The following is a 57,671-nucleotide window of genomic DNA, read 5'->3' as shown; positions in this document are numbered from 1 at the left end:
TGGCAATGAGCCGGTGCGCGAAGCCATGCATGCGGTGTTCCTGTATCACGCCATTCAGGTTGGCATGGACATGGGTATCGTCAATGCCGGCCAGTTGGCTGTCTACGACAATATCGATGCTGAGCTGCGTGACGCCTGTGAAGACGTGGTGCTGAACCGTCGTGACGATGCCACTGAGCGACTGCTGGAAATTGCAGAACGTTTCCGTGGCTCTGGTGCCAAGGAAGCCAAGGTGCAGGACTTGTCCTGGCGTGAGCTGCCGGTTGAAAAGCGTCTGTCGCATGCGCTGGTCAATGGCATTACCGACTATATTGACGCCGATACTGAAGAAGCACGCCAGAACGCTGAACGTCCGCTGCACGTTATCGAAGGCCCGCTGATGGCGGGCATGAATGTGGTGGGTGACCTGTTTGGTGCCGGCAAGATGTTCCTGCCGCAGGTGGTGAAATCCGCCCGCGTCATGAAACAGGCCGTGGCCGTGTTGCTGCCTTACATGGAAGAAGAGAAGCGTCTGAATGGCGGTTCTGAACGCAGTGCTGCCGGCAAGGTGCTGATGGCGACCGTGAAAGGCGACGTACACGATATCGGCAAGAACATTGTCGGCGTCGTGCTGGCCTGTAACAACTACGAGATCATCGATCTTGGCGTGATGGTGCCGACCTCGAAAATTCTGGAAACGGCGATTGCCGAGAAGGTTGATGTCATCGGCCTTTCCGGTCTGATCACGCCGTCACTGGACGAGATGGTGCATGTCGCTGCCGAAATGGAGCGGCAGGGTTTTGACATCCCACTGCTGATCGGTGGCGCAACCACCAGCCGTGTGCACACGGCCGTGAAGATCCACCCGCGTTATGAGAAGGGGCAGGCGATTTACGTCACCGATGCTTCGCGTGCCGTTGGTGTGGTGTCGGCGCTGCTGTCCAACGAGCAGAAGCCTGCCTATATCGATGGTATTCGCGGTGAATACGCCAAAGTTGCCGAAGCCCATGCCCGTAACGAGCGTGAGAAGCTGCGTCTACCGTTGCAGCGTGCCCGTGATAATGCCCACAAGGTTGACTGGAGCGATTACAAGCCGGTCAAACCGCAGTTCTATGGCACCAAGGTGTTCGAGAGCTACGACCTTGAGGAATTGTCGCGTTACATCGACTGGACTCCATTCTTCCAGACGTGGGAACTGAAAGGCCGCTACCCGGCGATCCTCAACGATGAAAAGCAGGGTGAAGCCGCACGCCAGCTTTATGCTGACGCACAAGCTATGCTCAAGAAGATCATTGATGAGAAGTGGTTCCGTCCGCGGGCTGTTATCGGTTTCTGGCCTGCCAATACTGTTGGTGACGATATCCGCTTGTTTACCGATGAAAGCCGCGCGGAGGAATTGGCGACGTTCTTCACTCTGCGTCAGCAGTTGTCCAAGCGCGACGGTCGTCCGAATGTGGCGCTATCTGACTTCGTGGCACCAAAGGACAGCGGCGTTGAGGACTATGTCGGCGGTTTCGTTGTCACGGCTGGTATCGAGGAAGTGGCGATTGCCGAACGGTTTGAGCGCGCCAATGACGACTATTCGTCCATTCTCGTAAAGGCGCTGGCGGACCGTTTTGCCGAAGCCTTTGCCGAGTGCATGCATGAACGTGTGCGCAAGGAGTTCTGGGGATATGCCAAGGACGAGAGCCTCAGCAATGAAGATCTGGTCGGTGAAGCTTATGCCGGTATTCGCCCGGCACCCGGTTATCCTGCCCAGCCTGATCACACCGAAAAGAAGACGCTGTTCGAACTTTTGGACGCGACAAATGCCGCCGGTGTCGAGTTGACCGAGAGCTACGCCATGTGGCCGGGTTCTTCCGTGTCTGGCATTTATATCGGCCATCCTGAAAGCTACTATTTCGGCGTTGCCAAGGTAGAGCGCGATCAGGTTCACGACTATGCGGCGCGCAAGGGCATGCCGGTTGTCGAGGTTGAGCGTTGGCTTGGACCGGTGCTGAACTATGTGCCGACCAATGGCGACGACGACGTGGAAAATGCGGCCTGAGAGTTTGCGTCAGGCCGTTGATGATCTGAGTCCGGTTTTATCGACAAGGCATTGAACCAAAAGAAAAAGGCGCGAAAAACTTCGCGCCTTTTTTGTTGTCTAAAAGACTGTGTTCGCCCGCCCTTTGGGACGGCGAGGCGGCGGCCTTGTCAGGCGCGCAATGTTTCCAGTTCCTCGATGCCGACATGGCTTTCCACTTCGTCACCACGCAGATGCAGGTAGACACCAATGGCAAAGGCCAGAACGGCGATGAACACCAGATACCAGGCGTGAGCCATCGGGGTGTAAGCCAGCGCGGTCGTGACGGCGACTGGTGTCAGGCCGCCAAAGATCGCGTAGGAGACATTGTAGGCGAAGGACATGCCGGAGAAACGCACCGATGCCGGGAAGGCACGGACCATCACGTATGGCACTGCGCCGACGATACCGACCGAGAAACCCATAACCGCGTAAAGGCCGAAAAGGGCGGTGAGCGAGGTACCGGCAAAGCTGTAGAACGTGAAAGTGGCAATACCGAAAAACACGCTGGCGCCCATGAAGAAACGGCCACTGCCGATCTTGTCGACCAGTGCTCCGGCCAGAATGACGCCGATGATCAGGAACAGCGTTCCAAAGCTGGTGGCAGCCAGTGATTCAAGCGCCGAGTAGCCATAAAGCTTCTGCAGGAAGGTAGCGGTCATCAGTGTCGTGACGACGATTGCTGCAGACAGAACCCAGGTCAGCAGGGCAGAAATGATGACGCCGCGTCTGTGGTTCTTCAAAACGGTGCCGAGTGGCAGGTCACGCGACAGCGACTTCGACTTCTTCATCTCGTTGAAGATCGGGGTCTCCTCGAGCCAACGGCGCAGGTAAACCGCAACGAGACCGAAGATGCCACCGATGAAGAACGGAATGCGCCAGGCGTAAGCGGCAACTTCCTCAGGCGTGAAAATGCTGTTGATGGCGGTCGCGATGAGCGAGCCGAGCATGATGCCGAGCGACAGGCCGGAGGTCAGGAAACCGCAGGCGAGGCCAACACGGCGGAATGGCACGTGTTCAGACACGAATGTCCAGGCGCCCGGCACTTCGCCACCAATGGCAGCGCCCTGCAACATGCGCAGGATAACCAGCATGATCGGGGCAGCAATGCCAATTGATGCATAGGTTGGCATCAGCGCCATGCCGAGCGTCGAAAGCGCCATCAGCAGAATGGAGAAAGCAAACACACGCTTGCGGCCATAACGGTCACCGAAATGGGCAAGTACGATGCCACCGATCGGGCGGATCAGATAACCGGCAGCAAAAATGCCGAAGGTCTGGATCATGATCACCGAGTCCGACATGTCGGCCGGGAAAAACAGGTGGCCGATGACGGTGGCGAAAAAGACGAAAATGATGAAGTCGTAAAACTCAAGCGCGCCGCCAAGTGCGGACAGGCCGAGTGTACGGTAATCCTGTGAATTCAGGGGGCGGGCAGCCGCCGGTGTCGTGGTGGGAGACATGATGATGCCGTTCTCTTCGTAGGTGACCCCACGCAACCCGCCGCTCGTTTGAATTATGTCATGGCAATGGATTGCGCATACAACATTGAGGAGACTGTCCGGCGCATGGTGGCATGTTCGGAATGTCTGAAACTCACTGTCCGGGCGGTTGAATGCGGTATCGTCAGGGGGATTACAAGCGGTTTCTGGCCGCTTTTGCCCGATGGTGAACAAAAGCGGCGCAAAGCCTGTTTAAATCGATTGTATTTCCTACTCGCGGATAACGAGAAGGTCGCGCGCGTCGAAATACAGGGTCACGACAGAATCATGTTCTGGTGGCTGCATGCCGGGATTATTGAACATGTCGAACGAGATCTTGTGACCGGCGACATCCAGACGCGTACGGATGACCGAGCCGAGGAAGTTGCTGCTTAGCACCTTTCCGGAAATCGACGAGTCCTTGTTTTCCGATGCAGACAGCGTTCCGGCTTCCGGGCGAAGCGCCAGCGAAAACTTGTCGCCCTGTTTGTGAGTGGCAATCGGTTCTGCCAACTTCAGTGTCGTTTCGCCGATCTTGACCGTGGCGCTAGCCGGATCAACCACCGTTGCCTCAAGAATGTTGAGCGTGCCAACGAAGGATGCCACGAAGCGGGTTTCTGGCTTGTTGTAAACCTCAAACGGCGTGCCGATCTGGTCTGCACGGCCGGCATTCATCACCACGATGCGGTCGGAAATGGACAAGGCCTCTTCCTGATCGTGGGTCACGAAAATGGTGGTGATGCCTAGCTGACGCTGGATCTGGCGAATTTCTTCACGTAGCGACACGCGGATCTTGGCGTCGAGAGCCGAGAGCGGCTCGTCGAGCAGCAGCACTTCCGGCTTTGGCGCAAGAGCACGGGCCAAGGCAACACGCTGCTGCTGACCACCGGACATCTGATAGGGGTAACGGTCTGCCAGATGTTCGAGGTGAATGAGCGCCAGCATTTCCTTGACGCGTGCGTCGATCTCACTCTTTGGCTTGCCAGCGACCTTGAGGCCGAATGCGACGTTTTCAAACACGTTCATGTTTGGAAACAGGGCGTAGGCCTGAAACACCATGCCAATGTTGCGCTGGTTTGGCCGCAATGTCGTCTGGTTGCGACCGTTGATAACAATGTCGCCGTCGCTCGGTGTCTCGAAACCGGCGATCATGCGCAGGATAGTGGTCTTGCCGCATCCCGATGGGCCGAGGAACGAGATGAACTCACCTTTTTCAATCGCCATGTTAAAGTCATGGACGACCTGCACCGGGCCAAAAGATTTTTTAATGTTCTGAAGTGTCAAAAAGCTCATAAAATCTTCCTCAGGCCTTTGGAGGCGCGCCCTTCTGGTAGCGTGAGACGAGTTGGATCAGACCAAGGCAACCCCATGTAATGCCGAAGGAAATCACGGCAAGGGCGGCAGGCTCATAAGCGCGGTTGGCGCCGAGCAACTGCATGTAAGGTCCGAAGGCGGGGCGGTTCAAAAGCGCTGCCATGGTGAATTCACCAATGACGATGGCGAATGTCAGGAATGCGCCTGACAGTACGGCAACCAGCACATTTGGCAGGATGATGCGCGACAGGATGGTAAACCATCCAGCGCCCAGGCTCTGGGCGGCTTCAGTCAGTGTACCGATGTCGATGGTACGCAGACCCGTATCGACGGCGCGATACATGTAGGGCAAAGCAAGTATTGCATATCCGAACATCAACAACAGGTCGGTGCCGAAGGCTGAGCCGGTCAGCGGTAGCCAGCTCGAGGTGTTGTAAAGGCGGATGTAACCGAACACGATAACGATGGCTGGAATAACCAGTGGCAGCAGCGTGACGAATTCGACGTAAGGGCGAAGCGCTGGCAGTTTAAGACGCACCCAATAGGCAGTCGGAACCACGAGCAACACGCCGAACACGATCGTGAAAAGCGCCATCATGACAGAATAGCTGAAGGTTTCCTGAAAACGCGGATCGCCAAGCACCTTGGCGTAAGCGTCGAAGGAATATTCGCCGCGTCGCATTTTCATGGAGAAGTTTGTCATGCCGATCAACGGCAGGGCAAAATATAGAATGCCGAAAACCAGTGCACCCCAGGCAAAAATACGCTTCATTTCAGCCACCTTTCGCTGCGGGCGCGCAGCCAGATATAAAGCGCGTTGGCAATGCCGGTCAGTACGATCATGCCGAATGCAAGTGCGTAACCCAGATGCGGGTTGCCGAGAACGTCGCCACGGATCTGAGCAAACAGCAGAATAGGTACGATGCTCAGCGATGAGCCGGTCAATGCGATCGCCGTTGCAACGGCGCCAAAGGCGTTGGCAAACAGCAGCGACATGGTGCCGAGAATGGACGGAAGCAGGATGGGGAATGCCACCATGCGCCAGTATTGGAAACCGCTGGCGCCAAGGATTTCGGCGGCTTCGCGCCATTCGCGCTTCAAACCATCCAGGGCAGGGGTGATTATGAGGATCATCAGCGGGATCTGGAAGAACAGATAGGTGATGGTCAGGCCCCAGAACGACAGCAGGTTGAAGCCCATCAGGCGTAGGTCAAGACCGAGCTGTGTTTTCAGGAAAACCGTGACGAGACCAACAGGGCCGAGTGTGGCGATGAAGGCGAAGGCCAGTGGCACACCGGCGAACTGCGAAGCAACACCGGAAAATGTCAGCAGCGGGCTACGGATCCAGTTGGGCAGGCCACCCAGCACAACGGCTGCGGCCACACCAAAACCGATCAGGCAGCCGAGAAGGGCCGAGGCGATGCTGATTTTGATGGAAATCCAGTAAGCGGCGATAATCGAGGGCGTGTAGAGCCCCTTGATATTATCCAGCGTAAAACTGCCATCAGGATTTTGAAAAGCGCCAATGACGATTTTCATCGTCGGCAAAAACAGGAAAAGAAGAACGAATATAAGAAAAGGTACAACGCCCAGCCAATCAAGCGGAAGACGAGGTCGCTTGCTTGTCTGCCGGGTCGCGCCAGTGTTGGCTGATGACATGCCGTGTGCCCCAAACGCCGCAGTTGATGCGGTCTCTTGCTTCAATTTTATAAAAACCGCCCCAGCACGCAATGGCCGGGGCGGCTTGTATCAATGCTTACTGAACGTTCGCGCCGACAACGCTGTCCCAGCCAGCTGTTACAGCGGCCTTGTTGTCGTCAACTTCCTGAAGGGTCGGGAAGTATGCCTTTTCGTAAGCAGCTGCTGGTGGCAGGGCATCAAGCAGATCCTGAGGGATCTTGTTGGCCTTTGCCATCGCGTTGAAGCGGATCGGGTGGCAGAAGCCCTTCAACCAGCCAAGCTGACCTTCGTCAGAATACAGGTGTTCCATCCAAAGCTTGGCAGCGTTCGGGTGTGGCGCGTAAGCCGAGATACCCTGTACGTAAACGCCAGCCAGAACGCCCTTGGCAGGAACGACAACTTCTGTCGGAGGGTTGCCATTCAGTGTCTTTGCCCAGGACAGAGCATTGTAGTCCCACGCGATGACGATCGGAGTTGCGCCCTGTGCCAGCGTACCGGCCTTGCCGATAACTGGTACGAAGTTGCCAGCCTTGTTCAGTTCAGCAAAGTACTTCAGGCCAGCTTCGCCGGCGTCCTTGCCAGACTTGGCATCGGAAGCAAGACCAGCAGCCAGAACGCTGAGGATAGCCTGGTTGGAAGCACGTGGGTCACCAGCAAGAGCAACCTGGCCAGCATATTCCGGCTTCAGCAGATCAGCCCAGTCGGTTGGAACGTTGGATACGAGATCCTTGTTCACCATGATGGACATAACGCCGTAGTAGTCGCCGTACCAGTAACCTTCGGCATCCTTAACTTCGTTTGGAATTTCGTCCCAGGTGGAAACCTTGTAAGGCTGCAACAGCCCTTCAGCCTTTGCCTGAGGACCGAAAGCCAGACCGACGTCGATAACGTCAGGAGCCTGCGGACCCTTGTTGTCCTTGTTTGCCTTGATGGCTTCGATTTCGTCAGCGGAACCGGCGTCTGGGTTCAGTTCGTTGACGGTGATCTCTGGATACTTGGCTTTGAAGGCTGCGATGACATCGCCATAACCACACCAGTCGTGTGGCAGGGCGACAGTAGTAAGCATGCCTTCCTTCTTGGCTGCTTCGATGAGTTCTGCACTTGGCTGAGCAGATGCGACGGCCGTGGAGGCGATCACAATGGCTGTAGACAGTGCTAGCAGGCGGCGGCTGTTAGAGATCACTTTTTTCTCCTCTTCGTGTTTCTCAGGCGTCGGCGGACGCTGATACTTCCGTTACGTGAACTTAATGTGACGATCAGATTGCGTTGCCCTTATCCGGATTCCGCCGCTTTTCGCCTTTTTTCCGCCATCTTTGCGTTTTGTTGCAACCCATGGAGCGGAAAAATATTTTTTTGTTCAGTGAAAAATTTCAAGGCGTCTATTCCGGCTTATGTTCTCCCCATCACGCGCCGGAAGCGTTGTAAGGTTATCCAAGCAGCAGATGCAATTTTCGTCAAGGAATATGCATTCTGACTGATGTTCATGTTCTGTCGGGTCTGCGGAACAGACGTGTCTGCTCGAAAAGTCCTTCCAGCGCGTTCATGCGTTCCTTTGTTTCGTCCCATGAACGGCTCTGAACGGCTTCGATCAGGGCTTCAACAACGAACAGGGTAACAACGGACGAATCCCACGCGGACGGCGCTTCGATCCGCACCCTAAACGTATGCAGTGCATGTTTTGCGACAGGGGAGGTCCATTGGTCGGTAAACAGCAGAATGCTGACGCCATTGGCATGGGCAACCTCTGCAAGGGTCGCCATGTCATGTTCGTAACGCCTGATGTCGAAGATCACCAGCACGTCACCGGCGCTCATGTTCAGCATATATTGCGGCCATGAGCTGGAGTTGGACGACATCAGCGTCGTTTTCGGGCGGATGACCTGCATATGGGTGAAGAAATATTCCGCGATCGATCCTGTGATACGGCCACCCACGAAATAGAGGCTGCGCTTGCGGTCTGCCAGCAGCGCAGCGGCATTGTCGAAAGAGGCGGTGTCGAGATCGCTCAACGTGTCGCGCAGGTTGCTGGTAATGGCATCAGCGAAGCGGTTGAGAATGTGCAGGCCGGGAGCATTGGATGCCCAACGGTCATGTTTGGCGATCGGCCCGGAAATCGTCGCTTCCAGCTCCTGATGCAACCTTGCCTGAAATTCCGGATATCCCTTGAAGCCAAGCTTCTGCACCATACGCACAACGGTCGGCGTCGAGACGCCAGCGTTTTCCGCGACCGTGGTTATGCTGCCCAGTCCTGAGACGGGGTAGTTGGCAAGCAGGCTTTCCGCGAGCTGTTTTTCAGCTCTCGTCAGGTTTTCATAATGGCTATGGATGACATCCGATACGGTTGCCGCTGCACTTTGCAAATTGTTCCCCCTCCGGTCTTTTTGCCGGTCTGGATTTGCAGATTAACAATGGGGATGTTGGGGGAGTCAATCGAAAACTTGAAAAGATTTTTTCAGAATTTCATTGACAGAATGTGAATGGTGAAGAATTCTTTTCTTGCTGCGTGGGGACGTGGCATGATCTGGCGGGGTTCTTTGCATGACTTTGCGTTCACGGTTTTTCACTGATGCTGAGGGTGACACTGTCGCCGTGGAAAACGCGGATGCTGTCGGTGATGTGCTATTGATCTGCGAACATGCGTCACGGGAAATTCCGGAGTATTTTGGCACGCTAGGCTTGGATGCCAATGTGCTGTCCAGCCACATTGCCTGGGACCCAGGCGCACTGGCGGTCTCCAGACTGCTGGTGGGCAAGCTTGATGCAACCCTTGTTTATCAACGATATTCCCGGCTGATTTACGACTGCAACCGCCCGCCGGAATCCGTGGCAGCAATGCCGTCTTCCAGCGAGATTTATGAAATACCGGGTAATCGGCAGATTTCCGATGCCGAGCGTTTTGCCCGCACATCGGCGGTTTACATGCCGTTCCACGAGCAGGTGGATGACATTATTGCCGCCCGCCTGTCGCAGGGGCGTCAGCCTGTCATCGTGACCATTCACAGCTTCACGCCTGTTTATTACGGCCAGCTCCGTGAGGTTCAGGTCGGCATTCTTCATGACGTCGACAGCCGTCTGGCCGATGGAATGCTGGCGGCGGCAAAGAGTGATTCTCCTGAAGGGGGTAAATCCTATCAGGTGGAAAGAAACCAGCCTTACGGACCGGAAGATGGCGTGACGCACACATTGCGCCTGCACGCACTGCCGGAAGGTTTGCTCAACGTGATGATCGAAATTCGCAACGATCTCATCAGGGATGAAAAGGAGCAGGAAGCTGCCGCGGATTTTGTGGCGAGACTTGTGAAACAGGCACTGTCATCGTTGGCACGGTGAAACAATCTGGGGAGATGGCGGGCAAAGATCCGCACTCGCAATAAGAACACTGGAAATACTGCCGCACGTTCAGACAGCCGAAAAGGCGCGAAGTGCTGCAGGGGAACAGTAAATGCGCATGGGCGCTAGCGGATCAATCGTTCCGAACGCACCCGATCAACTGGGGCAAAATCGGCCATTCCGGCTGACTGCCTGTTTTTTCTTTTTCAGGAGAGAAGAGCATGGACAGTTCATCAGCAGGCGTCAGCTATAAAAAAGCAGACGCTTCCTATTTCGAAAAACGAGGACTTTCACGCTACGCCGGTGTGTGGTCACTTTGGTCACTTGGGGTTGGCGCGGTTATTTCAGGTCATTTTTCCGGCTGGAACTTCGGGTTCTCCACCGGCGGATGGGGTGGCATGCTCGTCGCGGGCATAATTATCGCCGTCATGTATCTCGGCCTTACTCTTTCCATTGCTGAAATGAGCCCAGCATTGCCGCATACCGGTGCGGCCTATTCCTTTGCCCGCACGGCCATGGGTCCGTGGGGCGGTTTTATCACCGGCCTTTGCGAGAACGTCGAATATGTTCTCACCCCCGCCGTTATCGTGACTTTCATCACGGCCTATGTGAACTCAATCCTTGGGCTCGATCCCGTCTATTCACCCTTCTTATGGGTGTTGTTCTACGTCATCTTCCTTGCTCTCAACATTTTCGGGCTTGAGCTTTCCTTCAAGGTAACGCTGGTCATCACGCTGATTTCGCTCGGTGTTCTGGTGTTCTTCTGGATTAGCGCCATTCCGAACATGGACTTTTCGCGTTGGGCATTGAACATCGGCGTCGGGCCCGATGGCGCTGCGGTTGAACTGCCAGAGGGCAATGGATCATTCTTCCCATTCGGTTTTTCCGGTGTTCTGGCCACGCTGCCGTTTGCCGTTTGGTTGTTCCTTGCCATCGAACAGTTGCCGCTGGCGGCCGAGGAATCTGTCGATCCGAAGCGTGATATGCCGAAGGGCATCATTCTCGGCATTATCACTCTGATGATTTCGGCATTCATGATCGTGCTGCTCAACCCATCGCTGCCAGGCGTGGGTGCCTTCCATCTCGGTTCGTCGCTTGAGCCGCTGCTAGATGGTTTCAAGGCCGTCTATGGTGACGGTGGCGTGGTTCTGCTCGGTCTCGTTGCCTTGACCGGTCTGATCGCCAGCTTCCACACGATCCTTTATGCGCAGGGACGCCAGATCTATTCGCTGTCGCGTGCCGGATACTTCCCGACAGCACTTTCTGTCACTCATCCAAAGTTCAAGACACCGCATGTTGCAATGCTGACCGGTGCTCTCGTCGGTCTCAGCGTAATGCTGGTAATCTGGTTCTCGCTGGGCGCAGACCAGGGTGGCAGCATCATCGGCAGTGTGCTGCTGAACATGGCGGTGTTTGGTGCGATGTTCTCCTACATCATGCAGGCGATCTCGTTCATCATGCTTCGCCGCAATCTGCCGCACATTGAACGGCCATTCCGTTCTCCCGTCGGTATTCCAGGAGCCGTGCTGACCATCATCATTGCTGTCGTAACCCTGCTGTATCAGGTTCAGGACCCTAACTTTTCAAAGGGTGTTGTCTGGGTGGCCGTATGGTTTGCCATTGCCATTGCGTATTTCGCACTGGTTGGCCGGCATCGCCTGATCCTGTCTCCGGAAGAAGAGTTTGCTCTGGAGCACAAGCAGGCCGCTACGCGTGCTTGACGCACGCCAATAAAAAGAAACGGACGGCCCATAATTCGGGCCGTCTCCTTTCGATTGAGGGATCAGATAAAAAATGACCGCCACCTATACATTCGATGAACTGAAAAAAGACGTGACCGAAGGGCGTATCGATACTGTGCTGGCATGTCTGGTTGATATGCAGGGTCGCCTGATGGGCAAGCGTTTTCAGGCGGAATTTTTCGTGGAAAGTGCCCATGAAGAAACGCACAGCTGCAACTACCTGTTGGCGACCGACATGGAGATGGAGACTGTTGCCGGCTACAAGGCGACAAGCTGGGAAAAGGGTTATGGCGATTATACCATGAAGCCTGACCTCTCGACGCTGCGGCGCGTGCCATGGCTGGAAGGCACGGCTCTGGTGCTGTGCGACGTACTGGATCATCACACTCATGCAGAGGTGCCGCATTCACCGCGTGCCATCCTCAAAAAGCAGGTGGCGCGACTGGCCGAGATGGGGTTGAAGCCCTTCATGGCAACGGAGCTTGAGTTTTTCCTGTTCGACCAGACCTATGATGCGGCCCGTGAAAGTGGATATCGCAATCTGCACCTCGCCAGCGGTTACAACGAGGATTACCACATCTTCCAGACCACCAAGGAGGAGGATGTGATGCGGGCCCTGCGCAAGGGGCTGCAGGGAGCAGGCATTCCGGTGGAAAATTCCAAGGGTGAGGCATCGCCCGGTCAGGAAGAAATCAACGTGCGGTATGCCGATGCGCTGACCATGGCCGACCGCCATTCGATCATCAAAAATGCTGCCAAGGAAATTGCCTGGTCCAAGGGCAAGGCCATCACCTTCCTTGCCAAGTGGAATTATAATTCCGCCGGCAGTTCGTCACATATTCATCAGTCACTGTGGAGCCTTGATGGCAAGACGCCAGCCTTCTTCGACAAGGGGGCAGAGCATGGCATGTCTGACACAATGAAGCATTACATGGCGGGTCTGTTGGCGCATGCCAGCGAGATTACCTATTTCCTTGCGCCCTATATCAACTCCTACAAGCGGTTCATGGCTGGTACGTTTGCACCAACCAAGGCTATCTGGAGCAAGGACAACCGCACGGCAGGGTATCGCCTGTGCGGTGAAGGCAGCAAGGCGATCCGTGTCGAGTGCCGGGTGGGTGGTTCCGATCTCAATCCGTATCTTGCCATGGCGGCGCTGATTGCAGCAGGCATTGATGGCATTGAGAAGAAACTTGAATTGGAGCCTGCTTTCGTAGGAGATGCTTACGGTGCGAAAGAGGTGCGGGAAATTCCACACACCCTTCGCGCAGCAACTGCGGAATTGAAATCATCTGCCATGTTGCGGTCTGCTTTTGGCGATGAAGTGATTGACCACTATGTGCGCGCTGCCGAGTGGGAACAGGAAGAATACGACCGTCGCGTGACTGACTGGGAGGTCGCACGCGGTTTCGAGCGAGCATAAGCAACACTGGGTCGAGCCGTCAGATGCGGTTTCGGTCCAGTGTTAAAAGACAAGAATATGGAGCGACGAAAACAGCGGTTTGCGTCATTCCGTTAACACAGGAAAACGATCATGGTTATGATCCAGAATATCTCACCCATTGATGGTTCGGTGTATGCCGAACGCGAGGCGCTGTCGTTGGACGCGGCACGGGCTGCTGTTGCCAAAGCACGCAAGGCACAGAAGGATTGGGCGCGGCGTCCCCTTGAGGACCGTGTGCAACTGGTGCTGAAGGGCGTGGCACGCCTCAATGAAATGGTCGGTGAGGTGGTGCCGGAACTGGCGCATATGATGGGCCGCCCCGTGCGTTATGGTGGTGAGTTCAAGGGTTTCAACGAGCGCTCCAATTACGTCGCCTCGATTGCGGCTGATGCTTTGGCACCGCTGGTGATCGAAGAAAGTGGCAATTTCGAACGCCGTATCGAACGCGAACCACATGGTGTCGTGTTTGTCATCGCACCATGGAACTACCCTTACATGACTGCGATCAACACGGTTGCGCCGGCTCTGATGGCAGGCAATACAATCGTTATCAAACATGCCGCCCAGACCCTTCTGGTGGGTGAGCGCATGGTACGTGCCTTTGTCGAGGCGGGCGTACCCGAAGACGTGTTTATCAATGTGTTTCTGGACCATGGCACCACGTCTGCCCTGATCTCCGAAGGCCTGTTCAACTTCGTCAACTTTACCGGTTCGGTTGAAGGCGGTCGTTCCATCGAGCGGGCTGCAGCTGGTACCTTTACCGGCCTTGGTCTGGAGCTTGGCGGCAAGGACCCCGGTTATGTCATGGAAGATGCCGATCTTGATGCAGCGGTCGATACGCTGATGGATGGCGCGACCTATAATTCCGGCCAATGCTGCTGCGGCATCGAACGTATCTATGTCAATGAAGCGCTTTACGATGCGTTTGTCGAAAAGTCGGTTGCCTGGGTTTCCAATTACAAACTCGGCAATCCGCTGGAGCAGGAAACGACACTGGGCCCGATGGCCAACAAGCGTTTTGCCAAGGTAGTGCGTCAGCAGATTGCCGATGCGGTTGCCAAGGGTGCAAAGCCGCTGGTCGATGCAAAGCTGTTTGCTGCCGATGATGGTGAAAGCGCCTATGTCGCGCCGCAGATCCTGGTCAATGTCGATCACTCCATGGAGTTCATGACTGAGGAGACCTTTGGTCCTGCCGTCGGCATCATGAAGGTCAAGAATGACGACGAAGCCATCGCACTGATGAATGACAGCAAATACGGACTGACCGCATCCCTGTGGACGCAAGACCCGGCACGGGCAGGGCGGATTGGTCGCGAGATTGAAACCGGCACCGTGTTCATGAACCGGGCCGACTACCTCGATCCTGCTCTGTGCTGGACCGGCGTGAAGGAAACCGGCCGTGGCGGTTCACTGTCGGTCATCGGTTTCCAGAACCTGACCCGTCCGAAATCCTACCATCTGAAGAAAGTCACGAAATGAATATTGTCGCGAACTGGAGCTATCCGACCGCTGTCAAGCTGGGCCGCGGACGGATCAAGGAACTTGCGGATGCCTGCAAGACACTTGGCATCAAGAAGCCACTGCTGGTAACCGACCGTGGTCTGGCAAGCATGGCAATTACCGGCCATGCACTGGATATTCTGGAGCAGGCAGGTCTTGGTCGTGCGATCTTTGCCGAAGTTGACCCGAACCCGAATGAAATCAACCTTGAAGCCGGTGTAAAGGCGTTTAAGGACGGTGGTCATGACGGCGTTGTTGCCTTTGGTGGCGGCTCCGGCCTTGATCTTGGCAAGGCGGTCGCCTTCATGGCTGGCCAGACCCGGCCGGTATGGGACTTCGAAGATGTTGACGACTGGTGGACACGTGCCAATGTAGACGGCATCGCCCCGATCGTTGCCGTGCCGACCACCGCAGGTACCGGTTCAGAAGTCGGGCGCGCCAGCGTTATCACCAACTCCAAGACCCATGTGAAGAAGATCATCTTCCATCCCAAGTTCTTGCCCGGCGTTGTTATCTGCGATCCGGAACTGACGGTTGGTATGCCGAAGATGATTACCGCCGGTACCGGCATGGATGCCTTTGCCCATTGCCTTGAGGCCTATTCGTCACCGTTCTTCCATCCAATGAGCCAGGGCATTGCGCTGGAAGGTCTGCGTCTGGTGAAGGAATATCTGCCACGCGCTTACAGGGATGGCAGCGATATCGAAGCCCGCACCAATATGATGGCTGCTGCTGCCATGGGCGCTGTTGCCTTCCAGAAGGGTCTCGGTGCCATCCATTCGCTTTCGCACCCGATCGGCGCTGTCTACAACACCCACCACGGCATGACCAATGCGGTGGTGATGCCGGCGGTTCTGCGCTTCAATCGCTCCGCCATTGAAGACAAGATTGCTCGCGCGGCAGCCTATCTCGGCATTGAGGGTGGCTTTGACGGTTTCTACAATTACGTTCTTGAGCTTCGCAAAGAGCTGGGTGTGCCAGAAAATCTGACGGCAATGGGCATCAAGCCAGACCGGATTGATGAGCTGACAGCCGAAGCCATCAAGGACCCAAGCTGCGGCGGTAATCCGGTGCCGATGACACTGGAAAACACCAAAAAACTGTTCGAAGACTGCTTCTGAAAGCCAGATCGATAATGTTCAAACACTCTACTTTTGCGCCACTCTTTGCAGTGGCGCTTTTTTGTCTGCCAGTCGGTGCGCAAGCAGAGAGCTTCAAAAGCCTGACAGGGCAGGGTTACGCGGTCGGACCACTTGCCAAAAACAAGGCAGGTATCTGGGGCTGGACCTTGATGAAAAGCGGGACACGCTACTTTTGCGAAATGAAGGTTGGCGTGGCCTATTCAGGCAAAAAGGGCATGATCGGCTTTACCAGCAGCGGCCGCACAATCAGCATTGACCGTGCGACCTATGAGGCCAGTATCGGAGGTCCGGATGCCAGCCTGCCGCAATATGAAGACCTGAAAGCCGGACGTTTACGCGCCTCAGATGTCGGGTCTTGCCGCAAGCAGGCATAAAACAGGCGAGCGCATTCTGAACCTTTAAGGAATCGATACTGCATTTCGCGGTTGGAATATGAGGGCCGTATGGGGAAGCACCTATACGGCCCTTTGTCGTTTTTGTGTCAAAAAGCCTTTATGCAACAATGCCTTGTGCGTGAATGCCCCAGCAGTTTTTTCGCGGTGGTTTTGCGTTTTGGCAAATTTACAATCTTTCCAAAATTTCCGGTTCATTAACCATAATCGTTAAGAATATGGGCTGGCACCATGAGCGTGAGGTGCCTTCAGGAGCGATGAAATTAGGCTCTGCATCACTTCGAGGGCTCCATGCCAGTCATTACATTCGCAAATACCAAAGGTGGCGCCGGTAAAACCACCGCCGTGCTCCTGCTCTCAACCGAACTTGCCCGTATGGGCCATCGCGTCACCATCCTTGATGCCGATCCGCAGCACTGGATCTCTCGCTGGCACGAACTTTCCGGGCATATTCCGAACCTCTCGGTTATCTCGCACGTCACGAGTTCGTCGCTTGAGGCCCATATCCGAGAAAACAAAGCCAATACGGACTGTTTTATCATTGATATGCCTGGCACCCGCAGCCCGTTGCTGACGATGGCGCTTGGCATATCCGACCATGTCGTCATTCCCATTCAGGGCTGTGCGATGGATGCGCGCGGTGGCGCGCAGGTTCTGGAACTGATTGAATTCCTCACCGAAAAGACCGGCAGAAAGATTGATCATTCGGTTGTGCTGACGCGCGTCAATGCGATGATCACCACCCGTTCGTTGCTACTGGTCAAAGGCCTTCTGGCGACCAAAAACGTGCGCGTGCTCGACACAGCGATTGCCGAGCGTGCGGCGTATCGAGACATTTTTGACTATGGCGGTACGCTCTCGGGTCTCGATCCACTCAAGGTCAGCAATCTCGACAAGGCAAAAGAAAACGCCCAGTCGCTTGCCAAGGAAATTCTGCGGCTTTTGCCGGTCAGGGTTGTGCGTAGCGTACCTCACGTTCCCAGCATTCTGAGACGCAAGGTTGCCTGATACGGCTCCCTGTTCAGGCACAGATATTCGCCCGCTGCATCACCAGCGGGCGTTTTTGTTTTCAGTGATTGCTGTGCGAGGTGAGGTAGGAGCGGGGAGAGGTACCGAGCATACGTTTGAACATGGTGGTGAAGGCTGGAATGCTGCCATAACCGAGATCGAGCGCCACAGTGGTTACGGCTTCACCGGCCGCAAGGCGCGGTAATGCTGCAAACAGACAGGCCTGCTGGCGCCACACGGACAGTGACAGGCCGGTTTGCCGGCGAAAAGCGCGGGTAAAGGCGCGCCTGCTCATCGACAGTTCTCTCGCCCAGACATCGATTATGAGATCCGGCGTCGGGTTGACTATGAACCGACGGCACAAGGCAGCAAGGCGGGGATCCTCTGGGAATGGCAGGCCGAGCGAAATGTCCGGCAGTTTGGCCACGACATTCAACAGCAGCGGCAGGATCAGCTCGGCGCGTTCGCGGCTGTTGTCGTCCGATGGCGGTTGCACGGCTTCGATGATCAGCTCTCGTGCTAGACCGGTTATGCTAACCACGCGCACGAAGGCGGGGAGGTCAGGCACGGCACTGGCATCAAGATAAAGCGACAGCATGGTTACGGCACCTAACATCTCCACGGAATGTTCGACACCCGGCGGTATCCACAAGGCGTGTTCAGGTGGCACCATCCAGCGACCCTGATCGGTGGTGACAAGCACCACGCCGGAGCGCGCATAAAGCAATTGTGTTCTCTTGTGGCTGTGGCGTTCAACCAGATCACCAGCACTGTAATGGTTGGGTGAGGTGTGAACCGGACCCGCCGCAGTCTCTATCGCCCACAGCCTGTCATAGTGCTTGCTGCGGGGTCCCATTATTTCTTGTGGCTTCTTTTGCTGCATTTGGCCCACTCGCGTAATAAATGGACCAAAACACGAAAGCGGGGGTGCCACAATCCTCTTATTGGATTATGTCAAATAATGGAGACGAAAGTGGCCAATAACTCAGTAGGTCTGGAAACACACAAAGCGGAAGAAACGGTCTTCGGCATCATCATGGCTGTCAGCTTCTGTCATTTGCTGAATGACACGATGCAGTCGCTTATCCCGGCGCTTTATCCCATGCTCAAGGACGGATATGCGCTCGACTTCACGCAGATCGGTCTACTTGGACTGGTGTTTCAGGTCACTGCGTCGCTGCTTCAGCCGTTGATCGGTATTTACACCGATAAACGTCCGCTGCCGTATTCACTGTCGGTCGGCATGGGCTTTTCGCTCATCGGCCTGTTGTTGATGGCCTATGCGCATTCCTATGCGGTCCTGCTGCTGGGAGCCGGTGTGTTGGGTCTGGGATCTGCGGTATTCCATCCGGAATCCTCGCGTGTTGCACGTCTTGCCTCAGGTGGCCGCCATGGTTTGGCGCAGTCACTGTTTCAGGTGGGCGGCAATTTTGGCTCGGCACTTGGACCGTTGCTTGCTGCATTCATCGTGCTGCCGCGTGGACAGGAAAGCGTTGCGTGGTTCTCTGCTGCGGCATTGGCTGGCATGATCATTCTGTTCCAGGTGGGCAGATGGTATTCGCAGCACCGTGTTGCCACCGCAAAGCGTATGGCTGCTGCACCAGCTATCGTGTTGCCCCGCGCAAAGGTCATGAAGGCCATTGCCGTTCTGGCACTGCTGGTATTGTCGAAGTACCTCTACATGACCAGCCTTTCGAGCTATTACACCTTCTACATGATCGAGCGTTTCGATGTGTCGGTGCAATATGCACAGATCCTGCTCTTCGTGTTCCTCGGCGCCGTCGCCATCGGTACGGTTGCTGGTGGACCAGTTGTTGACTGGTTCGGCACGAAGTTCGTGATCTGGTTCTCGATCCTTGGTGCGCTGCCGTTTACGCTGGTGCTCCCTTACGTCGGCTACAACACTACGATTGTCCTGACATTCATCATCGGTGTGATCATGGCATCGGCCTTCTCGGCAATCGTGGTGTTTGCACAGGAATTGGTGCCGGGCCGGGTTGGCATGATTGCCGGACTGTTCTTCGGTTTCGCTTTCGGTATTGGCGGTATCGGTGCCGCGGCACTTGGCGTGGTGGCTGACCACAAGGGCATCGTCTACGTCTACCAGGTGTGCTCGTTCCTGCCTCTGCTTGGATTGCTGACAGTGCTGCTGCCGGATATCGGCAAGGGTCGCAGACACAAGATCAAGGTCTGACGGCCTCCACGAAGACAAACGAAAAGGCGCGACACCTAATAAGTGTCGCGCCTTTTTTATGTCGTGAGAATGGTTGGAGGCCTTATTCGGCAAACTCCACAACCACGCCGGGCTTGACCATCTTGGCCAATTCGGTGGCATCCCAGTTGGTCAGGCGAATACAGCCGTGGCTGTTGGTCTTGCCGATCTTGGATGGCTCCGGTGTGCCATGAATGCCGTAGGTCGGTTTCGACAGGGCAATCCAGACGGTGCCAACCGGACCGTTCGGGCCTGGCGGGATCTGCAGGATCTGAGTGTTCTGACCCTGCTGGAAGTTGATTTTCGGGTTGTAGGTATAACCGGGGTTCAGCGCGATACGTTCAACGGTGTGAATGCCGCTTGGCGACGGTGTGTCAGAAGAACCGATGGTGGCCGGATAGGCAGCGACCAGCGTGCCGGTTTCGTCATAGGCGAATACCTGTTTGATGCCCTTGTGGGCGACGATGCGCGCAACCGAGCCGGCCTTCGGTTTGCCGGGATCGATGACCTTGATGATCGAGCCGGGCACCGTGAAGTCAATGCCGGGGTTCAGCTCTTTCAGATAGGTTTCATCCATGTGGAAACGTTCGGCCAGCGATTCCGTGACCGAGGTAAACGACATGGCAGGAAGCTGCGCCTTCTGGCTGTAGTCGTCAGGAATGGCTGCAACATATGGACCGGCAGCGTCGGCTGCGGTGATCGTGTAGTTGACAATGGCCATGCCACCGGACATGCGCAGGCGCTCCAGAATATCTTCCGAGTTGTTCGGGTCCAGTGTTTCTCCAGTCATGTCCTGCCAGGCCGAAATGGCCTTGGTGACGTTGGAACCCATCTTGCCGTCGATGACGCCGGGCGAGATGCCTTCACGGTCGAGGAATGTCTGAAGTGCGACAATTTCCTGGCGCGAACGATTGGTCGGTGCGGTAACCGGGGCGTGGCGCTCGATCAGGCGATCCGGCTGCGGAACGGCGGCTGTCGTGCTTTCGCCGGGCATTGGCTGCTCCAGCGGTGCGCTTTCAATGGCGCCAGGTGCGGGCACAGAACCAGTGTAGACGTCACGGTCTGTCCCATCATTACGATATTCGCGGTAATCACGAACGCTACCATTGTCGTAATAGCCGATATCGCGCTGTGAGTGGCCAGGTGCTGGCGGATAATATGTTTCGCGGGAAGGCTGCTGCCCGCGCAGAGCCTCCGGCGGCATTTCCGTGGCCAGCAGGTTGCCATAGCTATCATAGAAAACGGTGCGGCCCATTCGGTCGCGGCTGATGACGATGTCACTGCGTTGCGGAATGAAATCAAGCACGCGTCCATCCGGAGTCACCAGCAGTGGCTGTTCCTGAGTGGCATAGCGATAGCGGTCCTGCGCGTCAGCAAAACTGAACGGCAAGACGGACAAAGTGGTAACAGCCACGAAAAAAGTTGTTTTAAGAAACTGTTTCACGATTCCGCTTTTCCTCACTCTTTTCATCCACCTACACATCACAATATTGACCCTATTGTGAAAAAGATGAATTCGAAGTGAACGTTACGTTAATTTCATCATGTCTCAGTGCACGTTCACGGTAAAATATAGTTCAACTGCCAGTGAGAGGCCGCATGCGAGACATTCAACTAGGTAAATCGCCAGTTATTCATCTGGATGAAACGTCGGTTTTGGACATCGGTTCCTGCATTGTCGAGGGAATCAATATCGCACCGGGCAGGGCTATTCCTGATGATGGCGACCCGCGCATCGATCACTCTCTGGAAGGTTTCCTGTTCACCTGTGGCCCTGACCACATTCGCCATCCGCAGCCGATTGAAGGGGATGCCACAGGGCGCAAATATCCGCTGCATGGCTCGTTCTCGTCCCACCCGGCTGAGATAACCGCCTGGGACGTCGGCGAGAAAAGGGCAAGGATCGCAGCGGATATTCCGGTGCGGCTTGCCACTGGTGGCACGGCCTTGTTGCAGCGTGTCTGGACGATTGACGGGACAACCGGTGAAGTGGCGCTGGACGACACGATCACCAACACCAGTGATACTGTGCAACCGGTATTTCTGATGTACCACATGAATGTCGGGGCACGGCTGTTCGATGACAATGTGCGGCTCGAAGGCGACATGCTGGAGGATGGTGGCTTCAACTGGCGGTTTGGCGAGGAGCCGGGCAGCGTATTCTGTGTGCCAGCTACCGGCAATGCGGCATGGGCAACGCTTCGTCTGGGGCCGATTGCCTCGCTTGGCGGCAAGAGCCTGACAGTGCAGTTCCGCACCGATACTCTGCCTTATCTACAAATGTGGCGTAACCAGAAGGCGCCTGCCCATGTCCTTGGCATCGAGCCGGTTTCGCACCGCTGGGTCAGCCGTGAGGAGCTTGCCGCCAGTTGTGAGTTTAACATGTTGCAGCCGGGCGAAACGCGGTCATACGGTTTGCGTTTCCACATTGCCTGATGCGGTTTTAAACCCGGTGCTGGCATTTGCTTGTCGATTGACGCACCGGCCAATTCGCCTTACACCCTTGGCACTTCAATTTTAGAGGCGAAGGGCCGAAAGGCTTGCCGAGCCAAGGCATTTCAGGAGGATTTGAAGATGGATATCCGACGTATTGACGATGAATATTCAGTGACCGGGCAGATCAGCGTTGCCGATCTGGATCAGATCAAGGCGCTCGGCTTTAAATCCATCGTTTGCCACCGCCCAGACGGTGAAGAAGAGGGCCAGCCTCTGTTTGCCGATATTGCCGAGCGGGCGGAAGAACTGGGTCTGACCATTGCACATGTGCCGGTTGGTCGTAACGGTGTCGATGGTGAAGCTGTTGCCGGAATGGTGGATGCGCTTGACGAGTTGCAGCGTCCGATGCTGGGCTACTGCCGCTCTGGCGCGCGCTCGACTGCCATCTACGACAAGACCCACCATCTGCGCGGCTAAGTCGTTTTTGCACGTTGCCCGAAATGGGGCAGGAAATTTCATAAGCTTATAACAGGAGCATTTTCATGAGCATCAAGCGTATCGAACCCGGCAAGCGTATGAGCGGTGCAGTCGTTCACGGCAACACTGTTTATCTGGCTGGTCAGGTTGGTGAAGGTTCGTCGGTTGCCGAGCAGAGCAAGTCTGCACTGGCTGAAGTTGATCGTCTGCTGGCTGCTGCCGGTTCTGACAAATCCAAGATCCTTCAGACCATCATCTACCTCTCCGACATGTCGACCTTCGGTGAAATGAATGCTGTCTGGGAAGGCTGGATTGACCCGGCAAACCCGCCAGCACGCGCCACCAGCGAAGCTGCTCTGGCAACGCCTGACTACAAGGTTGAGTTCATCGTGACGGCAGCGCTCTAAGTCGCTGATCGCAACGAACAAACAGAAAAGGCCGGTCAGTGTCATGCTGACCGGCCTTTTTTTATGAGGTTGTCGAGGGCGCGCTCAGGGATTGTCATTGTTTGTGAATCCCTTGTCGCTGTTACTTCGAATCCTGATTCAACGCCTTTGCAAGTTGATTCAATGTTTCGACACGGTCCGCAAACCACAGCCGCGCCAGATCGGACGAGGCCGCAAGGCTGATACCTTCAGGATCAATCGAAGTGATTTTCCAGGTGCCGGCTTTTTTGCCGGCGAGCGACGCCAGCCGAGTGGCCTCACCCTTGATGGCGTTGAGGCGTTTGATCTCGTCGGCAGCGCCAGCCATCAGCGCGTCGGTCCCGGAGAGGTCGGTCCGCAGGTCTACAGGTGTAATGTTACTGGCATTGCGTGCTGGCCCGCCATTGATCTGTACGCCCTCAACCTGCAGCCGGAACAGCAACGTGTCGGGAAGTGACAGATAGAGCTTGGATTTCGGGTAACGGGCGAGATAGGCGGCTTTTGCCGTTTCAAATTCATCTGCCTGGATCAAGACGGCACGACCGACCAGTGTCAGGCGAGGTTCCGTCAGCGCATCACCTTTGCCAAACGGGGCAAGCGTCAGGGAAATGCGGTTATCGGCTTCGATGTTGCGGGCGTGAAGTGTCAGACGGGCTGCAAAAAAGAATGGCGTGCCGTCATGCTCAATCGCGATATTGGTGACGGTGGTGTAGGGATAACCGCTGACGGGATCGATGGTCGCCAGCGCCGCAAACCGGCAGGTATGAAGAACGGTTTTAGAAACTCGCACCGCTTCAAATGGAGCGCCGGCGCTGGGCTCGATCTTCATTCCTCTTGGGGTAATCACTGGGGACTGTGCTTCCGGCATGGCGCTTCCTGTTGGTTTATTTGACCGCAGGAATTGCACCATTCCGGAAACCTGTCCATGCCAAGTATCAGGTTTTTTCGCGAATTTGCGTCAGTGTGCGGGTCGGCGTGATGGCTTCCGCATCCAGCTTGATTTCGATGATTGCCGGTTTGCCGCTGGCGCGTGCGCGCTCGAACGCCGGTGCAAACTGATCGGTGGTTTCGACAAGTTCACCGTGACCGCCATAGGCCTTGGCAAAAGCCACGAAATCGGGATTGACGAGATCCGTGCCGCTGACGCGCCCGGGATATTCCCGCTCCTGATGCATGCGGATGGTGCCATAGGTGCCATTGTTGACCAGCAGCGTGATGATGGGCAGGCCGTAACGCACGGCCGTGATGAATTCCTGGCCATGCATCATGAAACAACCATCACCGGCAAAGCAGATGACCTCGCGCCCCGGGAAAAGATGTTTGGCGGCAACGGCAGCCGGCAGACCGTAACCCATCGAGCCGGATGTTGGCGCAGACTGGGTGTTGAAGCGCTGGAAGCGATGGAAACGGTGAAGCCATGTGGCGTAGTTGCCAGCGCCATTGGTGAAAATGGCATCCTTCGGGGTGTTTTCCTCAATCCATTCCATGATGGGTCCCATGTGGACCGAACCGGGGCCTGTCTTAGGTGGGGTCGACCACTTGAGATAGGTCGCATGCATGGCAACGGTGCGCTGTTCCCAGACGGGATGAGCAGGTGCCTCAAGCGTTGCAAGGGCTGCTACAAAGTCCTTCGGGCTGGCGCAGATGGCCAGATCCGGGCGGTAGACGCGACCGAGTTCATCCGGGTCCGGATAGACATGCACCAGCTTCTGCGCAGGATACGGGATATCAAGCAGCGTGTAGCCGGAGGACGGCATTTCGGAGAAACGTCCACCGAGCAGCACGATGAGGTCGGCTTCCTTGACCTCCTTGCCGAGTGCTGGATTAACGCCAATGCCGATGTCGCCGGCGTAAGATGGGTGCAGATGATCAAACAGCATCTGGCGGCGGAAAGAGCAGCCGACCGGCAGTTTGAACTTGTCAGCAAAAGCCTGGAACTGTGCCACGCTTTCTTCCGTCCAACGGGTGCCACCAAGAATGACCAGAGGACGTTTGGCTGCCTTCAGCATCGCGGCAAAGTCAGCAATCTGTGCTGCACCCGGATGGGCCTCGACCGAGGTCGATGGCTTCGCCTGCGGTGCGTCGAATTCCTCAACCAGCACATCCTCGGGCAGTGTTAGCACAACAGGGCCGGGACGGCCGGAGGTGGCAATGGCAAAGGCGCGGCTTACAAATTCGGGAATGCGCCTGACATCATCGATCTCGCCCACCCATTTGGCGAATTCGGTAAAAGCGCGACGATATTCGACTTCCTGAAAGGCTTCACGTTCACGCGCATCGCGCTGCACCTGGCCGATGAACAGGATCATCGGAATGGAATCCTGAATGGCGATATGCAGGCCGGCTGACGCGTTGGTGGCACCGGGGCCACGGGTTACCATGCAGATGCCGGGTTGGCCCGTCAGACGACCCCAGGTGTCGGCCATCATTGCTGCGCCACCTTCCTGACGGCAGACAATGGTCTCAATGCCGCTTTCATAGAGCGCATCGAGAACAGCGAGATAGCTTTCGCCGGGAACGCAGGAAACGCGTGTTACGCCATTGGCCTTCAGTGCCTCGACAATCAATTGTCCGCCGGTTCTTTTCATGGCGTCATGTTCCTTTCGATCTCTTCCAGTTCAGCCAGCACATCAGACTGATGTTCGCCGAGACGCGGGCTGGGGCGTTCGTATTGCAATGGTGTTTCGGACAGCACGATGGGGGTGCGGACACCGGGAATAGTGGTGCCGTCTGCAGCCTGCAGATCAACCCGCAAGCCGCGCGCCTCTACCTGCGGGTCGGCAAACATTTCCTCGATCGAGTTGATCGGGCCGGCTGGCACGGCATTGCTCTCGCAGGCAGTCAGCAGATCGCGCTTTTGCCACTTCAAGGTTTCGGTGGAGATGATGCGGCGGACATCTGCCTTGTGGGCGACGCGCGCCTTGTTGGTGGCGTAACGCTCGTCTGTGGCGATGTCGGCAAGCCCAAGAATTTTGCACAGGCGGCTGAACTGGCCATCATTGCCGACGGCCAGAATAAGGAAACCATCGGCTGTTGGTACCACCTCGTAAGGGGATATGTTGGGATGGGCATTACCAAGACGCACCGGAGGCTTGCCAGAAATGAGATAGTTCATGTTCTGGTTGGCCAGCACGGCCGACTGCACATCCAGCAGGGCCATGTCGATATGCTGGCCCTGTCCGGTGCGCATCGCGTGGATGAGGGCTGCCTGAATGGCGGTCACCGAATAGATGCCGGTGAAGATGTCGGCAACGGCAACGCCCGCCTTCATAGGCTGGCCATCCGGTTCACCGGTGATTGACATGAAACCTGACATGCCCTGCACGATGTAATCGTAACCGGCGAAATCCGCATAGGGGCCAGTTTGGCCGAAACCGGTAATTGAGCAATAGATCAGCTTCGGATTAAGCGCTTTCAGGCTTTGATAGTCCAGCCCATATTTGACAAGCCCGCCACGCTTGAAATTTTCGATGACCACATCTGCGGTTGCGATCAGACGGCGAACGAGATCGCAGCCTTCGACGGTACGCAGATCAGCGGTTATCGACCGTTTGCCGCGGTTGGTGGCATGATAATAGGCGGCCGAGAGATTGTCGCCATCAACACTTTCCACGAAGGGTGGTCCCCATGCGCGGGTATCATCACCACCATCGGGGTTTTCGATCTTGATGACATCGGCGCCCATATCCGCCAGCATCTGTCCCGCCCATGGCCCCGCCAGAACGCGGGCCAGTTCGATAACGCGGATGCCTTTAAGCGGCGGCTGTCTGTCATGTGTCTGCTGGGTCATGTCTAGGGTCATTATCTCATGGGGTCAGCGGTGTGGTCTCGACATTGGAGACTGGCTTTGAGGCAAAGCGGCGTTCCCGCCAGATGATGTAGAGGCCCGACGCTACGATGATGGCGATGCCAAGCCATTTAATGGCATCCGGGAAGTGGTTGAACACCAGCCAGCCGAAGATCGTCGCAGAAACGATTTCCAGATATTGCAGCGGCGCCAGCATCGAGGCCGGAGCTGCGCGATAGGCGTAAACGCCGAGAATGCCTGATAGAGTGGCTGAAACACCAACACCCAAGAGATAAAGCAGGATTGTGGTGTCGGCCGAGGTAAAGGCAATCCCGGGCATGCCAAGCATGTCACTGAACAACATTGGAAGGGCGCAGAACAGGAAACCCCACATGCCGGATTGAAGCTGCATGCTCCACGGATCTTCCTTCTGCGAACCGATGCGGGTCAGAATGGCGAAAATGGCAATGCAGAATGCCGAAAGAACCGGCAGAAGCGCAACGTAACCGACTTCGGCAAAACTGGGCTGAATGACCAGCAGCGCGCCGAAAAAGCCGACGGCGCAGGCGGTGTAACGCCGCCAGCCAATGGCTTCCTTCAGGATGATGCTGCTGAGAATGGTCAGAATGATTGGCTCAACGAAAAAGATGGCAATTGCATCTGCCACTTCCATGAATTCCAGCGTCGCAACGAAACTGATCATCGACAGGGCGAGGATGCCACCACGAACGATGTGAAAGCCGGTTGAGCGCCAGGACATCGAAAACAGATGCGGTCGCATGATGAGAAACGGCACGGCTGCAAGCGATTGGATCAGGAAACGCGCCGCGCTGATTTCAATCGCTGGAACGGTGGTGATGGCCAGCTTGGCGAAAATGTCGATGATCGGGGAAATCATCACGGCGGCAAACATCATGAACAGCCCGGTGGATACACTGCCGGATGCCAGAGCTGTCGCTTGAGTTGCTGTTTTTCCGCGGGCCATTTTCGATGTCATTTGTGTTTCTTTCAACGTGCGAATGCGCAACGGTGTCCTGACTATAGAACACCCTTTTTGAGGGAACGCATTCGATATTATCTCATGATGATATTCCGTTTCGGCACAGGAGCGGTCAGTCCTCGTCGACCTTTGTGCACCATGCCGCGAAATCGGCTGCGGGCACTTCCCAGCCTTTTTCATTCAATGTTTCGTGGCGCATGCCCTTGTAAATAATGTCCTTGATGTCAGTGAAGCCGGCATTTCGGAACTGACCGGCAAGCCAGACAATTTCCTTGCCGTCATTGGTGGCGGCATCCTCGTCTCCGCTGACCAGCAGGATAGGCATGTCTTTTGGTAATCGGCTGATCAGTTTTGGGCCACGATACGACATTTCAAACACGTCCTGCCAGAGAGAGACACTTGCCTCGAAACTGCAGAGCGGATCTTCGACATAGGCGTCGACAGCAGCCTTGTCGTGGCTCAGCCAGTCGGCTGTGGTGCGCTTTTCCGGCATACGGGCATTCCATGTCCGAAACGTTGCCTTAGGCAGAATACCGCTCGGCACATCCGAACCCTTCAGCCATTTCTCGATGCGAAGCACCACCTGGGCGGCACGGCCCGAAAGACCGGGGTTAAAGTTGGAGTTCCATATGGACAGGGCAGCAAAGGATTGCGGATGGCTGACGGCGGTGTTCAGTGCGACAAGTCCACCCATTGAATGTCCAAACAGGACAACCGGCAGGCCGGGATGACGCTCGCCAACCAGATTGCGCACAGCCATCACATCCTTGATCGCCTTGTCGACGCCATCTTTCCACGCAAAACGGCCAAGCGGCGCGTCATCGGCTTTTGTCCGCCCGTGGCCTCGGTGGTCATGGGCGTAAACTTCAAAACCCTGTTTTGCCATTACATCGGCAAAGCGGGCATAACGACCGGCATGTTCAACAAGGCCGTGGCAGATCATCAGCACGCCGCGCGCCTCGTTTTCAGCGGGCATGTGGCGATAGGCAACAGAGGCGCCAGACGGACTCTCAAGGCGGTTGATCTGTGAGAACATGGTTTGCCCTTTCGTTCAGAGCATCTTAGTGCTTTTGCAACTTTAGGTATTGCAAAATCAATGCTTCATCCTTTACGGATGTGAGGTTGATCTTGCAGGGTTTGGTTATGATATCCATTTCAGCCAATACAATGAAACCGTTACAGAAAAGCGGTCAATTACCCATCTTCCACGTATCCTTGCTGATTTATACCGTCGCCATGATCCTGATCTTCCTGAGCATGACCGAAGGTGTTGCTCAGGTGAGTGATGTTGACGACCGGATGCGAGAACTGCAAATCCGTCATTTGCTGTCGCCCAAAGGGCAATGGTTTGATTTTCAGTTGCCGTTCATCGCCATGCCGGAACCGTATTTCTCGCCGTGGTCGCGGCTGGTTGACTTGCCATATGTCATTGTAACTGCAAGTGCGGAAATGCTTTTCGCACCTGAAGTGGCCTTGAATATTGCGCTCTTCATCGTTCCACTTCTTCTGCTTGTGCCCTTCAGTTTTCTGGCGGCGTTGCTTTTGACGCGCATGGTGCCGCTCGAAACATTTTCTACGCGCATGCAGATCATTCTGATTGTTTGCATGGTGTGCTTTCTGGCAAGCGTAGTGCAGGAATTTTCGCCAGGTCGCATCGATCATCATAATGTGCAGATCCTGGCAATGATGATGCTTGCTTGCGGGTTGATGTTGTGGAGCTTCAATGGTGGTGTGCTGATCGGTTCCGGCGCCGCCATATCTCTGGTAACAGGCCTTGAAGTCTTGCCGCTTGTCGTGGTCGTCTGGGCGGGTCTTATACTTTCCTATCTTGTCGGTACTAAAGAGAGCAGGCGGGTGCTGCTTGGTGCCTGTATGGCAATGTTTATTGCCACCATTGTTTGTGCATTTGCGTTTCTTGGACCTGCCTCGATACGGTCGGTTCAGTGCGATGCGTTTTCGGCACCTTATATATTGCCGATGATTTTGGTGCCGCTGAGTATATGTGGCAGCCTCTATTTTACGCCGCGTGCTGCGCAGCAGTCTATCAAGGCGGCGGCTTTCATTGTCCCGCTGCTGATTATCGTTGCTGTTACGGCCTGTTTGTTTCCGCAATGCCTGCAAGGTCCATATGGGATGTTGGGGCCGCTGGAGCACGCGCTTTGGTTTGATCGCCTTTTGCAGGAGAAGAACTTCCTGCAGCTTTATAGTGTCGATACGAGTGGTGTCGTGCCTCTTCTTGGCGCGGTAACCGGACTTGTGTTTTTTGCACTTATTCCTGTCATCAGGAAAGGCTTTCAGCAGAATACCAAATATCTGATCCTCTACGCGGTCATGGCGTGTGCGCTTATTCTGGCGTTGTTGATGGCTCGTTATTTGAAATTCGCGCTGTTATTTATCCCGTTTTTCCTTTTCTTCTCCGTCCACTGGTGGCGGCAGGCGAGAGCAGACAGCGCCTCCATCCTGCCAGCGGTGTTTAGTTCTGCTGCAAGCGTGCTTGTTTTTGCAGGATCGCTTCTGATGTTCTCCAAAGGCGAATTTGCCTTTCATCCCACTGATTTAATGCAATATGACCAGTGCCAAGGGCAGGATATGTCAGTCTTGGCAACGCTTTCGCCGGGCCGTATCATCTCGCCGCAAGGATTGGCGATGCCACTCGCAGCAAGCATGCCGGATGGTTTTTCGATTGCATCGGCGCCGTTTCATCGCACAGCACCCGGTATGCGTCGGGTCTTTACGGCATTTCTCTCCAATGACGTGGAAGCCAGAAAACAGGCGCTTGCACCTTTTGACTATGTTGTCGTATGCCGCCTGGGATTTGAGCTGAGCGACAAGGACGCTGTGCTTTACACGGCGCTGGCAACAGGCCAAGACTGGCCAGGGCTGGAAAGAATTATCACAGACAACGCGTCCGACTTGCAGGTTTTCCGCATCGATCACAGCCGCTTACGATAGGATTTTGACGGGGCGTTGTATGTCGTTTGCATTTGCGACGTAGGATAATTCCCGTTTCGACATTGCCCCACACGGTCATTTCGCCTACATAGCGGCAAACCTCATTTCATGGCGCGGAGCATTCCTTTAATGGCACGTCAGTTCATTTATCATATGTCTGGTCTTAACAAGTCCTACGGGGCGAAGAAGATCCTCGAAAACGTTAACCTGTCGTTCTACCCGGATGCCAAGATTGGTATTCTCGGTCCAAACGGTGCCGGTAAATCTACCGTGCTGCGCATCATTGCCGGTCAGGACAAGGAATTTACCGGTGAAGCCTGGCTCGCCGAAGGCGCGACCGTTGGTTACCTGGAGCAGGAACCAAAGCTTGATCCTGCCAAGACCGCTTTTGAAAACGTCATGGAAGGCGTTGCCGATAAGAAGGCCGTTATCGATCGTTACAACGAATTGATGATGAATTACTCCGACGAAACTGCGGATGAGGGTGCCAAGCTTCAGGACATCATCGACAGCCAGAACCTGTGGGATCTGGAACAGCAGGTCGAAATGGCGATGGAAGCACTGCGCTGCCCGCCAAAGGACGCCAATGTTGAAACGCTGTCGGGTGGTGAGCGCCGTCGTATCGCGCTGTGCCGTCTGCTGCTGTCGCAGCCTGACCTGCTGTTGCTCGACGAACCGACCAACCATCTTGACGCCGAAACCATTGCATGGCTCGAAAAGCACCTGCGTGACTATCCGGGCGCCGTTATGATGATCACCCACGATCGCTACTTCCTTGACAACGTCACCGGCTGGATTCTCGAACTCGACCGTGGTCGTGGCATTCCTTACGAAGGCAACTACTCTGCCTACCTGCAGGCCAAAGCAAAGCGCATGCAGCAAGAATCCCGCGAAGAAGCTGGCCGCCAGAAGGCACTGTCGCGCGAACAGGAGTGGATTGCATCCAGCCCGAAAGCCCGTCAGGCCAAGTCGAAGGCCCGTATCAAGGCTTACGAACAGCTGGTGGATGCCGCTGAAAACATCCGTCCAGGCGACGCGCAGATCATCATTCCTGTCTCCGAGCGTCTTGGCCAGGTCGTTATCGAGCTGGAAGGCATCAACAAGGGCTTTGAAGGCCGCACGCTGATCAACGACCTGTCGATCAAGCTGCCACCGGGTGGTATCGTTGGTATCATCGGCCCGAACGGTGCCGGTAAGTCGACGCTGTTCAAGATGATCACCGGCCAGGAAAAGCCGGATGCCGGTTCGATCCGCGTCGGTGAAACGGTTCACCTTGGTTATGTTGACCAGAGCCGCGATGCGCTGGATGGCAACAAGACCGTTTGGGAAGAAATTTCCGGCGGTGCCGAAGTGATCAAGCTTGGCAAGTTCGACATGAACTCCAGAGCCTATTGCGGCGCGTTCAACTTCAAGGGCGGCGATCAGCAGCAGAAGGTTGGCAATCTCTCGGGTGGTCAGCGTAACCGCGTTCACCTTGCAAAGATGCTGAAGGCTGGCGGCAACGTGCTGTTGCTCGACGAACCGACCAACGACCTTGATACGGAAACACTCGGTGCGCTGGAAAGCGCGCTCGAAGCCTTCGCAGGCTGCGCCATCATCATCAGCCACGATCGCATGTTCCTTGACCGTCTGGCGACACACATCCTCGCTTTCGAGGGTGACGGTCATGTCGAATGGTTCGAAGGCAACTTCGAAGACTACGAAGAAGACAAGGTTCGTCGCCTTGGTCCTGACGCCCTCAATCCGGGCAGCCAGGCCTACAAGCGCCTGACACGCTAGGACCTGTCCAGATAACGGACGATTTCATGAAGCCTCTGCACGCTATGTGTGCAGAGGCTTTTATTTTGTGCGGCAAACCTTGCCGAATTATAAAGAAAATCTGACCTGCGACATTTGTGTGCAGCTTGATGATCGTCATTTTAAGCCATTGTTTTGACTTTTACTTTCAGTTTTTCTTAAGGTGGTTTCCGTAGATTTTTCTAGTGCATGATCGGCACAATTTTAGATGGCATGAGGCCATGCTTCAGGAGTGTCTCATGAGATTGGTCGATATTTCAATCAGCAAGCGGCTGTGGACCGCAGTCACCTTGCCCATGCTTGCTGCCGGTTATCTTGCCTATGCCCAGATATCAGATCGCTTGGTCATATATAATGACATGCAGCAGATCACGGTCGCCAGTGAACAGCTGAAAAAGCTGAGCGATATGGTGCACGCCCTACAAGTGGAGCGTGGCCTGACAGCGGGTTTTATCGGTTCAAAGGGCAATCAGAATGCGTCCCAGCTTGCTAGCGCCCGTTCGCAGACCGATGCAGCGGTCGGAGAGTTCCAGACGGTGTCGCAGGAACTGGCGAAAGCGGTTGATTTTGATCTGGCCGGTCCCAAGCAATCAATCAGCAGCAGCATTGGAGAAATTGCCACGCTGCGCCGGTCGGTCGACAGCCTGTCTGCAACCGGTGCCCAATCGTTCAGCTTCTATACCGGGGCCGTGGGCAAGATTGTCGGTCTTTCCGGCAATATCGCCGCTACTGCGCAAGACGCTGGCATTGCCCAGCAGATGTCTGGTTACGTGCAACTGATGGAGGCCAAGGAAATTGCCGGTCAGGAACGTGCAATTGGCAATGGTTTTATTACAGCAAAACGAGTGGACCCAAGCCGCTTCGCAGAGTTTGCAGCCATGGCCGGCGGTCAGACCGCGCTCCTCAATTCTTCGCTGTCGGTTCTGGATGAAAACCAGCGCAGCAAATATCAGGCGATGATTGCCGACGTTTCCCAAGACGTTGTCGCGATCCGCACGCTTATTCTTGCCAATGGCGAAAATGCCGAGCTGGGCAATCTCGACAGCGGCAAATGGTTCACTGTTTCCACCAAACGTATTGAAACGCTCAAACAGATCGAAAATGAGGATTTGCAGCGCATCGCGGCATTGGCGCAGGCGCATGCCGAGGGTGCTTTCAGCAATCTTGTTGTGATTGCCGTGCTTTGCCTTATCGGCGGCCTCATCATGGTGGTGTTTTCCGGCCTGATGGCGATGACGGTTGTGCGGCCCATTGCACGCATGGTTCAGATCATGGGGCGCTTGGCGCATGGCGATATCGACAACAATGATGTCGCCACCGGCCGCAAGGACGAAATCGGCGACATGGAACAGGCCGTTGAGGTGTTCCGTCAGGCCGCTATTCGTAATCGTGAACTGGAAGCGGCAGAGGAAGAGGCAAGAGGCCGCGCAGCGCGCGAGCGGCTGGAAATGCAACGGGTTGCGGAGGCAGAAGCAGAGGCGCGGCTGGTTGAGGCCACAAGCACCTTTGCCAGCAGCATGAAACGTCTGGCCGCTGGTGATCTGCTGTGCGAGTTGCACGAACCACTGTCCTCGCAGTTTGAAGCATTGCGGCAGGACTTCAACAGTTCGGTTCGTCAGTTGCGTGAGACGCTTGCAAGTGTTGGTCATTCCGTATCCACGGTGACTGGTGGATCGAAGGAGGTTTCGTCTGCGTCTGATGATCTCTCACGTCGTACCGAGCAGCAGGCCGCGTCACTTGAGGAAACCGCTGCAGCGCTGGAACAGATCACCGCCAATGTGACTTCAACATCCAGACGGGCAGGCGAGGCGCGTGATGTGGTGCGTAACGCCCGTAATCGTGCCGATAACTCCGGCAATGTCGTGCGCAACGCCGTTTCTGCCATGGAGAAGATTGAAAACTCCTCCAAGCAGATCAGCCAGATCATCGGTGTTATCGATGAGATCGCCTTCCAGACCAATCTGCTGGCCCTGAATGCCGGTGTCGAGGCCGCCCGTGCGGGTGAGGCAGGCAAAGGCTTTGCTGTCGTTGCACAGGAGGTGCGTGAACTGGCGCAGCGTTCTGCCAACGCCGCCAAGGAAATCAAATCACTGATCGGTAATTCTGAAATTGCCGTTAGCGAAGGTGTGCGCCTCGTCAACGATACCGGTACAGGTCTGGCTGAAATTGCCGGTCTGGTTCAGTCGATCAATGTCCATATGGAAGCCATTGCGACCGCAGCACATGAACAGTCCGCTGGACTGGCGCAGGTCAATACGGCCGTCAATCACATGGATCAGTCGACGCAGCAGAATGCGGCGATGGTGGAGGAGATGAATGCGGCTGGTGCAGCGCTTGCGCAAGAAAGCGTCAATCTGAACTCACTGCTGTCGCAGTTCCAGCTTGGCCAGCAGGTTGGGCAGTTGCAGGCGGCGGCGGATGTCATGCGTCGTGTGGCAGCACCTGTGCCGACGGCTTCACGACAGGCGCCGGTTCGCCGTTCTGCTGCGGGTGCGCATGGCAATGCGGCCGTTGCCGAGGATTGGACCGAGTTCTGATCTCATAGGCCAATGGCAGAGGGCTGACCTTCAGCCTGACTTCGATACAAGCGGCCGCATAAGGGGAAGCCTTTTGCGGCCGCGATCAAATTGCACTCTGTTTTATCGTTTAGTTACGGCCTTGGTCTTGAGTGCCGCACACCGGGTTTCCTCCAGACGGGAAACAGGCTAAAAGCATCCTATGAAATCTGCACCGTGTACCATCTGCATAGTGCTCCCGCGCATCTGACGTGAGGGGCTGTGGCGACAAGACCTCTGGTCTTTCGCAAGGATGCCGTGTGCCTGCAAGTGCGCCGCGGCGAAACACATGCAGAGAGAACTTCAATGCAGAACTATTTTGAAAGCCCTTTCAGGGGCATTACGCTCGACAAGCAGATAACCAACCCCAACATCGTTGTTGGTCGCTACAGCTATTATTCCGGTTATTATCACGGTCACAGTTTCGATGATTGTGCCCGGTATCTTCTGCCGGATGAAGGTGCCGACAGGCTGATCATTGGTAACTTCTGCTCAATTGGATCAGGTGCTTCCTTTATCATGGCTGGTAATCAGGGTCACAGAAACGACTGGATCAGCACCTTTCCATTCTACTGGATGTCGGAGGTGCCGGCATTCGTAGGCGCGCAGAACGGTTACAAACCGGCCGGTGATACCGTCATCGGCAATGATGTGTGGATCGGTTCCGAGGCCGTTATCATGCCGGGTGTCAAAGTCGGGGATGGTGCGGTGATCGGTACACGCGCGCTGGTAACCCGTGATGTCGAGCCTTACGCAATCGTCGGCGGTAATCCAGCCCGTAACATTCGTCTGCGTTTCGATGAGCGTCTGATTGCTATGTTGCTGGAAATGCAGTGGTGGAACTGGCCCGATGAACAATTGCATCAGGTGATGCCTTTGCTGACCAGTGGCGACATCGAAACGCTTTATGAGCATTGGCAGGCGGGAATCAACGTCGTTTGACCTTGATTGCTCACCTCAGGGCGGCCGGAGCGTCGCGCAAACGGCCGCCTTGGGACCTGTCGTGACCTGACAAAATGCGTTAACAGTTTTGGGATTATCGCTTGCAACCGCTTATCAAATCACATAAAGATATCTTTATGTCTTGATTGGGTCTTGGCGAGGCGTGTTGTGCAGTTTGAATTGAACAATCTTGTGGATTTGTTGAAGGCGGCAGGTGAGCCGACGCGGTTGCGTCTGCTGGCTTTGTTGTCGGCTGGCGATCTGACTGTAACCGATCTTACCGAAATTCTCGGTCAATCCCAACCACGTGTGTCCCGACATCTGAAGCTTTTGACGGAAGAAGATCTAATCGACCGTTATCAGGAAGGTGCATGGGCTTATTTCCGTCTGAAACAGGATGGAAACGCCGCTTCGCTGGTTCGTCAGTTGCTGGACGCAACTGCCAAGGATGATGCCGTTTTACTGCGTGATAGCGAGCGTCTAGCCGATGTGAAGCGGGTCCGCTCTGAGCGCGCGCAGGATTATTTCAGCCGCAACGCGGCCGCCTGGGACGAATTGCGCAAGCTGCATGTCAGCGACGAATTGATCGAAGAGCAACTTCTTGGCCTGATTGGTACGACGCCGATCGACTCGATGCTGGATCTTGGCACGGGCACCGGCCGTATCCTGCAGTTGCTCAGCGGTGTCTACCGCCGTGCGATTGGCGTGGATGCCAGCCGTGACATGCTTGCCGTGGCGCGGTCCAATCTCGACAAGTCGGGCATTAGCAATGCGTCCGTCCGGCACGGCGATATTTTCAACCTGCCGCTTGAAGGTCAGGATTTCGATCTGATCGTTATCCATCAGGTTTTGCATTTCCTGGATGAGCCTGACCGGGCCATTGCCGAAGCTGCGCGTTTGTTGCGTCCCGGTGGCCGTCTGGTCATCATCGATCTGGCACCGCATTCATTTGATTATCTGCGGGAAGACCATGCCCATGTGCGGCTCGGATTTTCTCACCAAACGCTTGAGGACTGGCTGAAGAAGTCTGAACTCGAGCTTCTTAAGGCGGTTGATCTGCGCTCCGGCAAAGCCGGCAGCCAGTCACTGGATGTTACAATCTGGATTGCAAAGGACCAACGTTTGCTGATTGCAAACGAGGCAGCAGCATCCACTCCGTTTGTTGCCTCGGGGAGGGCATGACAATGGCCACGACAGAACAAAATCGCGCCAATGGCCATATTCATCTGTCCTTTGAGTTCTTTCCGCCGAAATCGCCGGAAATGGACAAACAATTGTGGGAAACCGTGGCCGAGCTTTCGCGCTGGAACCCGGACTTCGTGTCGGTGACCTATGGCGCTGGTGGCACGACCAAGGCACCGACGCTTGAGGCTGTGCGACGGATGATCGGCGATGCCAAGCTGCATACGGCAGCGCATCTGACCTGCGTTGATGCCAGCCGGGAGGACGTGCATAAGGTTGTGGACGAATTTCGTGCTGCCGGTGTACGCCATTTCGTGGCGCTGCGTGGTGATCCGTCAACCGGTATCGGCACGGCATATAAGCCGCACCCGGACGGTTATGCCAATGCATCGGAACTGGTGAAGGGGCTGCGCGAGATCAGCGATTTCGAAATCTCTGTGTCCGCCTATCCGGAAAAACACCCTGAGAGCACCGACGAAGCGGCTGACATCGACATGCTGAAGCGCAAGTTCGACAATGGCGCAACGCGTGCCCTGACGCAGTTCTTTTTCGATAACGACGTCTATGAGCGTTACATGGAGCGTGTAACGGCTGCTGGCATCACCATTCCCGTAGTGCCGGGCATCATGCCGATCCAGAACCTGACGCAGCTTAAGCGTTTTGCTGGCCGTTGCGGCACAAGCGTACCTTCATTCCTGGATACTCGCTTTGAAGGTCTGGATGACAACCCGACAGACCGTGCCAAGGTGGCCGCCGACGTGGCCGCTGAGCAGATCGAGGATTTGCAGCGACGCGGCTTCAGCGAATTTCACCTTTACACCATGAACCGTGCGCCACTGGTCAATGCTGTTTTGGAAAATCTTGGCCTGTCGCGTGAAAGACGCTCGGCAGCCTGAACCGACTTAAATTCTTACAAATATGGAAAAAGCGCAGATCCTCCCGAATCTGCGCTTTTAAATTTTTTTAAGTCATCAACTGTTTTGGATGCTTGATCGAGCCTTGAAGTCCTCGTCAGATAAAAAGCATTGCTCCGACGAACACAAACGCCATACCGACTACCAAGGCATTAAGAGAGTTCGTGAGTCCCATGGTCTGCCTCCTTCTGTTGACTGGAGGATAATATGACCGTTTTGTGTCGCTTGAAAAGCGTATTTTATGCCGCAGCGCAGTGCATTTGTTCAGTTTTTAGGAATGAATTTCCTCAATCCATTGAAAATCAAATAATATTTCAATATTAGAAATTAATTGTTTTGTTGAGAAAAAGTAAATCCAGGCCGCTTATCCCCAGTCGTTTTGTCGAGATTAGGACATAATCCTTAAGCGGGATGGTAAATGCGGCCCCAGATTCGAACAGGGGCCGCTTGGTTCAATCGGTGCCAAATGCGTCAGTTTCGCCTTAAAGCGCGTCGAGAAGCTCGCGGGTAGGCCAACCATCGGCTGCCATACCAAGACGCTTCTGCTCGCGCTGGACGGCAACACGGGTCCCTGAACCGAGAATGCCGTCGATCTTGCCAACGTCATGGGTCATGTTATCGAGCTTGGTTTGCAGCTCGCGCATCGCCGCGTCATCCAGGCCCTGATCGGGGTTACCCTTGTTGTAAACAGGAGCGCCCATCAGACGTGTGGCGAAATAGGCCGCAGACGTCGTGTAGATGAAGGACTGGTTCCACTCCAGATAGACATTGAAGTTGGGGTAGGTGATGAAGGTTGGGCCTTTGCGACCCTGTGGCAGCACCAGTGCGGCCGGCAGGTTTGCGAAATTCTTGTTGCCATCACGCGGGGTCACGCCGAGCGCAAACCACTCGCCAGCCGTCAACGGACCACCGAGACCGGATTTCTCCCAAGGCAGGTTTTCTGGAACACTGACTTCCTGAATCCATGGCTGGCCCTTGCGGAAGCCAAGGCTCTGGATGAACTTCGCGGCAGTCAGGATGGCGTCGGCAGCGCTGGTCTTGACGTTGATGTGGTTGTCGCCGTCACCATCGACACCAAAGGCGATAATGTCCTTAGGTAGCATCTGGACCTGGCCGATTTCGCCAGCCCATGCACCGGTGTTGGTGGCAGGGTCGAGATCGCCATGCTGCACCATCTCAATTAGGGCAAGCAGCTGCGGACGGAACAGTTCCGGACGGCGGCAGTCATGCGACAGGGTCACAAGTGCGTTGCGGGTGTTGAAATCACCTTGAACGGCACCAAAATCGGTTTCCATGGCCCAGAAGGCAGCGATGACGCCAGCTGGAACACCAAATTCCTGCTCGGCGCGCTGGAAGGTGCTGGACAGCTGCTGGATCTTCTTGCGGCCAATATCAAGGCGAGCCTGGCTGACGGTGCGCTGCGAGAACTCAAGGAAGGTCTGTTTGAAAACGCCCTGGGCGCGGTCTCTCGACAGAACCTTCGGGTCAATCTCCGCGCCTGCCAGAGCCTTGTCGATGGCGTCAGCCGGGATGCCCTTTGCCAATGCGTCTGTTTTTACACCCTGCAGGAAGGCTGAAAGATCACCGCCGCAAGCTGCGGCCTGTGCGGGTGCCTGTGTTGTTGTCTGCGCCTGCGCAAAAACAGTACCGGAATTCAGAAGGCAGGTGGCAGCGACGAGAACCGCGCTGCGGACGGATGGCATGAACATCGTGTGGTTCCTTGGTAATGAAGTTTTCCTGCTTTCGACAAGCTTTGTGACGAAAGCATGAGGCCTGGTATAAAAACACCCCAAAACCGGGCTGAACACCCGGTTTGATGGCTGCTTCGTTAACGAAGGCCTTTCAGCATTACTTGCTAGCGGTTGTAACCCAGCTTTTCCAGTTCTTTTCGCTGCCCGAGAACACGTTGATATCCGTCGGTCCGGTCACGCCGGGCACAACGCCGGTTGCGGTATATTGCCAGAACGCCCAGCGGCGATCCTCATAGATCTTGGCTGGATGAGCAGCCACCGAGCGAACCCAGAAATGGTAGTCCTTGAACTGGCCAACCAGATTGTCACGATGGAAGTCCACCGAGGTGTAGATGATCGGACGTTTGCCGTAGTGTTTCTCGAGACGGTCGAGGAAACGCTGCATCTCGGCGCGCACGACCATCGGGGCAGGGCGCGTCTTGCAGGTCGGGGAAGACGGGTTCCACTCGACATCAAGAACCGGCGGCAGGGTTACGGCTTCCTTCGGCACGTTCTGGATGAACCAGTCGGCCTGCGCATCCGCCGTCGAGCAGAAATAGTAGAAATGGTAGGGTGCATGCAGAATGTCCGCTTTCGCGGCGAGGCGCCAGTGGTCATTGAATTTCGGGTCGATGCGGTCGGAACCTTCGGTGGCCTTGATAAAGACGAAGGAGACGCCTGACTTGCGCACTTGCTGCCAATCGACATCGCCGTTCCACTTGGACACATCGATGCCATGGATATCATGGCGGTGCGGATTGTTGACGCCGAAGTCCTGCGGATCGGTGTCCTGAAAACGTGGTTTGGCAACGGATGCCGTTTCCAGCAGGTCATAGCTGGCGGAAGTGCAGCCACTGACCAGCATCAATGTGGTAAGAACCACCGGTAAAAGCCGTCGCCCCATGTCTGTCTCGTCTAAAAAAGGAATATTACCCCACACCACCTCGGTTTCGAAGCAGTTCGGATATTCTTAATTCAGCATATCGTGGTAAACAACCGGTTATGACAAGGGGCAAAACACTGTTTTGCTTGGTATTTAAGCAAGGCTTGCAGCGAGATGTCATCATCCCCGGTTTTTAACCGAGGATGATGCTGGATGTGAGGGGGCGTTTATGCCGTTTATCCCTGCTGGACTTTGGTAATCACCGCCCGCCAGGCGTAGCCACCGCCAATGGTTTCAAAGCGCAAGGTGGCGTTATGCTGTGCAAGGCGCTGCTCGAGAACGTGTCGCAGATCAGCTCTCGGCGTGACATGGAAGCGGGTAAGCCACCCCCGCAACAGGCGCCTGAACAGCAATGGCAGTTTTTCCTGCTGGCCGAAATCGATGATGTGCAGGCTGCCGTCCGGTGCCAGTGCAGACAATGACGCATCGATTGCGCCGTGCCAGTCGGGGATCATCGACAGCGCATAGGAAATCATGATCCGGTCGAAACCGCCGTCCTGTTCGAAATCTGCAGCGTCAAAGGCCGTGGCATCGGCCACTTTGAAAACCGGTTTTGTCGATTCCGATCTGAAGTTTGCGGCAGCTGTTTCAAGCATTTGTGCAGAAATATCCAGACCGAACAAACGGGCGGCAGGAAACGTCTTGCGGGTCAGCAGCAGATTGCGACCTGTGCCGCAACCGACTTCCAGCATGGTGCCGTCGGCTGGGATATTCAGCCCCGCAATGGTGCCATCGCGTCCCAGCAGGTAATATTTGCGGGTCAGGTCGTAAATGTACCGCTGGTAGCGGTACATATCATCCATCAGGCCGGCATGGTCATTGCTATCAAGGGACTGAAAGCCTTTGCTTTGACCACTCATGCCGTGGTCTTTTCGTAGATGTGGAAGCCGCCGTAAATTGCCGAACGATCCTTGCGGTTCAGTTCGTGCGACCGTTCTTCCAGATAGACCCAATTGTTGCGGACTTCCGGTGACAGGCGGCCTTCGATGACGCTTTTTTCCGCAGCGGTACGGAAGATGACGCGTGCGCCCTGGGCAGCGGTGCGGGTCATCTGGCTCCACAGATCGTTGAGCTGTGTGTCGTTCATCCAGTCCTGCGCATCCAAGAGCACGTAGCGGTCAAGGCTGGCGGCCTGTTTGCCAGCCAAAAGCTCCGTGAAGGTTGCGTGGTGTACTGAAACCTTGAGCGCGTTGTTACGAATGGCTTCGTAATATTCCGGCTTCAGGTAGGCTGGCAGATCGCCTTCATGCGGCTCTGGATACCGGCGAGCAAATGCCTGCCAGGCGAAGTAATTATCCTTCAAGGGGAAGTCGCAGGCCAGCTTTTCAAGGCGAGCACGCAGAACCGGGGTAATGGTGTTGCCATCCGAGAGGCTTGCCAGTTCGTCATACTGACGTGGCGGAATGCCAAGGCCAAACAGCGAGCTTTTGCGTTTGGTGAGCCATCGGATCATTGGCTTGTCAAACAGCGGTGCTACCTTCTCATCAAAGAAGCGGCGCTGCTCATCCATGGTGCGGGCGTGGGTCATCTCGGTCAATTTGACGCCGTGCAGGCGGGCAATGACGTGACCTGCGCCGATGAAGCGGCCGAGCAAGCCGGTGCGGTAGATATTGCGATTGAACACCGAAATGCGGCGACGGCCGGTCATCGTGCGCTTCGACCAATAAGCGCGGGTCTGATGGTCGAGGTGAGGGGCGATGAAGCGGTCATAGCCTTCACTGTTGCTGCGGATGTTGGACTGGCCGAACTGGCGAACAACATCTCCGTGGCCGGGCAGGTGATGGAAAGCGGTCAGCTTAAGCTTGTTGAGGGCGATGTGATGCGGATTGAGATCGACGACATCAATGCTTTCAGGATTACGCGAGAGATATGCCAGTACATTGCAGCCACCGGAACCGATGGTGACAATGCGGTGCCCGTCCCGCAATTCCATGGCTTCCATGTCGACTTCCGGATCTTCCCATATTTGCGGGTAAACCAGACCGGAAAACAGCACGCCGAACAGACGCTCGGAAAAGCCATCCGTAGAAAGTGTCTTGTGCTGGAGAAGGGCATTCTTCAGCTTTCCATTGTTACGAAAGCTGGTTTTGTGTGTGGCGCTCGTCATATGATTCCACCTCTACATTGGGTTAGAGGCGTTTATCTCTGATACGCTACAGTTTGATGACGTGCTGTGGATAGCGCCTATTTGCGCAGGACGTGCAACATGCCCTTACGCTTGGCATCGTAGTAGTAACCACGTGCATAAAGACGTACGGCATTGTCACGGTCGTTGTCAGCCACCAGCCATGCGCCGCGCAGATATTTGACGGCATATTTCAGGTTGGTCTCTGCATCGAACAGACCGGACGCAGGGCCATCAAAGCCCATGGAACGGGCGGTGGCGTGTTTGATCTGCATGAGGCCGTAATGTCCACGGTTGAAGGCAGACGGAACGTAACGGCTTTCGCGTTGTACGACACGGTGCACCAGATCTTCCGGCACATCATACATCTGCGAGTATTTGGAAATCAGCGTGCTGAGCTTTTCGCGTCCGACAGGAGAAGTTTCCATGCCTTCGCGGGTGTTGATGGCAGCGATGGCCGAGTTCTGCGGGGCGGAGGCATACGCCATCATCACGCCCTGCGGTTTTTGAGAGGGAACAGCTGTCTGCGCGGAAATGGCGGCCTGAGCGGCCTTGCCATCGTCAAACGGCTGCATGGCCATTGAAATGCGCATTGCTGCAGATTCGGATTGTTTGCTTGGGAACGAACCCTTTACGGCGGCGACCTGTGTGAAAGTGGCCGTATTGCCTGCTGTGGCAACGGTGTTTGCGGCTGCAGCAGGTGTGGCCTGTGCGGTTGTTGCCTGCTGTGCTGCCGGAGTGTTTGCCTGCGCCACCATTTGTGCTTCTACCTGGCCATCGGTCGGCGCTTGGGCGGCAGCTGCGGCAATTGCTGCGGCTGGTGGAAGAACGAGTTTGCCGGCAGCATCAACGGCGACGCTTGCTGTCGCGGGTGGCGCTGCGGCCTGTGCAGCAACTTCTGTGCCTGCAACTACAGTTGCGGCGGCCGGTGCCGTGCCATCTGCAGCAGGCGCTGTCGTTGCCTGCGCCTGCAAGGTCGGCTGGGTGGTTTCAAGCTGCGGCTTGGAAGCAATTTCGACGCTGGTGCAACCTGCCAAAGTGGCTGCGATACCAAAAGTGGTCGATATCAGGAGCGCCGTTCTCCGGCTTGCACTCAGGCGTTTTGTCATGTTGCCGCTCTCGTTTTGCCTGTCTTTCGACGCCCTCGTCGCGAACGAAGCAGGCCACTACATGTGACGTCCATTAACCTATTGTGAACCGGGCGGCAAGCAGGCCTGCAACGTCAGGCGGCAATGCGGCGGTATCCTGCTGTTACGGCGCGACCGCTGATGAAGTAGCTACGACGTTGATAAGGCTTGCGTTTCTGGTTGCTCATCTGCCGCGCAAGTGACAGGCTCTTTTCGGCAAAAACAGCGTGTCCGAGGGCCAGAACAAGCGACATCAGAAGGGCCAGCGCCTGCATTTCTGCCAGCAAGGTAATGTTGTCTGCACCTGCTGTCACGAACTGCGGCAACAAGGCCAGAAAGACAGCGATGAAACGTGGTGTCAGCGCCAGGCAATAACAGTCGGTGAAAACGCCGCTGGCTGTCTTGAAAGGAAGGTTGTCATTGTCGGCCTTGGCAAGCCGCACAGCCGGGCTGGCAAACACCCACAGCATGAACAGCAACAGCCAGCCGATGCCTGCCCATTGCACGATTTCCAGCAGGGATGCGGAGAGATAGGCAAAACCGAGCGTCGGCACCGCGGCGGCCGTCATGGCGGTTACAATGCCAATCGATGCGCCTGTAATGGCCGGGAAAATGGTTTTTTTGCCTCTGATGGCACGATAGGATGCTACCCGGTGTGAAAGCGGCGAGGGAAGTGAAAACAAAATGGCGCAAGCTGCGGCAAATGTGATCCATAGCTCGGCGTTCATCATTTCGGCTCCCTTTCCTCCCAAAGCGCAACGGATCAGCAGATAGGCCGGGCGCGCCTTAAGTCTTTCTTATCGCATGTTCTTATCTCAAAACCGCTACACAGTTTTGTGTGCCATGCTTTAATTTAGCAAGATCAGAAGCATGATGCCATGCTCCTGACGTCTTGCAAGGGAATTTACCCTGAAAAAGCATCGGGTCGTCAATCAAAAAGAAATTTTCCTGACAAGCCGATGCATAAATTCAAATGGTTAGGGCACCTGCAGGTTGCACTGCGTCCTTATGCGTCATGCTGACACAGCCTTCTGGCCGATGTGATCCATCACATCGGTGAACCATTTTGCCGAGATATCGAAGTGCTTTCCACCCTTGATGCGTGGGAATTCGATGGTGCGCAGCTTGCCACCCTGTTCCTCGTCATGGCCGGTAACACCGGACACCTTGTTGAGCGCGCTTTCGACAGCAAGATCGACCATGCTCTGGATCAGGCGCAGGTCATCCTGATTGGCCGGGGCCGAGCGGGCGTAATAACCAGACTTCTGAACCATCGAGCGTTCCGCGCCGATCAGCGATGCAAACTGCTTCTGGAACCAGCCGCCGACATTGATGGTGTCGATCTTGACGTGGCCAAAGGCGTCGCGCTTGACGCTTTCGCCAGCGGCTTCGCGTTCGGCAACGATGGCGTCGAGGCCGGCACCTTCCGACACGAACAGCGTGACATAACCTGATTTGTCCATGATGGCGCGCAGACGCTCAGATTCTGCCTCCAGGTCGAACGCCATTTCCGGCAGGAAAAGGCCGTCGATGTTCTTCATCGCGGCATTCATCATGAAACCGTCGACATATTCATTGGCGCTGGTTTTCTGAATGTAGGAACGGGCGGTTGCGGCCGTCAGCCAACCGCAGTGGCGGCCCATGACTTCATGGATCACCAGCGTGCGAGGTGCGGCACTCTGTTCGTTGCTGACATTGTCAAAGAAGTTTGCGCCGACTTCGGCGGCTGTCCATGCGCCAAGCGACTGCTTGATTGGAACGACGTCATTGTCGACCGTCTTTGGAAGGCCAACCACAGTAAGGTTGTAACCGTTGGCGCCAAGATAGGCTGCGAGATCGGCAGCGGTGGTGTTGGTGTCATCTCCACCAATGGTGTGGAGGATGGTGACGCCGTCATTGGCCAGGCGCTCAGCCGCAACGCGCAACGGGTTTTCGCCTTCCTTGACGAGGCCGCGCTTCACACAGTCGGCAGCATTGGTCAGCTTGACGCGGCTGTTGCCGATTGGCGAGCCGCCATAACGGTGCAGCAGGTGTGCCTTTTCGCGCATGTCCTTGTTGATTTCGATACGGTCACCCAGAAGAACGCCCTGATAACCGGAACGGTAGGCCACGATGTCGAGCTCCGGTGCGATGTCCGTGTATCTGCCAATCAGGCCGCCAACAGCGGAAGAGAGGCAGGGAGCAAGTCCACCGGCGGTCAGCATTGCGACTTTCTGTTTGGCCATAACGGCACTCCTTTTAGGTCATGAAAATCTGGTCTGTGGGCAAATGGATGCGACAGCAGGCAGCGGCTGTAAAGTGAATTTATCAAGAAAAACGGGTGTTTCGCCCGGTTTTTGGAGGCGATTGCGGCCAAGGGTAAATATAATCGTTTCAATTGATGACGGTGATGTGGCGCCATTTGGCGGGCTGTGGATAACCTTGTCTGTGCTGCGTCCCGTGGCAGGTTGTGCGTGTGTGCCAGTTTCGATCATCAGTTTCATCGCGACCAAAGATGAATAAAACTTAATACTGGCAGAGTGCCGTACACCTTGATTTTTCGGGCATTATCTGGTGAATCTGGATTATGATTATAGATTTCGCCTGTCTGCAACTTTCATCTCTGTGGGAACGGCTGCTCGGTGCAATCGGCGACGTGGCGGGAAATACGCTCGGTCGCGTGGTGGAAGCCATCCGCACGCTGTTCGAGGGCGACCCGGAAACCCGTCGTAAAGTATCATTTTCTGTGGCGATCATCGCGCTCTCTGCCAAGATGGCCAAGGCTGATGGTGTCGTCAACGATGCCGAGGTGAACGCCTTCAGGCAGATTTTCGATTTTCCGGAAGAAGAAGCGCAAAACGTTGCCCGTCTTTATAATCTCGCCCGTCAGGACGTGGCCGGTTATGAAGCATATGCCGAGCGTCTGGCTGGCCTTTGTGGGTCGGGGCAGGACAATTGCCAGATGCTGGAAAGCGTCATCGACGGTCTTTTCCATATCGCCAAGGCGGATGGTCTGATCCATGAGCGCGAACTGGCATTCCTTGGCCGTATCGCGGAAATCTTCCACATTACCGAAGACCATTTCGAAACGATCATGGCCCGCCACGTTCATCTCGATGGTCGTGACCCTTACCGGGTACTTGGTGTTTCGCGCTCTGACGCATTTACTGAGATCCGCAAGCGTTACCGCAGTCTGGTGGCAGAACACCATCCGGACCGTTTGATTGCCCGTGGCGTGCCGATGGAGTTGCATGCCGCTGCCAATGAACGTATGGCTGCACTCAATGCCGCTTATGCGGCGATTGAGAAAGAACGCCGCGCTGCATGACTGCTTTTACACCGGATTACATGGGTGCATCCGTCGCACCTTCGCCTAACCATGGCGAGCGGGTAGATAACTGTCCGCCTGATATGATCATTCTTCATTACACGGGTATGCCAAGCGCAGATGGTGCTCTGTCATGGCTGTGCAATCCGGAAAGCGAAGTCTCCAGCCACTACTTTGTCCACGAAGACGGGCGTGTGGTGCAGCTTGTGCCAGAGGCGCGCCGTGCATGGCATGCCGGCAAAAGTTTCTGGGCTGGTGCCACCGATATCAATTCACGCTCCATCGGCATTGAAATTGCCAATCCTGGCCACACCGGCGGCTTGCCCGCATTTCCTGCCGAACAGATCAAAGCGGTTTTCGAATTGTGCAGAGATTGTGGCGAGCGCTGGTCTATCGCGCCTGAAAGGGTGTTGGCGCACTCTGATATCGCGCCGGTTCGCAAGGTTGACCCAGGCGAAAACTTCCCCTGGAAAGTCCTGCATGAAAACGGGGTCGGGCACTGGGTGGAGCCGGGTGCGGTAACTGGCGGACGCTTTTTCCAGCGCGGTGATGCTGGCCAACCGGTCGAGGCCCTGCAATCCATGCTGTCCTTCTACGGATACAATGTTGAAATTACAGGGTCTTTCTGTGAAAAAACAGAAGGTGTCGTTGCTGCATTCCAGCGCCATTTTCGTCCGCTGCGGGTGGATGGTATCGCCGATTTCTCGACAATCGACACGCTGCACAGGCTTTTAACAGAACTTCCAAAATACCGCTCTGTTTAAGTTTTTTTCAGTTGTTTTGTTCCTGAATTGGCGGCTTTGAAGATCAGTTTTTCCGAGTTGCCACAGTATATCCTTAATAGGCTGTTTAAACGTCACCATTGAACTGCGGTGGGACGCTCATTTAAGCAACTGTCGTGAATATCAACAAGTAAGACTTTTTTAGCCGGAGTATCCGTGATGGACTCCGCAAGGTGAGTTGTTGCGCTGTGGCGCCATTCCCGTCTTACGTCTGGAGAATTTTTCTAAATATGAAAAGAGTTGTTGTTGCCGGTGCAGCATGTATTGCCATGCTCGTTGCACAGGGTGGATCTGCGTTTGCCCGTGATGAGAAGGTGAAAACCAAAACCGTTACACTTGAAACCATGATCCGTAAGCCCGGTTATCCAATGCCGGAAAAGGCGGTTCCTTCGGCTCTTACCAATTCTTACTCTCCGATCATCGTCAAATACGCCAAGAAATATGGTGTGCCTGTTGGTCTTGCTCATGCTGTTGTCAGCGTCGAGAGCAAGTTCAATCCAAAGGCCCGCGGCAGTGCCGGTGAAGTTGGACTGATGCAGATTAAGCCGGCAACAGCGCGTATGCTTGGTTATCGCGGTACGGCAAAGGGCCTTTATGACCCTGAGACCAATATCCGCTGGGGTATGGAATATCTTGCGCGGGCACATCAGCTTGGCGGCGGCCAGACCTGCGGCACCATTTTGCGTTACAATGCAGGCCATGGCGCAAAACGCATGAACCCGGTTTCCAAGCGTTACTGTGGTAAGGTGCAGGCACTTCTGGAAGGCTGATTGTCCTTTCACGTTCGTGTCAATCAAACGGTTGTGTTCTTGCCGTTTGAGTTCACCTGTCTTGTACACATCATGTGTTGACAGGCGGACTGCCGGTCATGGTAGCTCTGTTTCCGGAATATGGAGCAGAATGCAGTGACGGACTTTAAATACATAATCATAGGTGCGGGCATGATGGGCGCAGCCGCAGCCCGCCACCTTTCTCAAGTGACCGATGGCATTGCGCTGATTGGTCCTGAAGAACCGGCAAACCGTAAAAACCATTCCGGTGTGTTTGCCAGCCATTATGATGAAGCCCGTATCACGCGCGGTTTCGATGGCGACCCGATTTGGGGAACGCTCGCGGTCCGATCTCTTGCCCGGTATTCCGAAATCGAAGTGGCCAGCGGTATTTCCTTCTACAGTGAAGTCGGCTGCCTGTTCTCGGGCGAAGAACCAATCTCCGATACCGATTATGTGCGTCGTGCATTTGCCACAGCTTCGATGCTTGATCTTGATATTGAGACGGTCAAGCCGGACGCTATGCCGGCGCGTTTTCCGATGTTTACGCTGCCGCCAGCTCAAAACGGATATTTCGAAGCGCAGAATGCCGGTTATGTGAACCCGCGCGCCTTGGTGAAGGCGCAGGTGACTGTCGCGCAAAAGCAGGGTGTTTCGGTGCTGCGGGACACGGCAATCCGCGTCAATGACATGTCTTCGCATGTGCTGGTCGAAACGGCCGATGGCAACAGCTATACGGCAGAAAAGGTGCTAGTGGCGGCCGGTGGTTTTACCAATATGGCCGATATCTTGCCGCGCCCGGTCGACATGGCGGCGACTGGCCGAACCATCGTGTTCTTTGAGCTTGATGAGGCAAAACAGGCGCTGTTCAAGAATATGCCGTCCACCATCGTGCTGGCCGATAATGACGACGATATCGTCTATATCCTGCCGCCGGTGCGCTACCCGGATGGCAAGGTCTATCTGAAGATCGGCGGCGAGGGGGAAAAGAGCGCGATTTCTTCGCTCAGTGATGCAGTCTCCTGGTTTCAGTCGGACGGAAATCTTGCAGAGGTCGACTATCTGACCAAACGTGCGCTTTCGTTGATGCCTAATCTTGCTGGTGCGCCGGTCACATCCGGCTCCTGCGTCGCATCGATTACCAAAACCGGATATCCCTATATCGGTTACACGGAGGCACCCAATATCGCGGCGCTGACGGGTGGCAATTTTGTTGCGGCAAAATCCTCAGATGAAATTGGCAGGCTCGGTGCGCAGTTGTTATTTGACGGAGCGCTGCAGGAGCGTGAATTCGCCGCGGCAATGGCGCCGGTTTTCGTCTGACTTTGATTCAGCGGATCGCTAGAACGTATTGATCCTGAATCCAAAAAGCGCGACGCATATTTAAAATAATTAGGGAACAGCATGTCAGCACATTTCAAGCATATCGTCATTGGTCGCGGCATGATGGGGTCTGCCGCTGCCAAATATCTGGCACGGCAGACCGACGGCGTTGCGGTGATTGGTCCCGATGAGCCTCAGGACGCCAAGACCCATCAGGGCGTGTTTGCCAGTCACTATGATGAAGCGCGCATAACCCGTACCATTGATCCCGATGCCGATTGGGCGTTGATGGCAAATCGCTCCATCGCCCGTTACGGTGACATTGCACGGGAAAGCGGTGTTGAATTTTACGCCCCTGTTGGATGCCTCGTCGTTGGTCCGAAGCGTGGCGGCAGCAATCCATTTATCCAGAATATCTGCAATGCCGCTGCCAAATTGAATGTCGAAACGCAGCTGTTGAGCAATGATGTCCTCGCAAAGGACTTTTCCTATTTCGCCTTTGAAGCGGGTTGCGAGGGGGTGTTTGAGGCCCAAAATGCCGGATACGTCAATCCTCGCGCGCTGGTGAAGGCGCAGAGCGCTCTGGCGGAAAAGGCTGGCGCTACCGTTTTGCGCGAAGTGGCTGTTTCTGTTCGTGACGAAGGCGGTGTTGCGGTGGTGACAACGGCCGAAGGCAATGAATACCGCGCTGATAATGTGCTGGTGGCGGCCGGTGGGTTCTCGATCATGGAAGGTCTGCTGCCACAGCCTGTTAAGCTCAACGTCTACAAAAGAACGGTGACGTTTTTTGAAATTCCCGAAGACGAACTGGATGCTTATTCCGGCATGCCATCGCTGATTTATGAGCCGAGCGATCCGTCAAAGCACATCTATATGTTACCGCCGGTGCGTTATCCCGACGGCAAGGTTTACCTCAAAATAGGCGGTGACCCTGACGATAAGCTGGTTTCCGGTGATGCCGACATGCGTGAGTGGTTCCGTTCTGGCGGGCGACAGGTTGCGCAGGATCATCTGACGGCAATTGTTGCGAGCCTTGTGCCATCGGTTGATTTGTCACGTGTTTCAACAGGTGCCTGCGTGGTGTCGAAAACGCCGGGTGGGTATCCGGCAATCGGCTTTACGTCGTCCCCCCGAATTGCCGTGCTGACGGGTGGGTGTGGAACAGCCGCCAAGAGCTCGGACGAGATCGGGCGGCTGGGTGCGACCTTGGTCCGTGAGGGGCAGATTGATGATGCTGCCTATGTCACGGACTTTAAACCCGCCTTTGCAACGATGTGATGCTAACCGGCGATCTCAAGTGATTGCCGGTTTTACCGTCTTTCCTGTTTTTCACTGTGGCTTTCCTGCTGAAAGCCGTTTAAGGAGCCGATGCCAGTTGGCCGGGCAGCCGCGCTTTACCAATGTCGAAAGACGGTAAGGTGAGGAAAGTCCGGGCTCCACGGAAACACGGTGCCGGATAACGTCCGGCGGGGGCGACCCCAGGGAAAGTGCCACAGAGAGCAAACCGCCACGCATGCGTGGTAAGGGTGAAAGGGTGGGGTAAGAGCCCACCGCGCGACTGGTAACAGAAGCGGCAAGGTAAACCCCACCGGGAGCAAGACCGAATAGGGATGACGCGGGGCGCGCAAGCGCCTACAGCCGGTTTTCGGGCCAGTCATCCGGGTGGGTTGCGAGAGGCGGTGTGCAAACATCGTCCCAGATGAATGGCTGCCACGTTCCGGGTCAAACCGGGGCCATACAAAACCCGGCTTATAGGCCAACTGGCGATTTTCCTCCTGATGAGGGCCGTTGCGGATTTGATTCCGCTTTTCCTGTTATTGCGCTGAAATGTATGAATAAATCGTGGTTTATGGCTCGATTTTGTGCGCCGTTTCGGTTGTGCTTTCGTAAGCCGCATAAACCATTCATTAAACTTAACGGTCTATGAATATACGATGCGGAAGACGGTATTGTGCTGGCTTCTCCCATTGACGCCCATAGTGTCCCATGGTATCCCAAATGCACATCGCAAAGGGTCGTGTTTCTGGCCCACAATCGCTGAAATCTTCGGAAGGCCTCCTTGGGGCTGCTGTGGAACATGCTGTTCTAACGGCTGGCGTGTTGTCGTGTGTATCGGTGTGGCCTGCGGGGCGGTTGGTCCGTCTTTCGGGTGGTGTTTTAAACGAGACGGGCAATGAACCGCTTTCTGTCGAACGTCACGAACAAGATCGATACAAAGGGACGGGTCTCCGTTCCCTCGGCATTTCGTTCCGTTCTGGCCGTGCGCGGTGTTCAAGAATTGTATTGTCTGCAGGATTTCGCGTTTCCGGCGATCAGTGTCGGTGGGCCGGATTTGTTGGATCGTTACGAACGGCAAATCTCGGTGATGGATGCTTTTTCGCCAGAGGCCAACATGATGTCGTTGCTGGTTCACGGCGGCGGCGTTTTTATGAAGCTCGATTCCGAAGGGCGGCTTATGGTGACGGATTTCATCCGGGAGTTTACCGGGATTTCCTCCGAAGTCACATTTGTCGGTCGAGCAGACCATTTTCAGCTTTGGCAACCGGATGCTTTTCAGGAAGCGCAGGTGGCCGCAAGATCCGGGCGCAGTTTTGCGGTAACGCGTCCGGTTTGATACGGGGAAACAAGATGACAGTGAATTCCGACGAAGGCATTGATGATGCCGGTGGCGAAACCGTTCGTCATATTCCTGTTTTGTTGAAGGAAGTGCTGGTCGCTCTCGATCCGCAACCCGGCAAGATTATTCTCGATGGTACATTCGGGGCAGGCGGCTACACCCAAGCGATTATCGACCAAGGGGCAGAGGTGATCGCACTGGATCGCGATCCGAATGCCATTGCTGCCGGTCAGGCGAAGGTTGCTGCCAATGGCGGACGCCTCACTCTTATTCAGTCACGGTTTTCCGACCTTGCTCACCATGCTCCGGAAGGTGGTCTTGACGGCGTGGTTCTGGATATCGGCGTGTCTTCCATGCAGATCGATGAGGCCGACCGTGGTTTCTCCTTTCAGAAAAACGGCCCACTCGACATGCGTATGTCATCGTCAGGCGTATCAGCTGCCGACGTGGTCAATCGCTGCAAGCCAGGTGATCTGGCGCGTATCTTCGGTTTTCTCGGAGAGGAAAAGCAGGCGGGTCGCATTGCGCGCGCCATTGAAAAGAAGCGTGCGGAAGAACCTTTCCGCACCACGCGCGATCTGGCCGGGCTGATTGAAATCGTCACGCCGCGCAAGGCCAAGGACAAGATCCATCCTGCCACGCGGGTGTTTCAGGCGCTGCGTGTATTCGTCAATGATGAGTTGGGCGAACTGGCCTCGGCGCTGTTTGCTGCCGAACGGGCGTTGAAACCCGGTGGTCGACTGGTGGTGGTGACGTTCCATTCGCTGGAAGACCGTATCGTCAAGAAGTTCTTTGCCGATCGTTCCGGTCGTGCTTCCGGCTCCCGTCACATGCCGATGGTTGAAGAGAAGTCTCCAATATTTGATGCGCTGGGCAAGCCGATGGTTGCAGCCACCGAAGAAGAAGCCGCATTGAACCCACGTGCCCGTTCCGCAAAGCTGCGAGCCGGTGTGCGCACCGCAGCCAAGGCGCCAAAGGCGGATGTCTCGATATTCGAGTTGCCCGATCTGGCCAGCCTCGAAAAACTGGGAGGCTGACATGCTGCGTACTTTTGATCTCGTTCTGGTCGGCGTCATGATTTCCGCAGCGGTCGTTACCTATACGATCAAACATCGTGCGGATGAAAAACTGGCCGAGGTTCGCAAGCTCGAAACCGAAATCAAGCTGGAGAAGGACACGATTGACCTTCTGCGCGCTGACTGGGCCTTGCTGACGCAGCCAAATCGTCTGCACCGCCTCGTGACGGTTTATGGTGACGAGTTGAAGCTGGTTCCGACATTGTCGACCCAGCTTGCACAGCCGAGTGAACTGCCGATGTTGCGCTCGCAGTTGCCGCAGCCGCCAGAGCCGGAAGGCATGAGTGTCGAGGATGCGATTGCCTCGGCGACTGCCGGCTCCAACGATACCAAACTTGCTTCGCGTGGCGCGACAACCGGCGGGCTGGCCTCGAAGGGCATTCCCGTTCCGCAGCCGCGTGCTTCCGTACTTGGTGTAGATACAACGACAACAGGATCGGTGAACCGCTGATGTCATTTCTTTCCCGTATCATGGTTCACAAAAGCCGGGCACATTACTCCGTATCAACTGGAGGTGTGACCGATCATGCAGCCTTTGAAGGCGCACGCAAAAAACGGGCAGGGCAGGCCAAAAGCCGCGTTGGTATCATCGCGCTGAGCTTTACGGCCTTTTATTGTGTTATCGGTGGACGTCTGGTGCAGTACGGCATGGAAAAGCCGGAAATCGTCTCCAGCATTGCACCAGCCGACCGGCTGATGGCATCGCGTCCTGACCTTTTGGACCGTAACGGCGAAGTGCTAGCAACCGACATCAGGACCGTTTCGCTGTTTGCCGAACCGCACCGTATTGTTGATGTCGATGAAGCCATTGAAAAGCTGAGAACGGTTCTGCCTGATCTCGATGCGCGCGGCACCTATCAGAAGCTATCTTCTAATTCGCGCTTCCAGTGGCTGCGCCGTCAGCTGACCCCAAAGCAGCAGAGCCAGATTTTGGCACTCGGTATTCCCGGCATCGGTTTCCGTCCTGAAAAGCGCCGCTTCTATCCGGGTGGAGCAACGGCCTCGCACATTGTCGGACACGTCAATATCGACAACCGTGGTGTTGCCGGCATGGAGCGTTACGTCGACAGCCTGGGTCTGGCTGATCTGACAGCGCTTGGCATGACGACCGACCAGCCGCTTGAGCCGGTCAAACTGTCCATCGATTTGCGCGTCCAGGCAATCCTGCGCGAAGTCATTTACAGCTGGATCGCAAAAACCGAAGCAATTGGTGCCGGTGCCGTGGTGCTGGATGTCCATACCGGCGAAGTTCTCGGCATGGCATCCGCCCCGGATTATGATCCGAACAATCCGGCTGAAGGCGCCAAGGAAGGTTGGCTGAACCGCATGTCGAACGGTACGTTCGAAATGGGTTCGACATTTAAATCCTTCACTACAGCCATGGCGCTGGACACCGGCAAGGTGCGGATTACCGACAGCTTTGATGCGTCGGCGCCGATCCGTATCGGTGGCTTCACCATCAAGGACTTCCACGGCAAGGGACGTGTTCTCTCGGTACCTGAGATTTTCCAGTATTCGTCCAACATCGGCACGGCCAAGATGGCTGACGTTGTGGGTATTCAGGGCCATAAGGACTTCCTGACCAAGCTTGGTCTGTTGACGCGTATGAAGACGGAATTGCCTGAGGTGGCGATGCCAACCCAGCCGCGTGAATGGAAGAAGATCAATTCGATCACGATTTCCTTTGGTCACGGTGTGTCGACAACGCCGTTGCAGACGGCGGTTGCCGGTGCAGCACTGGTCAATGGTGGCAAGCTGATCGAGCCGACATTCCTGCCAAGAAGCCGCGCCGATGCCGATGCTGTGGCAACACAGGTCATTCAGCCATCGACCAGCAAGGACATGCGCTTCCTGTTTGACTGGAATGGCACGAAGGGTTCCGGCCGCAATGCGCGTGTCGACGGTTTTGACGTGGGCGGTAAGACCGGCACGGCCGACAAGGTCGTCAACGGCCGTTACGCGCATGACAAGAACTTCAACGCGTTCCTTGCGGCATTCCCGATCAGCGATCCGCAATATGTGGTGCTGACATTTATTGATGAACCAAGGACAGACAAGGGCAACGGGGCGGCGCTTGCCGGTAACACTGCGGCACCAATGGTCAAAGAGATTATCAGCCGTTCTGCAGCCATACTCGGTGTGAAACCAAAGTTCGGTGAGGATGGCTCGGCCTTGCTCGTGTCTTATTGATTGTTAGAGCTTACTATAAACCGACGATTCGAGTCGGGGGACAAGACGGAAAACAGTCGATGAAATTGCGAGATCTGTCCGGAACAGAGTTTCCGGAACTGAACGAAGTTATGCGCTCCACTCTCGGAGAGCTTGAAATCAAATCCCTCACGGCCGACAGCCGTAAGATGGAGCCGGGCGGTTTATTTGTCGCTCTTGCTGGCTCCAAGGCAGATGGCGCAGCCTTTATCAATGATGCTGTTGCCAAGGGTGCATCCCTTATTCTGTCCGGTCATCCGGCTGATGCGCCCGTGCCGGTTCTGGCTGTTTCCAATCCTCGCCGTTATCTATCGCTGGCAGCCTCCCGTTTTTACGGTGCACAGCCACAGACCATGGTGGCTGTTACCGGTACTGCTGGCAAAACCTCGGTTGCGTCCTTTACACGTCAGATCTGGGCTGCAGCCGGTTATGCGGCAGCGCAGATCGGCACGACTGGCGTTATTTCGCCTAGCCGTTCCGATTATGGTTCGCTGACAACGCCGGATCCCGTGTCGCTGCATGCGCTGCTGGCTGAACTGGCTGGCGAAGGTGTAACCCACGCTGCAATGGAAGCATCCAGCCATGGTCTCGACCAGCACCGTCTCGACGGCGTGAAGCTGGTTGCCGGTGCCTTCACCAATCTCGGCCGTGATCATATGGATTACCATCCGACGATGGAAAACTATATGGCTGCCAAGATGCGGCTGTTTAGCGAGTTGCTCGAAAAGGGCCAGCCTGCGGTTATTTTCTCTGACGATCCGTGGTCGCAACATGCCATCAAGGCTGCTGAAAGTGCGGGTCTTGATGTGCGCACCGTTGGCCGCAAGGGTAACTTCCTGACGTTGAAGCGCGTTGAACATTTCCGCCACAAGCAGATGATCGAAATTCATCATCAGGGCGAAATTTTCGAAGTCGATATTCCGCTGGCCGGTGATTTTCAGGTCGCCAATGCGCTGGTGTCGGCTGGTCTGGCGATCTCGACCGGCGTTCCGGTTGCTGTTGCGCTGCGCGCACTGGAAAAGCTGGTGGGCGCGGCTGGTCGCCTTGAACTCGTCGGTCATGCAAAAAATGGCGCGCTTGCCTATGTGGATTATGCCCATAAACCCGACGCGCTTGAAAACGTGCTGACCTCGGTGCGGCCGTTCACCTCTGGCCGCATTGTCGTAGTGTTTGGTTGCGGTGGTGACCGCGACAAGGGCAAGCGCCCGATCATGGGTGAGGTTGCCTCACGCCTTTCGGATGTGGTGATCGTGACCGACGATAACCCGCGCTCGGAAGTGCCCGAAACAATTCGTTCCGAAATCATGGCAGCGGCTCCCGGCGCGCTGGAAATTGCTGACCGCGCTCAGGCCATTCGCCACGCCGTGGCGATGCTGGAAAGTGGCGACACGTTGATCGTTGCTGGCAAGGGTCATGAAGAGGGACAGATCGTCGGAACGACGGTGCTGCCATTCTCGGACCATCAACAGGTGCGCAGTGCATTGGAGGAGACGTCGCTTTGAACTGGTTATGGACAGTGCAGGAATTGATTTCGGTTATGTCGGGACGGCCGGTCGGCAATTTGCCACTGGGCATAACCGGCATTTCCATCGACAGCCGCACGGTCAAACCCGGCGAAGCCTTCTTTGCGATCAAGGGCGACCGGGTAGACGGGCATGATTATGCCAGCTTTGCGGTTGCCAATGGCGCCGGATTGCTTGTTATCAGCGAGGCGAAGCTGCCGGCGCTCGGCCGTCTGACTGTGCCAATGATCGTGGTGGAAGACGTGCTGGCTGCTCTGGTCAAGCTCGGCATTGCGGCGCGTGCCAGAAGCCAGGCCAAGATCATTGCTGTGACGGGTTCGGTCGGCAAGACCACAACCAAGGAAATCCTGCGCCAGATACTTGAGCCATCGGGTAAGGTACATG

49 protein-coding genes and 1 other RNA gene (2 of these 50 running past the window's edge) are annotated in these 57,671 nt (G+C 55.6%); 30 read left to right on the top strand and 20 right to left on the bottom strand.

Translation table 11 applies throughout. The features are described 5' to 3' along the window. On the top strand, positions 1–2,026 hold the 3' portion of the coding sequence (gene metH, locus PYL13_RS13330) for a methionine synthase (RefSeq protein WP_275641654.1). 1,748 nt of this gene lie to the left of the window's left edge; 2,026 of the gene's 3,774 nt are visible here — the last part of the coding sequence; the start codon falls outside the window, past its left edge; it ends in the stop codon at positions 2,024–2,026. 149 nt (positions 2,027–2,175) lie between these two features. On the opposite strand, the gene PYL13_RS13325 is transcribed toward metH, so the two are convergent. The 6 genes from PYL13_RS13325 to PYL13_RS13300 form a co-directional block, all read right to left on the bottom strand. Beyond that, on the bottom strand, positions 2,176–3,507 hold the full coding sequence (locus PYL13_RS13325) for an MFS transporter (RefSeq protein WP_250982388.1): 1,332 nt from the start codon (positions 3,505–3,507) through the stop codon (positions 2,176–2,178). Positions 3,508–3,756: 249 nt separating this feature from the next. Beyond that, the gene (locus PYL13_RS13320) at positions 3,757–4,818 is read right to left on the bottom strand and encodes an ABC transporter ATP-binding protein (RefSeq protein WP_275641653.1); all 1,062 of its coding nucleotides are present in this window, start codon (positions 4,816–4,818) and stop codon (positions 3,757–3,759) included. 10 nt (positions 4,819–4,828) lie between these two features. Beyond that, positions 4,829–5,611: an ABC transporter permease gene (locus tag PYL13_RS13315; RefSeq protein WP_192488471.1), complete on the bottom strand. Its 783-nt coding sequence runs from the start codon at positions 5,609–5,611 to the stop codon at positions 4,829–4,831. Further along, positions 5,608–6,498: an ABC transporter permease gene (locus PYL13_RS13310; protein WP_275641652.1), complete on the bottom strand. Its 891-nt coding sequence runs from the start codon at positions 6,496–6,498 to the stop codon at positions 5,608–5,610. The genes PYL13_RS13315 and PYL13_RS13310 overlap by 4 nt, the downstream gene beginning before the upstream one ends. Before the next feature lie 97 nt (positions 6,499–6,595). After that, positions 6,596–7,702, bottom strand: a complete 1,107-nt coding sequence (locus PYL13_RS13305) for an ABC transporter substrate-binding protein (RefSeq protein WP_192488473.1) — start codon at positions 7,700–7,702, stop codon at positions 6,596–6,598. Positions 7,703–8,000: 298 nt separating this feature from the next. After that, positions 8,001–8,879, bottom strand: coding sequence for a MurR/RpiR family transcriptional regulator (locus PYL13_RS13300; protein ID WP_192488474.1), 879 nt, complete (start codon positions 8,877–8,879; stop codon positions 8,001–8,003). 178 nt (positions 8,880–9,057) lie between these two features. Here PYL13_RS13300 and PYL13_RS13295 point away from each other — a divergent pair, with 178 nt between their 5' ends. The 7 genes from PYL13_RS13295 to PYL13_RS13265 all read left to right on the top strand — a co-directional run bounded on the left by PYL13_RS13295 (position 9,058) and on the right by PYL13_RS13265 (position 17,077). Further along, positions 9,058–9,849: an N-formylglutamate amidohydrolase gene (locus PYL13_RS13295; protein WP_275641651.1), complete on the top strand. Its 792-nt coding sequence runs from the start codon at positions 9,058–9,060 to the stop codon at positions 9,847–9,849. A gap of 221 nt (positions 9,850–10,070) precedes the next feature. Continuing rightward, positions 10,071–11,570 carry an amino acid permease gene (locus PYL13_RS13290; RefSeq protein WP_250981910.1) on the top strand — a complete coding sequence of 500 codons (1,500 nt, stop codon included), beginning with the start codon at positions 10,071–10,073 and terminating at the stop codon, positions 11,568–11,570. 73 nt (positions 11,571–11,643) lie between these two features. After that, complete coding sequence (locus tag PYL13_RS13285; RefSeq protein WP_275641650.1) at positions 11,644–13,014, top strand: glutamine synthetase family protein; 1,371 nt, start codon at positions 11,644–11,646, stop codon at positions 13,012–13,014. A 111-nt stretch (positions 13,015–13,125) separates the two neighbouring features. After that, positions 13,126–14,514, top strand: coding sequence for an aldehyde dehydrogenase family protein (locus PYL13_RS13280; protein WP_192488478.1), 1,389 nt, complete (start codon positions 13,126–13,128; stop codon positions 14,512–14,514). Then, a complete protein-coding gene (locus PYL13_RS13275) occupies positions 14,511–15,656 on the top strand; it encodes an iron-containing alcohol dehydrogenase (protein ID WP_275641649.1) in 1,146 nt (381 codons plus the stop codon). The genes PYL13_RS13280 and PYL13_RS13275 overlap by 4 nt, the downstream gene beginning before the upstream one ends. Positions 15,657–15,670: 14 nt before the next feature. Further along, on the top strand, positions 15,671–16,051 hold the full coding sequence (locus PYL13_RS13270) for a hypothetical protein (protein ID WP_275641648.1): 381 nt from the start codon (positions 15,671–15,673) through the stop codon (positions 16,049–16,051). A 309-nt stretch (positions 16,052–16,360) separates the two neighbouring features. Further along, positions 16,361–17,077 carry a ParA family protein gene (locus PYL13_RS13265; RefSeq protein ID WP_275641647.1) on the top strand — a complete coding sequence of 239 codons (717 nt, stop codon included), beginning with the start codon at positions 16,361–16,363 and terminating at the stop codon, positions 17,075–17,077. Positions 17,078–17,138: 61 nt separating this feature from the next. On the opposite strand, the gene PYL13_RS13260 is transcribed toward PYL13_RS13265, so the two are convergent. Further along, on the bottom strand, positions 17,139–17,933 hold the full coding sequence (locus PYL13_RS13260) for an AraC family transcriptional regulator (protein ID WP_259144114.1): 795 nt from the start codon (positions 17,931–17,933) through the stop codon (positions 17,139–17,141). Between the two features lie 180 nt (positions 17,934–18,113). Between PYL13_RS13260 and PYL13_RS13255 the strand changes: the two genes are divergently transcribed. Then, on the top strand, positions 18,114–19,271 hold the full coding sequence (locus tag PYL13_RS13255) for an MFS transporter (RefSeq protein WP_250982387.1): 1,158 nt from the start codon (positions 18,114–18,116) through the stop codon (positions 19,269–19,271). 82 nt (positions 19,272–19,353) lie between these two features. On the opposite strand, the gene PYL13_RS13250 is transcribed toward PYL13_RS13255, so the two are convergent. After that, positions 19,354–20,733 (bottom strand): L,D-transpeptidase family protein, encoded by a 1,380-nt coding sequence (locus tag PYL13_RS13250; protein ID WP_441296641.1) that lies wholly within the window; start codon positions 20,731–20,733, stop codon positions 19,354–19,356. Between the two features lie 155 nt (positions 20,734–20,888). Here PYL13_RS13250 and PYL13_RS13245 point away from each other — a divergent pair, with 155 nt between their 5' ends. From PYL13_RS13245 to PYL13_RS13235, 3 genes are all read left to right on the top strand, one after another. Then, positions 20,889–21,725, top strand: a complete 837-nt coding sequence (locus tag PYL13_RS13245) for an aldose 1-epimerase family protein (protein WP_275641644.1) — start codon at positions 20,889–20,891, stop codon at positions 21,723–21,725. 138 nt (positions 21,726–21,863) lie between these two features. Next, positions 21,864–22,202 (top strand): TIGR01244 family sulfur transferase, encoded by a 339-nt coding sequence (locus PYL13_RS13240; protein WP_192488486.1) that lies wholly within the window; start codon positions 21,864–21,866, stop codon positions 22,200–22,202. 65 nt (positions 22,203–22,267) lie between these two features. Continuing rightward, entirely contained in the window at positions 22,268–22,609 is a 342-nt protein-coding gene (locus PYL13_RS13235) for a RidA family protein (protein ID WP_192488487.1), read from the top strand. A 121-nt stretch (positions 22,610–22,730) separates the two neighbouring features. Here the strand turns inward: PYL13_RS13235 and PYL13_RS13230 are convergent, their stop codons facing one another. The 5 genes from PYL13_RS13230 to PYL13_RS13210 all read right to left on the bottom strand — a co-directional run bounded on the left by PYL13_RS13230 (position 22,731) and on the right by PYL13_RS13210 (position 28,450). Beyond that, positions 22,731–23,495 carry a HugZ family pyridoxamine 5'-phosphate oxidase gene (locus tag PYL13_RS13230; protein WP_275641643.1) on the bottom strand — a complete coding sequence of 255 codons (765 nt, stop codon included), beginning with the start codon at positions 23,493–23,495 and terminating at the stop codon, positions 22,731–22,733. A gap of 67 nt (positions 23,496–23,562) precedes the next feature. Continuing rightward, positions 23,563–25,215, bottom strand: a complete 1,653-nt coding sequence (locus PYL13_RS13225) for a thiamine pyrophosphate-binding protein (RefSeq protein WP_275641642.1) — start codon at positions 25,213–25,215, stop codon at positions 23,563–23,565. Further along, positions 25,212–26,417 carry a CaiB/BaiF CoA transferase family protein gene (locus PYL13_RS13220; RefSeq protein ID WP_275641641.1) on the bottom strand — a complete coding sequence of 402 codons (1,206 nt, stop codon included), beginning with the start codon at positions 26,415–26,417 and terminating at the stop codon, positions 25,212–25,214. The genes PYL13_RS13225 and PYL13_RS13220 overlap by 4 nt, the downstream gene beginning before the upstream one ends. Positions 26,418–26,433: 16 nt before the next feature. Further along, positions 26,434–27,411 (bottom strand): DMT family transporter, encoded by a 978-nt coding sequence (locus PYL13_RS13215; RefSeq protein WP_275641640.1) that lies wholly within the window; start codon positions 27,409–27,411, stop codon positions 26,434–26,436. A 115-nt stretch (positions 27,412–27,526) separates the two neighbouring features. Further along, a complete protein-coding gene (locus tag PYL13_RS13210; protein ID WP_275641639.1) occupies positions 27,527–28,450 on the bottom strand; it encodes an alpha/beta hydrolase in 924 nt (307 codons plus the stop codon). 107 nt (positions 28,451–28,557) lie between these two features. Between PYL13_RS13210 and PYL13_RS13205 the strand changes: the two genes are divergently transcribed. From PYL13_RS13205 to metF, 6 genes are all read left to right on the top strand, one after another. Beyond that, positions 28,558–30,366 carry a hypothetical protein gene (locus PYL13_RS13205; protein ID WP_275641638.1) on the top strand — a complete coding sequence of 603 codons (1,809 nt, stop codon included), beginning with the start codon at positions 28,558–28,560 and terminating at the stop codon, positions 30,364–30,366. A 129-nt stretch (positions 30,367–30,495) separates the two neighbouring features. Beyond that, on the top strand, positions 30,496–32,145 hold the full coding sequence (gene ettA, locus PYL13_RS13200) for an energy-dependent translational throttle protein EttA (RefSeq protein ID WP_192488491.1): 1,650 nt from the start codon (positions 30,496–30,498) through the stop codon (positions 32,143–32,145). Between the two features lie 257 nt (positions 32,146–32,402). Next, positions 32,403–34,700: a methyl-accepting chemotaxis protein gene (locus PYL13_RS13195; protein WP_275641637.1), complete on the top strand. Its 2,298-nt coding sequence runs from the start codon at positions 32,403–32,405 to the stop codon at positions 34,698–34,700. Between the two features lie 324 nt (positions 34,701–35,024). Beyond that, positions 35,025–35,660: a type B chloramphenicol O-acetyltransferase gene (catB, locus tag PYL13_RS13190; RefSeq protein WP_275641636.1), complete on the top strand. Its 636-nt coding sequence runs from the start codon at positions 35,025–35,027 to the stop codon at positions 35,658–35,660. Positions 35,661–35,828: 168 nt separating this feature from the next. Next, a complete protein-coding gene (locus PYL13_RS13185) occupies positions 35,829–36,842 on the top strand; it encodes an ArsR/SmtB family transcription factor (protein ID WP_192488493.1) in 1,014 nt (337 codons plus the stop codon). Between the two features lie 2 nt (positions 36,843–36,844). Continuing rightward, the gene (gene metF / locus PYL13_RS13180; protein ID WP_192488494.1) at positions 36,845–37,738 is read left to right on the top strand and encodes a methylenetetrahydrofolate reductase [NAD(P)H]; all 894 of its coding nucleotides are present in this window, start codon (positions 36,845–36,847) and stop codon (positions 37,736–37,738) included. 500 nt (positions 37,739–38,238) lie between these two features. On the opposite strand, the gene PYL13_RS13175 is transcribed toward metF, so the two are convergent. The 7 genes from PYL13_RS13175 to PYL13_RS13145 all read right to left on the bottom strand — a co-directional run bounded on the left by PYL13_RS13175 (position 38,239) and on the right by PYL13_RS13145 (position 45,906). After that, entirely contained in the window at positions 38,239–39,465 is a 1,227-nt protein-coding gene (locus PYL13_RS13175) for a lytic murein transglycosylase (RefSeq protein ID WP_441296640.1), read from the bottom strand. A 139-nt stretch (positions 39,466–39,604) separates the two neighbouring features. Continuing rightward, complete coding sequence (locus PYL13_RS13170) at positions 39,605–40,390, bottom strand: glycoside hydrolase family 25 protein (RefSeq protein ID WP_275641635.1); 786 nt, start codon at positions 40,388–40,390, stop codon at positions 39,605–39,607. Positions 40,391–40,605: 215 nt separating this feature from the next. Next, positions 40,606–41,289 carry a class I SAM-dependent methyltransferase gene (locus tag PYL13_RS13165; RefSeq protein WP_275641634.1) on the bottom strand — a complete coding sequence of 228 codons (684 nt, stop codon included), beginning with the start codon at positions 41,287–41,289 and terminating at the stop codon, positions 40,606–40,608. Next, positions 41,286–42,536 carry a DUF3419 family protein gene (locus tag PYL13_RS13160; RefSeq protein WP_275641633.1) on the bottom strand — a complete coding sequence of 417 codons (1,251 nt, stop codon included), beginning with the start codon at positions 42,534–42,536 and terminating at the stop codon, positions 41,286–41,288. Before PYL13_RS13160 ends, PYL13_RS13165 begins: the two co-directional genes overlap by 4 nt. Before the next feature lie 77 nt (positions 42,537–42,613). Then, on the bottom strand, positions 42,614–43,663 hold the full coding sequence (locus PYL13_RS13155; protein WP_275641632.1) for a lytic transglycosylase domain-containing protein: 1,050 nt from the start codon (positions 43,661–43,663) through the stop codon (positions 42,614–42,616). A 113-nt stretch (positions 43,664–43,776) separates the two neighbouring features. Then, positions 43,777–44,412, bottom strand: coding sequence for a LysE family translocator (locus PYL13_RS13150; protein WP_250981887.1), 636 nt, complete (start codon positions 44,410–44,412; stop codon positions 43,777–43,779). A gap of 282 nt (positions 44,413–44,694) precedes the next feature. After that, positions 44,695–45,906: a pyrophosphate--fructose-6-phosphate 1-phosphotransferase gene (locus tag PYL13_RS13145; protein WP_275641631.1), complete on the bottom strand. Its 1,212-nt coding sequence runs from the start codon at positions 45,904–45,906 to the stop codon at positions 44,695–44,697. A 341-nt stretch (positions 45,907–46,247) separates the two neighbouring features. On the opposite strand from PYL13_RS13145, the gene PYL13_RS13140 reads away from it, so the two are divergent. The 12 genes from PYL13_RS13140 to PYL13_RS13085 all read left to right on the top strand — a co-directional run. After that, the gene (locus PYL13_RS13140; RefSeq protein WP_250982385.1) at positions 46,248–46,988 is read left to right on the top strand and encodes a J domain-containing protein; all 741 of its coding nucleotides are present in this window, start codon (positions 46,248–46,250) and stop codon (positions 46,986–46,988) included. After that, positions 46,985–47,752, top strand: coding sequence for an N-acetylmuramoyl-L-alanine amidase (locus PYL13_RS13135; RefSeq protein ID WP_250981886.1), 768 nt, complete (start codon positions 46,985–46,987; stop codon positions 47,750–47,752). Before PYL13_RS13140 ends, PYL13_RS13135 begins: the two co-directional genes overlap by 4 nt. Before the next feature lie 248 nt (positions 47,753–48,000). Further along, positions 48,001–48,540: a lytic transglycosylase domain-containing protein gene (locus PYL13_RS13130; protein ID WP_192488501.1), complete on the top strand. Its 540-nt coding sequence runs from the start codon at positions 48,001–48,003 to the stop codon at positions 48,538–48,540. Positions 48,541–48,675: 135 nt separating this feature from the next. After that, positions 48,676–49,863 (top strand): NAD(P)/FAD-dependent oxidoreductase, encoded by a 1,188-nt coding sequence (locus PYL13_RS13125; RefSeq protein WP_275641630.1) that lies wholly within the window; start codon positions 48,676–48,678, stop codon positions 49,861–49,863. An 81-nt stretch (positions 49,864–49,944) separates the two neighbouring features. After that, positions 49,945–51,141: an FAD-dependent oxidoreductase gene (locus tag PYL13_RS13120; protein WP_275641629.1), complete on the top strand. Its 1,197-nt coding sequence runs from the start codon at positions 49,945–49,947 to the stop codon at positions 51,139–51,141. A 93-nt stretch (positions 51,142–51,234) separates the two neighbouring features. Continuing rightward, positions 51,235–51,631, top strand: an RNA gene (gene rnpB / locus PYL13_RS13115) — RNase P RNA component class A. 405 nt (positions 51,632–52,036) lie between these two features. Next, entirely contained in the window at positions 52,037–52,477 is a 441-nt protein-coding gene (gene mraZ, locus PYL13_RS13110; RefSeq protein ID WP_275641628.1) for a division/cell wall cluster transcriptional repressor MraZ, read from the top strand. Between the two features lie 14 nt (positions 52,478–52,491). Then, positions 52,492–53,517 (top strand): 16S rRNA (cytosine(1402)-N(4))-methyltransferase RsmH, encoded by a 1,026-nt coding sequence (gene rsmH / locus PYL13_RS13105; RefSeq protein WP_259144196.1) that lies wholly within the window; start codon positions 52,492–52,494, stop codon positions 53,515–53,517. A 1-nt stretch (position 53,518) separates the two neighbouring features. Then, positions 53,519–54,007 (top strand): cell division protein FtsL, encoded by a 489-nt coding sequence (gene ftsL / locus PYL13_RS13100; RefSeq protein WP_192488506.1) that lies wholly within the window; start codon positions 53,519–53,521, stop codon positions 54,005–54,007. Further along, complete coding sequence (locus PYL13_RS13095) at positions 54,007–55,746, top strand: peptidoglycan D,D-transpeptidase FtsI family protein (protein WP_275641627.1); 1,740 nt, start codon at positions 54,007–54,009, stop codon at positions 55,744–55,746. The genes ftsL and PYL13_RS13095 overlap by 1 nt, the downstream gene beginning before the upstream one ends. A gap of 59 nt (positions 55,747–55,805) precedes the next feature. Further along, positions 55,806–57,266, top strand: coding sequence for a UDP-N-acetylmuramoyl-L-alanyl-D-glutamate--2,6-diaminopimelate ligase (locus PYL13_RS13090; RefSeq protein ID WP_275641626.1), 1,461 nt, complete (start codon positions 55,806–55,808; stop codon positions 57,264–57,266). Beyond that, a protein-coding gene (locus PYL13_RS13085) for a UDP-N-acetylmuramoylalanyl-D-glutamyl-2,6-diaminopimelate--D-alanyl-D-alanine ligase (protein WP_275641625.1) crosses the window boundary here: on the top strand, positions 57,263–57,671 show its 5' portion. It continues 1,025 nt past the right edge of the window; only the first 409 of its 1,434 coding nucleotides appear in the window; it begins with the start codon at positions 57,263–57,265; the stop codon falls past the right edge of the window. The genes PYL13_RS13090 and PYL13_RS13085 overlap by 4 nt, the downstream gene beginning before the upstream one ends.

The organism is Agrobacterium sp. Azo12 (assembly GCF_029193765.2).
Lineage (GTDB): Bacteria > Pseudomonadota > Alphaproteobacteria > Rhizobiales > Rhizobiaceae > Agrobacterium.
Note: the sequence above shows the minus strand (reverse complement) of the source record. Positions and strands in the feature narration are given on the sequence as shown.

Bases quoted from the DNA above. Each gene is read 5' to 3' on its own strand.
- PYL13_RS13325 (WP_250982388.1), bottom strand. From the start codon at position 3,507: ATGTCTCCCACCACGACACCGGCGGCTGCCCGCCCCCTGAATTCACAG.
- PYL13_RS13320 (WP_275641653.1), bottom strand. From the start codon at position 4,818: ATGAGCTTTTTGACACTTCAGAACATTAAAAAATCTTTTGGCCCGGTG.
- PYL13_RS13315 (WP_192488471.1), bottom strand. From the start codon at position 5,611: ATGAAGCGTATTTTTGCCTGGGGTGCACTGGTTTTCGGCATTCTATAT.
- PYL13_RS13310 (WP_275641652.1), bottom strand. From the start codon at position 6,498: ATGTCATCAGCCAACACTGGCGCGACCCGGCAGACAAGCAAGCGACCT.
- PYL13_RS13295 (WP_275641651.1), top strand. From the start codon at position 9,058: ATGACTTTGCGTTCACGGTTTTTCACTGATGCTGAGGGTGACACTGTC.
- PYL13_RS13290 (WP_250981910.1), top strand. From the start codon at position 10,071: ATGGACAGTTCATCAGCAGGCGTCAGCTATAAAAAAGCAGACGCTTCC.
- PYL13_RS13285 (WP_275641650.1), top strand. From the start codon at position 11,644: ATGACCGCCACCTATACATTCGATGAACTGAAAAAAGACGTGACCGAA.
- PYL13_RS13280 (WP_192488478.1), top strand. From the start codon at position 13,126: ATGGTTATGATCCAGAATATCTCACCCATTGATGGTTCGGTGTATGCC.
- PYL13_RS13275 (WP_275641649.1), top strand. From the start codon at position 14,511: ATGAATATTGTCGCGAACTGGAGCTATCCGACCGCTGTCAAGCTGGGC.
- PYL13_RS13270 (WP_275641648.1), top strand. From the start codon at position 15,671: ATGTTCAAACACTCTACTTTTGCGCCACTCTTTGCAGTGGCGCTTTTT.
- PYL13_RS13265 (WP_275641647.1), top strand. From the start codon at position 16,361: ATGCCAGTCATTACATTCGCAAATACCAAAGGTGGCGCCGGTAAAACC.
- PYL13_RS13260 (WP_259144114.1), bottom strand. From the start codon at position 17,933: ATGGGACCCCGCAGCAAGCACTATGACAGGCTGTGGGCGATAGAGACT.
- PYL13_RS13255 (WP_250982387.1), top strand. From the start codon at position 18,114: ATGGCTGTCAGCTTCTGTCATTTGCTGAATGACACGATGCAGTCGCTT.
- PYL13_RS13245 (WP_275641644.1), top strand. From the start codon at position 20,889: ATGCGAGACATTCAACTAGGTAAATCGCCAGTTATTCATCTGGATGAA.
- PYL13_RS13240 (WP_192488486.1), top strand. From the start codon at position 21,864: ATGGATATCCGACGTATTGACGATGAATATTCAGTGACCGGGCAGATC.
- PYL13_RS13235 (WP_192488487.1), top strand. From the start codon at position 22,268: ATGAGCATCAAGCGTATCGAACCCGGCAAGCGTATGAGCGGTGCAGTC.
- PYL13_RS13230 (WP_275641643.1), bottom strand. From the start codon at position 23,495: ATGCCGGAAGCACAGTCCCCAGTGATTACCCCAAGAGGAATGAAGATC.
- PYL13_RS13225 (WP_275641642.1), bottom strand. From the start codon at position 25,215: ATGAAAAGAACCGGCGGACAATTGATTGTCGAGGCACTGAAGGCCAAT.
- PYL13_RS13220 (WP_275641641.1), bottom strand. From the start codon at position 26,417: ATGACCCAGCAGACACATGACAGACAGCCGCCGCTTAAAGGCATCCGC.
- PYL13_RS13215 (WP_275641640.1), bottom strand. From the start codon at position 27,411: ATGACATCGAAAATGGCCCGCGGAAAAACAGCAACTCAAGCGACAGCT.
- PYL13_RS13210 (WP_275641639.1), bottom strand. From the start codon at position 28,450: ATGTTCTCACAGATCAACCGCCTTGAGAGTCCGTCTGGCGCCTCTGTT.
- PYL13_RS13205 (WP_275641638.1), top strand. From the start codon at position 28,558: ATGATATCCATTTCAGCCAATACAATGAAACCGTTACAGAAAAGCGGT.
- ettA (WP_192488491.1), top strand. From the start codon at position 30,496: ATGGCACGTCAGTTCATTTATCATATGTCTGGTCTTAACAAGTCCTAC.
- PYL13_RS13195 (WP_275641637.1), top strand. From the start codon at position 32,403: ATGAGATTGGTCGATATTTCAATCAGCAAGCGGCTGTGGACCGCAGTC.
- catB (WP_275641636.1), top strand. From the start codon at position 35,025: ATGCAGAACTATTTTGAAAGCCCTTTCAGGGGCATTACGCTCGACAAG.
- metF (WP_192488494.1), top strand. From the start codon at position 36,845: ATGGCCACGACAGAACAAAATCGCGCCAATGGCCATATTCATCTGTCC.
- PYL13_RS13175 (WP_441296640.1), bottom strand. From the start codon at position 39,465: ATGTTCATGCCATCCGTCCGCAGCGCGGTTCTCGTCGCTGCCACCTGC.
- PYL13_RS13170 (WP_275641635.1), bottom strand. From the start codon at position 40,390: ATGGGGCGACGGCTTTTACCGGTGGTTCTTACCACATTGATGCTGGTC.
- PYL13_RS13165 (WP_275641634.1), bottom strand. From the start codon at position 41,289: ATGAGTGGTCAAAGCAAAGGCTTTCAGTCCCTTGATAGCAATGACCAT.
- PYL13_RS13160 (WP_275641633.1), bottom strand. From the start codon at position 42,536: ATGACGAGCGCCACACACAAAACCAGCTTTCGTAACAATGGAAAGCTG.
- PYL13_RS13155 (WP_275641632.1), bottom strand. From the start codon at position 43,663: ATGACAAAACGCCTGAGTGCAAGCCGGAGAACGGCGCTCCTGATATCG.
- PYL13_RS13150 (WP_250981887.1), bottom strand. From the start codon at position 44,412: ATGATGAACGCCGAGCTATGGATCACATTTGCCGCAGCTTGCGCCATT.
- PYL13_RS13145 (WP_275641631.1), bottom strand. From the start codon at position 45,906: ATGGCCAAACAGAAAGTCGCAATGCTGACCGCCGGTGGACTTGCTCCC.
- PYL13_RS13140 (WP_250982385.1), top strand. From the start codon at position 46,248: ATGATTATAGATTTCGCCTGTCTGCAACTTTCATCTCTGTGGGAACGG.
- PYL13_RS13135 (WP_250981886.1), top strand. From the start codon at position 46,985: ATGACTGCTTTTACACCGGATTACATGGGTGCATCCGTCGCACCTTCG.
- PYL13_RS13130 (WP_192488501.1), top strand. From the start codon at position 48,001: ATGAAAAGAGTTGTTGTTGCCGGTGCAGCATGTATTGCCATGCTCGTT.
- PYL13_RS13120 (WP_275641629.1), top strand. From the start codon at position 49,945: ATGTCAGCACATTTCAAGCATATCGTCATTGGTCGCGGCATGATGGGG.
- mraZ (WP_275641628.1), top strand. From the start codon at position 52,037: ATGAACCGCTTTCTGTCGAACGTCACGAACAAGATCGATACAAAGGGA.
- rsmH (WP_259144196.1), top strand. From the start codon at position 52,492: ATGACAGTGAATTCCGACGAAGGCATTGATGATGCCGGTGGCGAAACC.
- ftsL (WP_192488506.1), top strand. From the start codon at position 53,519: ATGCTGCGTACTTTTGATCTCGTTCTGGTCGGCGTCATGATTTCCGCA.
- PYL13_RS13095 (WP_275641627.1), top strand. From the start codon at position 54,007: ATGTCATTTCTTTCCCGTATCATGGTTCACAAAAGCCGGGCACATTAC.
- PYL13_RS13090 (WP_275641626.1), top strand. From the start codon at position 55,806: ATGAAATTGCGAGATCTGTCCGGAACAGAGTTTCCGGAACTGAACGAA.